This is a genomic window from Caballeronia sp. LZ033 (assembly GCF_031451265.1).
GTDB lineage: Bacteria > Pseudomonadota > Gammaproteobacteria > Burkholderiales > Burkholderiaceae > Caballeronia.
The window spans coordinates 1-57,671 of the sequence record NZ_JARUXQ010000002.1 but is presented as its reverse complement, the minus strand read 5'-3'; the positions used below and the strand labels follow the sequence as shown (position 1 = coordinate 57,671).

General features: G+C 64.6%; 44 protein-coding genes and 1 pseudogene (1 of these 45 running past the window's edge). 15 read left to right on the top strand and 30 right to left on the bottom strand.

Annotated features, from left to right (window positions below; genetic code table 11):
• The 6 genes from xsc to QCE62_RS15835 all read left to right on the top strand — a co-directional run.
• A protein-coding gene (xsc, locus tag QCE62_RS15860) for a sulfoacetaldehyde acetyltransferase (protein ID WP_309920112.1) crosses the window boundary here: on the top strand, positions 1–502 show its end. Its footprint begins 1,340 nt before the window's first position; 502 of the gene's 1,842 nt are visible here — the last part of the coding sequence; its start codon lies off the left edge, out of view; its stop codon occupies positions 500–502.
• Positions 503–569: 67 nt separating this feature from the next.
• Complete coding sequence (gene pta / locus QCE62_RS15855; RefSeq protein WP_309920109.1) at positions 570–1,583, top strand: phosphate acetyltransferase; 1,014 nt, start codon at positions 570–572, stop codon at positions 1,581–1,583.
• A 6-nt stretch (positions 1,584–1,589) separates the two neighbouring features.
• The gene (locus QCE62_RS15850) at positions 1,590–2,420 is read left to right on the top strand and encodes an IclR family transcriptional regulator (RefSeq protein ID WP_309920107.1); all 831 of its coding nucleotides are present in this window, start codon (positions 1,590–1,592) and stop codon (positions 2,418–2,420) included.
• A gap of 219 nt (positions 2,421–2,639) precedes the next feature.
• On the top strand, positions 2,640–4,313 hold the full coding sequence (locus QCE62_RS15845) for a choline dehydrogenase (RefSeq protein ID WP_309920103.1): 1,674 nt from the start codon (positions 2,640–2,642) through the stop codon (positions 4,311–4,313).
• Between the two features lie 39 nt (positions 4,314–4,352).
• Entirely contained in the window at positions 4,353–5,666 is a 1,314-nt protein-coding gene (locus QCE62_RS15840; RefSeq protein WP_309920100.1) for an MFS transporter, read from the top strand.
• A gap of 130 nt (positions 5,667–5,796) precedes the next feature.
• On the top strand, positions 5,797–7,317 hold the full coding sequence (locus tag QCE62_RS15835; protein ID WP_309920097.1) for a PLP-dependent aminotransferase family protein: 1,521 nt from the start codon (positions 5,797–5,799) through the stop codon (positions 7,315–7,317).
• Positions 7,318–7,327: 10 nt separating this feature from the next.
• On the opposite strand, the gene QCE62_RS15830 is transcribed toward QCE62_RS15835, so the two are convergent.
• The 3 genes from QCE62_RS15830 to QCE62_RS15820 all read right to left on the bottom strand — a co-directional run bounded on the left by QCE62_RS15830 (position 7,328) and on the right by QCE62_RS15820 (position 9,818).
• A complete protein-coding gene (locus QCE62_RS15830; protein WP_309920094.1) occupies positions 7,328–7,861 on the bottom strand; it encodes a cytochrome b in 534 nt (177 codons plus the stop codon).
• Positions 7,858–8,919 (bottom strand): catalase family peroxidase, encoded by a 1,062-nt coding sequence (locus QCE62_RS15825; RefSeq protein ID WP_309920091.1) that lies wholly within the window; start codon positions 8,917–8,919, stop codon positions 7,858–7,860. Before QCE62_RS15825 ends, QCE62_RS15830 begins: the two co-directional genes overlap by 4 nt.
• A gap of 599 nt (positions 8,920–9,518) precedes the next feature.
• Positions 9,519–9,818: a hypothetical protein gene (locus QCE62_RS15820; RefSeq protein ID WP_309922919.1), complete on the bottom strand. Its 300-nt coding sequence runs from the start codon at positions 9,816–9,818 to the stop codon at positions 9,519–9,521.
• Between the two features lie 67 nt (positions 9,819–9,885).
• Between QCE62_RS15820 and QCE62_RS15815 the strand changes: the two genes are divergently transcribed.
• Both QCE62_RS15815 and QCE62_RS15810 read left to right on the top strand, forming a co-directional pair.
• Positions 9,886–10,734, top strand: coding sequence for a lipopolysaccharide biosynthesis protein (locus QCE62_RS15815; RefSeq protein ID WP_409017860.1), 849 nt, complete (start codon positions 9,886–9,888; stop codon positions 10,732–10,734).
• A gap of 80 nt (positions 10,735–10,814) precedes the next feature.
• Complete coding sequence (locus QCE62_RS15810) at positions 10,815–12,068, top strand: cation:proton antiporter (protein WP_309920088.1); 1,254 nt, start codon at positions 10,815–10,817, stop codon at positions 12,066–12,068.
• On the opposite strand, the gene QCE62_RS15805 is transcribed toward QCE62_RS15810, so the two are convergent.
• The 8 genes from QCE62_RS15805 to QCE62_RS15770 all read right to left on the bottom strand — a co-directional run bounded on the left by QCE62_RS15805 (position 12,065) and on the right by QCE62_RS15770 (position 21,394).
• On the bottom strand, positions 12,065–12,982 hold the full coding sequence (locus QCE62_RS15805; RefSeq protein WP_309920086.1) for a LysR family transcriptional regulator: 918 nt from the start codon (positions 12,980–12,982) through the stop codon (positions 12,065–12,067). The genes QCE62_RS15810 and QCE62_RS15805 overlap by 4 nt on opposite strands.
• Before the next feature lie 36 nt (positions 12,983–13,018).
• Positions 13,019–14,353 carry an MFS transporter gene (locus QCE62_RS15800; RefSeq protein WP_309920082.1) on the bottom strand — a complete coding sequence of 445 codons (1,335 nt, stop codon included), beginning with the start codon at positions 14,351–14,353 and terminating at the stop codon, positions 13,019–13,021.
• Between the two features lie 85 nt (positions 14,354–14,438).
• Positions 14,439–15,125 carry an isochorismatase family protein gene (locus tag QCE62_RS15795; protein WP_309903726.1) on the bottom strand — a complete coding sequence of 229 codons (687 nt, stop codon included), beginning with the start codon at positions 15,123–15,125 and terminating at the stop codon, positions 14,439–14,441.
• A 138-nt stretch (positions 15,126–15,263) separates the two neighbouring features.
• A complete protein-coding gene (locus tag QCE62_RS15790) occupies positions 15,264–16,544 on the bottom strand; it encodes a four-carbon acid sugar kinase family protein (protein ID WP_309920079.1) in 1,281 nt (426 codons plus the stop codon).
• Entirely contained in the window at positions 16,541–17,815 is a 1,275-nt protein-coding gene (locus QCE62_RS15785) for a ribulose-bisphosphate carboxylase large subunit family protein (RefSeq protein WP_309920077.1), read from the bottom strand. The genes QCE62_RS15790 and QCE62_RS15785 overlap by 4 nt, the downstream gene beginning before the upstream one ends.
• Positions 17,812–18,351: a VOC family protein gene (locus QCE62_RS15780; protein WP_309920074.1), complete on the bottom strand. Its 540-nt coding sequence runs from the start codon at positions 18,349–18,351 to the stop codon at positions 17,812–17,814. Before QCE62_RS15780 ends, QCE62_RS15785 begins: the two co-directional genes overlap by 4 nt.
• A 105-nt stretch (positions 18,352–18,456) precedes the next feature.
• A complete protein-coding gene (locus tag QCE62_RS15775) occupies positions 18,457–20,334 on the bottom strand; it encodes a TRAP transporter large permease subunit (RefSeq protein WP_309920071.1) in 1,878 nt (625 codons plus the stop codon).
• Positions 20,335–20,374: 40 nt separating this feature from the next.
• Entirely contained in the window at positions 20,375–21,394 is a 1,020-nt protein-coding gene (locus QCE62_RS15770) for a TRAP transporter substrate-binding protein (protein ID WP_309920067.1), read from the bottom strand.
• A 242-nt stretch (positions 21,395–21,636) separates the two neighbouring features.
• Here QCE62_RS15770 and QCE62_RS15765 point away from each other — a divergent pair, with 242 nt between their 5' ends.
• Entirely contained in the window at positions 21,637–22,647 is a 1,011-nt protein-coding gene (locus QCE62_RS15765) for a LacI family DNA-binding transcriptional regulator (protein ID WP_309920066.1), read from the top strand.
• Positions 22,648–22,678: 31 nt separating this feature from the next.
• Complete coding sequence (locus tag QCE62_RS15760) at positions 22,679–23,020, top strand: YciI family protein (RefSeq protein ID WP_309920062.1); 342 nt, start codon at positions 22,679–22,681, stop codon at positions 23,018–23,020.
• Positions 23,021–23,091: 71 nt separating this feature from the next.
• On the opposite strand, the gene QCE62_RS15755 is transcribed toward QCE62_RS15760, so the two are convergent.
• The 4 genes from QCE62_RS15755 to QCE62_RS15740 all read right to left on the bottom strand — a co-directional run bounded on the left by QCE62_RS15755 (position 23,092) and on the right by QCE62_RS15740 (position 36,055).
• Complete coding sequence (locus QCE62_RS15755) at positions 23,092–23,367, bottom strand: hypothetical protein (protein ID WP_309920059.1); 276 nt, start codon at positions 23,365–23,367, stop codon at positions 23,092–23,094.
• 333 nt (positions 23,368–23,700) lie between these two features.
• Positions 23,701–24,627 (bottom strand): hypothetical protein, encoded by a 927-nt coding sequence (locus QCE62_RS15750; protein WP_309920056.1) that lies wholly within the window; start codon positions 24,625–24,627, stop codon positions 23,701–23,703.
• Positions 24,628–24,679: 52 nt separating this feature from the next.
• Positions 24,680–34,669 (bottom strand): AIDA repeat-containing protein, encoded by a 9,990-nt coding sequence (locus tag QCE62_RS15745; RefSeq protein WP_309920053.1) that lies wholly within the window; start codon positions 34,667–34,669, stop codon positions 24,680–24,682.
• Between the two features lie 63 nt (positions 34,670–34,732).
• Positions 34,733–36,055, bottom strand: coding sequence for an autotransporter strand-loop-strand O-heptosyltransferase (locus tag QCE62_RS15740; protein WP_309920050.1), 1,323 nt, complete (start codon positions 36,053–36,055; stop codon positions 34,733–34,735).
• 578 nt (positions 36,056–36,633) lie between these two features.
• Between QCE62_RS15740 and QCE62_RS15735 the strand changes: the two genes are divergently transcribed.
• From QCE62_RS15735 to QCE62_RS15725, 3 genes are all read left to right on the top strand, one after another.
• Complete coding sequence (locus tag QCE62_RS15735; protein WP_309920047.1) at positions 36,634–38,574, top strand: PAS domain-containing protein; 1,941 nt, start codon at positions 36,634–36,636, stop codon at positions 38,572–38,574.
• A gap of 147 nt (positions 38,575–38,721) precedes the next feature.
• Positions 38,722–39,138 carry a CopG family transcriptional regulator gene (locus QCE62_RS15730; RefSeq protein WP_309920044.1) on the top strand — a complete coding sequence of 139 codons (417 nt, stop codon included), beginning with the start codon at positions 38,722–38,724 and terminating at the stop codon, positions 39,136–39,138.
• A 31-nt stretch (positions 39,139–39,169) separates the two neighbouring features.
• Complete coding sequence (locus QCE62_RS15725; RefSeq protein WP_309920041.1) at positions 39,170–40,213, top strand: PHB depolymerase family esterase; 1,044 nt, start codon at positions 39,170–39,172, stop codon at positions 40,211–40,213.
• 45 nt (positions 40,214–40,258) lie between these two features.
• On the opposite strand, the gene QCE62_RS15720 is transcribed toward QCE62_RS15725, so the two are convergent.
• The 4 genes and pseudogenes from QCE62_RS15720 to dctP all read right to left on the bottom strand — a co-directional run bounded on the left by QCE62_RS15720 (position 40,259) and on the right by dctP (position 43,770).
• A complete protein-coding gene (locus QCE62_RS15720) occupies positions 40,259–42,220 on the bottom strand; it encodes an ATP-binding protein (RefSeq protein ID WP_309920037.1) in 1,962 nt (653 codons plus the stop codon).
• A gap of 145 nt (positions 42,221–42,365) precedes the next feature.
• A complete protein-coding gene (locus tag QCE62_RS35285; protein WP_409017884.1) occupies positions 42,366–42,701 on the bottom strand; it encodes a TRAP transporter large permease subunit in 336 nt (111 codons plus the stop codon).
• 147 nt (positions 42,702–42,848) lie between these two features.
• A pseudogene (locus tag QCE62_RS15710) lies at positions 42,849–43,228 on the bottom strand (TRAP transporter small permease); the annotation flags it as partial.
• A gap of 116 nt (positions 43,229–43,344) precedes the next feature.
• A complete protein-coding gene (gene dctP, locus QCE62_RS15705) occupies positions 43,345–43,770 on the bottom strand; it encodes a TRAP transporter substrate-binding protein DctP (RefSeq protein WP_309922837.1) in 426 nt (141 codons plus the stop codon).
• Between the two features lie 247 nt (positions 43,771–44,017).
• Here dctP and QCE62_RS15700 point away from each other — a divergent pair, with 247 nt between their 5' ends.
• The gene (locus tag QCE62_RS15700; protein ID WP_309920029.1) at positions 44,018–44,512 is read left to right on the top strand and encodes a hypothetical protein; all 495 of its coding nucleotides are present in this window, start codon (positions 44,018–44,020) and stop codon (positions 44,510–44,512) included.
• Between the two features lie 46 nt (positions 44,513–44,558).
• Here the strand turns inward: QCE62_RS15700 and QCE62_RS15695 are convergent, their stop codons facing one another.
• From QCE62_RS15695 to QCE62_RS15680, 4 genes are all read right to left on the bottom strand, one after another.
• Positions 44,559–44,885 (bottom strand): ribbon-helix-helix domain-containing protein, encoded by a 327-nt coding sequence (locus tag QCE62_RS15695; RefSeq protein ID WP_309920026.1) that lies wholly within the window; start codon positions 44,883–44,885, stop codon positions 44,559–44,561.
• 87 nt (positions 44,886–44,972) lie between these two features.
• Positions 44,973–46,556 carry a GMC family oxidoreductase gene (locus tag QCE62_RS15690; protein WP_309920024.1) on the bottom strand — a complete coding sequence of 528 codons (1,584 nt, stop codon included), beginning with the start codon at positions 46,554–46,556 and terminating at the stop codon, positions 44,973–44,975.
• A gap of 43 nt (positions 46,557–46,599) precedes the next feature.
• The gene (locus QCE62_RS15685) at positions 46,600–47,244 is read right to left on the bottom strand and encodes a twin-arginine translocation signal domain-containing protein (protein ID WP_309811831.1); all 645 of its coding nucleotides are present in this window, start codon (positions 47,242–47,244) and stop codon (positions 46,600–46,602) included.
• Between the two features lie 103 nt (positions 47,245–47,347).
• Positions 47,348–47,746: a VOC family protein gene (locus QCE62_RS15680; protein WP_309920021.1), complete on the bottom strand. Its 399-nt coding sequence runs from the start codon at positions 47,744–47,746 to the stop codon at positions 47,348–47,350.
• Between the two features lie 304 nt (positions 47,747–48,050).
• On the opposite strand from QCE62_RS15680, the gene QCE62_RS15675 reads away from it, so the two are divergent.
• Complete coding sequence (locus QCE62_RS15675; RefSeq protein WP_309920019.1) at positions 48,051–49,841, top strand: FUSC family protein; 1,791 nt, start codon at positions 48,051–48,053, stop codon at positions 49,839–49,841.
• A gap of 9 nt (positions 49,842–49,850) precedes the next feature.
• Here QCE62_RS15675 and QCE62_RS15670 read toward each other — a convergent pair whose 3' ends face one another.
• The 7 genes from QCE62_RS15670 to QCE62_RS15640 form a co-directional block, all read right to left on the bottom strand.
• On the bottom strand, positions 49,851–50,693 hold the full coding sequence (locus QCE62_RS15670; protein WP_309922835.1) for an IclR family transcriptional regulator: 843 nt from the start codon (positions 50,691–50,693) through the stop codon (positions 49,851–49,853).
• A gap of 81 nt (positions 50,694–50,774) precedes the next feature.
• Complete coding sequence (locus tag QCE62_RS15665) at positions 50,775–52,316, bottom strand: AMP-binding protein (protein WP_309920017.1); 1,542 nt, start codon at positions 52,314–52,316, stop codon at positions 50,775–50,777.
• Positions 52,317–52,344: 28 nt separating this feature from the next.
• Entirely contained in the window at positions 52,345–54,126 is a 1,782-nt protein-coding gene (locus QCE62_RS15660) for an ABC transporter permease subunit (protein WP_309920014.1), read from the bottom strand.
• Between the two features lie 9 nt (positions 54,127–54,135).
• Positions 54,136–55,197, bottom strand: a complete 1,062-nt coding sequence (locus QCE62_RS15655) for an ABC transporter ATP-binding protein (RefSeq protein WP_309919999.1) — start codon at positions 55,195–55,197, stop codon at positions 54,136–54,138.
• Between the two features lie 10 nt (positions 55,198–55,207).
• Positions 55,208–56,269, bottom strand: a complete 1,062-nt coding sequence (locus tag QCE62_RS15650; protein ID WP_309919995.1) for an ABC transporter substrate-binding protein — start codon at positions 56,267–56,269, stop codon at positions 55,208–55,210.
• A 40-nt stretch (positions 56,270–56,309) separates the two neighbouring features.
• On the bottom strand, positions 56,310–57,071 hold the full coding sequence (locus QCE62_RS15645) for an enoyl-CoA hydratase/isomerase family protein (protein WP_309919992.1): 762 nt from the start codon (positions 57,069–57,071) through the stop codon (positions 56,310–56,312).
• A gap of 205 nt (positions 57,072–57,276) precedes the next feature.
• Positions 57,277–57,540 carry a hypothetical protein gene (locus QCE62_RS15640; protein ID WP_309919989.1) on the bottom strand — a complete coding sequence of 88 codons (264 nt, stop codon included), beginning with the start codon at positions 57,538–57,540 and terminating at the stop codon, positions 57,277–57,279.
• Between the last annotated feature and the right edge of the window lie 131 nt (positions 57,541–57,671).

Sequence of the window (57,671 nt, the reverse complement as noted above, 5' to 3'; positions counted from 1 at the left end):
CAATCAGCCGCGCAGCTTCTTCGCGGCGATGAGCTGGGGCAACTGCGGTTATGCGTTCCCCACGATCATCGGTGCGAAGGTTGCGGCGCCGCATCGTCCGGCCGTGTCGTATGCAGGCGATGGCGCATGGGGCATGAGCCTGATGGAAACCATGACCTGCGTGCGCCATAACATTCCGGTGACGGCCGTGGTGTTCCATAACCGCCAGTGGGGCGCGGAGAAGAAGAATCAGGTGGACTTCTACAACCGCCGCTTCGTCGCGGGCGAGCTCGACAACCAGAGCTTCGCCGAGATCGCGAAGGCGATGGGCGCGGAAGGCATCGTCGTCGACAAGCTGGAGGATGTGGGCCCGGCGCTCAAGAAGGCTATCGATCTGCAGATGAATCACGGCAAGACGACGATCATCGAGATCATGTGTACGCGTGAACTCGGCGACCCGTTCCGTCGCGACGCGCTCTCCAAGCCGGTGCGCATGCTCGACAAGTACAAGGACTACGTCTAAGTCCCGCGTCACGCCGCTCCGCGCCCACGGGGCGGCGTTTTTCCTTTGCATCTCACCGAGCGCCCCCATGAAAGCCATGCATCGCATCATCGATCAGGCTCGCGACCTGCCGATGCGCATCGTGCTCTCCGAAGCCGAGGACCCGCGCGTGTTGCAGGCCGCGCAGCGCGCGCATCGGGAAGGCATCGCGCGCATCGTGCTGGTCGGTGCGAGATCGCGTGCGCATCAGGTCGCCGATGAAGCGAACCTCGATCTCGACGGCATCGAGTTGATCGATCCGCGCGAATCGCCACTGACGCAGCGCTTTGCTGAAACGTTGTTCGCCTTGCGCGAAAAGAAAGGCATGACGGCCGATGCGGCGCGCGCCGCCGTGCTCGATCCGCTGTGCTTCGCCAACCTGATGGTACGGCTGGGCGAAGCGGACGGCTCCGTGGCGGGCGCGGTCAACACGACCGCCGACGTGGTGCGCAATGCCATCCAGATCATCGGCGTGCGGCCTTCCTTCAAGCTCGTGTCGAGCTTCTTCCTGATGATGCTGTGCGAGCCCTTCCATACGATGAAAGGCGGCCTGATCTTCTCGGACTGCGCGCTCGTCGTGCAGCCGGACGCCGGGCAGCTCGCCGAAATCGCCATGGCCGCCGCCGACAGCGCGCGCAGCCTGCTGATGGAAGACCCGCGCGTCGCGATGTTGTCGTTCTCCACCAGCGGCAGCGCGCATCATGCGGCCGTGGACAAGGTCATCGAGGCGACCCGGCGTGTGCAGGAAGCGCGCCCCGGCCTCGCCATCGACGGCGACGTGCAGCTCGATGCCGCGATCGTCGCCGAGATCGCCATGCGCAAGGTGCACCACTCGCGCGTCGAGGGACATGCGAACACGCTGATCTTCCCGAGCCTCGAAGCGGGCAACATCGGCTACAAGCTGGCTGAACGGATTGGCGGCGCGAGGGCCATCGGTCCGCTGCTGCAAGGGCTTGCGAAACCCGCCAACGACCTCTCGCGCGGCTGCAGCGCCGACGACATCTATTACGTGATCGCGGTCACCTGCGTGCAGGCGCAGGCCGCGCGGCACGCGACGACGTGAGGCCGCATGGATATCCGAGTCGACACCGCCACGCCCGGCCTGACTGAAGCGGCGGAGAGCGCCGCGCTCAACGACACCCACCCCCACGCGCGCGCCGAGACGCCGACGCTGCGCGCCTTCAGCGTGCTCGAACATCTCGTCGCCGCACGCGGCGCGCTGTCGCTTGCGGACCTGGCGAATGCGCTCGACCAACCCAAGGCTTCGCTGCACCGCATGTTGCAATCGCTGGAAGCGGGCGGCTTCGTTGCGCGCGAGCCGGGCCAGAAGAACGCGTATGTGGTCGGGCCGCGGCTCGAACAACTGGGCGTCGATGTGATGATGCACAGCGGCGCGCGCCGCCAGCGTCACGCGATCCTCCAACGTCTCGTCGCCGATCTCGGCGAGACCTGCAACCTGAGCATGCTGCACGACACGGAAGTGCTCTATCTCGACCGCTGCGAGTCCACCTGGGCGCTGCGGCTCGAACTCAAGCCCGGCTCACATGTGCCCGCGCATTGCAGCGCGAGCGGCAAGCTGCTGCTCGCCACGATGCCGCGTGAAGAACGCGCCGCGCTCATTCGCGCGATGCGGCTGGAACGCTTCACGCCCAACACCCTCGACGAACCCAATCTGCTCGAAGCCGAACTGGATCGCATCGCCCATAAAGGCATCGCCGTGGATAACGAGGAGTTCGTGCCGGGCATCGCCTGCGTGGCCGTGCCGGTGCTCGATTCGCGCGGCAAGAGCATCGCCGCGATCGCGGTGCATGGACCCGTGTCGCGCATGAGCCTGGCGCGCGCACTCACTTTCGTGCCGCGTCTGCGGGAAGCAGCAAGCGAGCTGTCCGCTACTTTCTGATGCGCCGCATCAGCGTTTTTTTTCGGAATTCCAGGCATTAAAAAACGGCTCCGGGAGAACCCGAAGAGCCTCATTTTTTTGAATCGGATTTGGCACTTTCCGTTTCACTTTCGCGTTCTCGCGCGCTTTTCTCTTGGCATCGTCCGCAGCTTCTTCCACATTGAACGTACAGGAAACGAAACGCTTCGTTCCAGAAGAAGACTCCAGGAGACAAGTCTCATGCAGCAGGAAGTCGATTACGTCATCGTCGGAGCGGGCTCGGCAGGCTGCGTCCTCGCCAATCGCCTGAGCGCCGATCCGTCCAACACCGTGCTGTTGCTCGAAGCCGGCGGACCCGATGCGAATCCGTGGATTCATATTCCCGTCGGCTACTTCAAGACGATGCACAACCCCGAACTGGACTGGTGCTACCGCACCGAGCCGGACCAGGCGGTTGCCGGGCGCAGCATCGACTGGCCGCGCGGCAAGGTGCTGGGCGGATGCAGTTCGCTGAACGGCCTGCTGTATGTGCGCGGCCAGCGCGAGGACTATGACCGCTGGGCGGAGCTCGGCAACGCAGGCTGGAGCTATCGCGACGTCCTGCCCTATTTCAGGAAATCGGAAGATCAGGAGCACGGCGCGAACGAATATCACGGCGTGGGCGGCCCGCTGAAGGTCTCGGACCTGCGCCTGCGCCGTCCCATCGCCGATCACTTCATCGCGGCGGCGCAGGAGACAGGCATCCCCTTCAACGACGACTACAACGGCGCCACTCAGGAAGGCGTCGGCTACTTCCAGCAGACGGCCTACAAGGGCTTGCGCTGGAGCACGGCGAAAGGCTTTCTCAAGCCCGTGCGCGACCGGCGGAACCTGATCGTCCAGACGCGGGCGCAAACCCGCAAGGTGCTCTTCAAAGGCCGCGAGGCGGTCGGCATCGAATATATGCATGAGGGCGCCGTGAAGACGGTACGCGCGCGCGTCGAGGTGATCCTCGCGGCCGGGGCCATCGGTACGCCGCAGATCCTGCAGAACTCGGGCGTCGGTCCCACCGATGTCCTGGACCGCGCCGGCGTACAGGTACGTCATGCGCTGCCGGGCGTGGGCCGGAACCTGCAGGATCATCTGCAAGTGCGGCTCGTCTTCAAGACCCGCGAGCGCACCCTGAACGACGAAGTCAACAACCCGCTGAAGAAAGCGCTCATCGGTCTGCAATATGCGATCTCGCGCACCGGTCCGCTGACGCTCGCAGCCAGTCAGGTCGTGATCTTCACGCGCACGTCGCCCGATCTCACACGTCCCGACATCCAGTTCCACATGCAGCCGCTTTCCGCCGACAAACCCGGCGAAGGCGCGCATCCGTTCTCGGCGTTCACGTCGTCGGTGTGTCAGTTGCGGCCTTTTAGCCGAGGCAGCGTCGAGATCCGTTCGAACGATCCGCTGCAATATCCGGCCATCCATGCCAACTACCTGTCCGACGAACGCGATCATCCGGTGGTCATCGGCGGCATCAAGGTGGCGCGCCGGATCGCCGCCGCGCCTGCGCTTGCCAAACATATCGTGTCGGAATTCATCCCCGGCGCGGCCTATCAGACCGATGCCGACCTGCTCGAAGTCGCGCGCAAGTTCAGCCAGTCCATCTATCACCCGGCGGGCACCTGCAAGATGGGCAGCGACGCGCAGGCGGTAGTGGACGAACGTCTGAAGGTGCGCGGCATGGGCCGGCTGCGCGTGGTGGATGCGTCGATCATGCCGGAGCTCGTATCGGGCAACACGAATGCGCCCGTCATCATGATCGCCGAGAAGGCAGCCGACATGATTCTCGAAGACCAGCGTTATCAGCGCGTCACGCACGTGGAGGAAGCACCCGGCGGCGTCATCGAGACGCCCATGGCCCATGCAGGACAGAGAGACTGAACACAAGTCTCGAACACACGCAGACATACGGAGACAACCATGAATGCACTGCCCCGAACCGATGGCAAGCAGATGAGGAAAGTCGTCGTCGCCAGTCTCATCGGCGCGACGATCGAGTGGTACGACTTCTTTCTATACGGTGTCGTTGCCGGCATCGTCTTCAACAAGCTGTACTTCCCGAGCGGCGATCCGCTCATCTCGACGATGCTCGCCTATGGCACCTTTGCGGTCGGCTTCCTGAGCCGTCCGCTGGGCGGCGTGATCTTCGGGCACTTCGGCGACCGCATCGGCAGAAAGAGCATGCTGGTGATGACGCTGTCGATCATGGGCGTCGCGACCGTGCTGATCGGCATGGTGCCCACGTATGCGCAGATCGGCATCTGGGCGCCTACACTGCTTCTGCTTCTGCGCGTGCTGCAAGGCATCGGGCTCGGCGGCGAATGGGGCGGCGCGGTGCTGATGGCCTTCGAATATGCGCCCGAAAACAAGCGCGGCTTCTATGCGAGCATTCCGCAGATCGGTCTCGCGCTTGGCCTGTGCATTTCGTCCGGCGTGGTCGCGCTGCTCTCGCTCACGCTCACCGATGCGCAGTTCCTCGCATGGGGCTGGCGTCTTGCGTTCTTCCTGTCGTTCGCGCTCGTTCTGATCGGCATGTATATCCGCCTGAACGTCATGGAGACGCCGGAGTTCGCACGCATCCAGAAGACCGGTGGCGAAGCACGCATGCCGATTCTCGAAGTGCTCACGAAGTATCCGGGCAACACGCTTGCCGGCATGGGCGCACGTTTCATCGACGGTGTGTTCTTCAACGTGTTCGGTGTGTTCTCGATCTCGTATCTCACCGGCACGCTGCATCTTGCGCGGACGGATGCGCTGCTCGGCGTGATGGTCGCCGCCTTCGTGATGATCTTCACAATACCGCTTTTCGGACGGCTTTCGGATCGCGTGGGCCGAGCGCGCATCTACTTCTGGGGCTCGCTTGCCACCGGGTTGTCCGCCTTCCTCGGCTTCTGGCTGATGAAGAACAGCGGCGGCAATACGATGATCGCGTGGCTGGCCGTGGTGATCCCGCTCGGGGTCGTCTATGCCTCGATCTACGGGCCCGAGGCCGCGCTCTTCTCTGAACTGTTCGACGCCAACGTGCGCTACTCGGGCATCTCCTTCGTCTATCAGTTCTCGGGCATCTTCGCGAGCGGCATCAGCCCGATCATCGCGACGTGGCTCCTGCAACGCAACGGCGGCGACCCGTGGATGATCGCCGGCTACTGCCTCGCGGCGGGCATCGTGAGCGCGCTGTCGGCGGCATGGGTCGGTTTGCGGCAACGCCGTTCGCTCGCCTTCTCCGTGAGCTGAGCGCGCTTCTTCGAACGGTTCGCAGCCGCCGCGCCGATCCTCCGGCGCGGCGGCTTTTTTCACCCGCTGGCCAAGCGTGCAAGGCGCACGTAAGATCGCTGCATCACCATGACTTTGCAGGAGACAGGCAATGCCCACCCGCCCGACCGCCACGCTTTGGGCGCAGCTCTTCGAGCGTTCACGGGTCTCGGGAATGAGCCTGCAGAACCAGATCCGCCAGATGATCGTCAATGCGATCCTGAGCGGACACATTGCGCCCGACAGCGCCCTGCCATCGAGCCGCGAGCTTGCGGATCAACTGAACGTGTCGCGCAATACGGTCGTGCTCGCTTATCAGCAGCTGATCGAGGAAGGTTATCTCGTCTCGCGTGAACGCAGCGGCCACTTCGTCAATCCCGCAACCGAAGAACTGCAACGCGGCTTCACCGCCACGGGCATGCGCGCGACGACGCCCGCCGTGGAGACCCAGCACGGTCATCCGGACTGGAGCGCGCGCATCCGGCATGCGCCTTCCAATCAACGCAACATCGTCAAGCCGTCGAACTGGCAGAGCTACGAATATCCCTTCATTTACGGGCAATTCGATACCGAGCTCTTCCCCACCAGCGACTGGCGCGAGAGCTGCATGCACGGCCTCTCGGTGCTGGAGATACGCAACTGGGCGCCGGATCTCATCGAGCGCGACGATGAAACGCTCGTCGAGCAGATCCGCACACGCGTGCTGCCGAGACGTGGCGTGTTCGCGATGCCGGATGAGATCGTCGTGACCAACGGCTGTCAGCAGGCGTTGTATCTGATCGCCGACCTGATGTGCGGACCGCAGACCAAGGTGGGCATGGAGAACCCCGGTTATCCCGATGCGCGCAACATCTTCCAGCATCGCAACGCGCAGATCGTGCCGCTTGCGGTGGATGACGATGGCGCCGTCATCGACGACGAAGAGCTGATGGCGTCATGCGACTACGTGTGTGTCACGCCGAGCCACCAGTGCCCCACCACCGCGACCATGCCGATCGAAAGGCGGCGCGCGTTGCTGGATCTGTCGGTGCGGCATGATTTCATCATCATCGAAGACGATTACGAAAGCGAGAACACCTTCTCGGGCACACCGCATCCGGCACTGAAGAGCCTCGATACGGCGGAGCGCGTGGTGTATATCGGCTCGCTGTCGAAGACTTTTGCGCCGGGGTTGCGTCTGGGTTATATCGTCGCGCCGCGCGCCTTGATCCGCGAATTGCGCGCACTGCGCCGGCTGATGATCCGACATCCCGCTGCGTATATTCAGCGCGCGTTCGCCACGTTCCTCGCGCTGGGTCATCACGACACCCTGCTGCGCAAGCTCGCGCCGGTCTACAAGGAACGCGCCGAGGTGCTGATGCGCGCGCTCGCCACGCATCTTCCCGAATTGCGCGCGTCGAAGATAACGGGCGGCGCGTCGTGCTGGGTCGAAGGTCCGCCCTGGCTCGATGCCACGCGCCTCGCAAAAGACGCGCTGGCGCTGGGCGTGCTGATCGAACCGGGCAACGTCTTCTTCGCCGATCTCGCCGATGGTCAGCGTTGCTTCCGCATGGGCTTCTCGGCGATTCGCGCGGAACTGATCGAGCCCGGCGTGCGTGCGCTGGCCGAAGTGGTCAAGCAGCAGAAGCCGTGATGCGCGCGGCTTACTTCCATGGCGCCATCGCGTGAAAGACGCCGTCGCGCCGCACGAGCGCATGGAACAGCGCGGCCGCCAGATGCACGACGATCAACGCAAAGAAGCACAGGGCCAGAAAGCGATGCGCGTTCCACAGCAGCGTATGCAATGAATTGCTATGCGGCAGCAGCGACGGAATGCGCATGCCCGCCACGACGACCGGATAATCCGCCGCCGACAACATGCCATAACCCAGCAGCGGCAACGCGATCATCAGCGCATAGAACACGTAGTGCGAGAGCTTGGCCGCGAGTTTCATCGGCATGGGCATGTCGGCGGGCAAAGGCGGCGCGCCGCGCGTGATGCGCACCACCAGGCGGATCAGCGCGAGGATCAGTATCGTGACGCCGAGCGGCTTGTGGATGGAAACGAGCGTCAGATACTCGGGCTTCACCGTCGACACCATGCCGACGCCGATGAACAGCATCGCGAGGATGCAGATCGCCATGACCCAGTGCAAGGCGCGTTGCAGCGGCGAGAACCGCTCGTTGATCGCGTTCATTGCCGGGCTCCTTCGGCGGGCGTGTGCGGATAGTCCTTGTCTTCGGCGGTGCGCCGGTTGAACGAGACCGAGTACGCAGCCGAGCGCGCGGCCGGGAAAGGATCGTCGGACACGTGCATGCCCGCGGGCAGCACGGTGGGATCGAAGTTGAGATCGCGGCATGGACCGTCGGGCTCGGGTTCGATCTGCTTCACGACGAGCGTGCCCACTTCCACCGTGTGGCGGTCTTCAGGCCAGGCCTTGCTCGGGTCCGCCGTGGGATCGCCGGGATTCGCGACGGTCACGACCAAGGCCCAGCGTTGCGGCGCGCTCTGCACGCGTTGGGTGATCTCGGCATCGAGGAAGTTGGCGCCCTTCTCCTTGAGCTGTGCCGCGCTGATGTTCTCGACCTTGGCCGCCGGAACGAAGGACCAGCGCACGACCTGATCCTGTCCGTCCGCATTCGAGAACACGAAGCTGTTGAGACTGTTGAAGCGCTCCTCCGCATAGGAGGACGTCCAGGGCGCGCTGCCTGCCCACGCGCCGAACGCCGCGATCTCGGGATGCGCGGCGGAAAACTTCTGCATCGATTGGGGATCGGCCTTGTTCGCGAGTGCGAGTTGCAGCGCGTAGAAGGCTTGCGGCGTGGCGACTGGAAAGACGGGCGCATCGATCATCGCAGAACGCCATTCGCTGCCATCCGGCGTGACGATGCGCAAGCCGAGACCACGCACGCGCGCCATGGCATCCGAGGCCTTCGGGTCGGGCGTCGCGAGATTGAAGCGTCCTGTGACGGCGTAGGTGCCCGGCGCGAACATCTTGGCTTTGGAGAGCGTTGCGCCCGAGCCATTGGATTCGAAGTCGCCGGTGAAGCAGATGCCTTTCGCGTGATTGCGCCTGAAGCCAGGCACCGCGCCGCCGGGAGGCGCAAGGCTGCCGACTATCTTCGCGGGCGTCAGGCGCTTCGGCGACAGCCAGCCTGCCGTGTACGCGAAGGCCGCGACCAGCACGGCCACGACGGCCGCGATAAGAATCAGCGAAGGCACTGCGGAGCGTGGGGATGCGTTCTTGTCGGTCATCGAAGTCTCACGAGATCTACGATTCGGCAGCAGGGGTAATCTAGCAGCGTCAGGCAAATCGTGCCAGAGACGTCTGAAAATCGCAGTTATCCATCCTCTACGTGGACGGTATGCCGTTCGCTCGCGCTTTCTCGCTGATGTTCTCGACAGGCAGCCTCGCGCTTGGCCCCAATGCTTTGCTCATATAAATAGCCGGATCGAGTAATAACGCCTTAAAAATGTTTCAGCGGTTACTACTTTCCTACCGAAACCGCGTTTACATTCTTACGATGAGAAAGTAATCTTGGCTCCGTCGCAGGCAATCCGGAAAGTATTGAATTCTCCGCCGAGCAATTCGGCAATTAAAACCTTATAGATCATCAGTTCCGAGCCAGCGTTGCTGGCTTCGTTTCGCCGTTCCTTCAAGTCGTGAACATGTGCGGGCAGTGTGCCCCGGGCTTCGCCATGCTCGCGTCCTTTCGTTCCATCGTGAAAAGACTGCACCGCGGAGTGCATTGGAAACGCTCGCCTGTACGCCGCATCCGCGCAACAGCGCACTCGTCGCGATGAACCGGATAACGTCAGTACGTCGCCATCAATATGAATAATAAAAGTTCGAATCACCTTGCCGTCGCAATGAAAGCAGCGTCACTCGCGAGCACGCTGACCATGAGCTTGCTGCTCGCGGCCTGCGGCGGCGGTGGCGGCGGTGGCAGCACTGCCGGCGATACCGCATCCAGCATCGCCGCCACTTCCAGCGCTACGCCCGCTTCATCGGCCAGCATGACCAGCGCGGTCAGCACAAGCGCCGCGGCTTCTGCGGACATCGCGGGCAGCACATCGAGCAACACACCGAGCAACACCGCGGCCGCAACTTCGAACCCCGTCACGCCATCCACGGCCGCTGCATCGACCGCCAAGCCCATCTTCTACGGCGTCAACGGCCATAACAACGAAGGCGGCGCCTACGACATCTCCAGCCCCGCCTTGCAGCTCTCACAACTGCAGAGTCTCGGCGCGAGGCTCTATCGCAACGAGGTCTATAACCAGGCGAGCGCAAACAAGCTGGCCGGCATTGCGAAGACCATGGCCGCCGGCGGAGTCACCGTCTTCCCGATTCTTCTGTCCGGCATCGACTACAACAGCGAAAGCGACGCCTACAACGCCGGCTATACGCTCGGCAAACTGACGGCAAGCGCCTACCGTTACGCGTACTACGAGGTTGGCAACGAGCTGGGCGCGGATGCGCTCACGGGTAATGTGGACGGCGTCTATCCGCAGCACTTCGACAACACGAAGTTCCAGAAGGCGCGCGGCGTGATTCGCGGGATGATCGACGGGATTCGCTCGGTGGACTCAAGCGGCAAGATCGTCATGGGCGGCGGCGCGTGGATGCATTACGGCTTCGACCAGATGCTTGCCAGCGGCACGCAGCCCGACGGCTCCGGCGGCCATCCCGTGCTGAGCTGGGACATCACGGCATGGCACTGGTATTCGGACCAGGGCGACATCACGCATGCCTGCGGCGGCACGGGCTGCCATGATGTGCTCGCCGCACTTCAGCAACTCGGCAAGCCCATCTGGCTGACGGAATTCGGCGTACGCCCGGAATACGGCAACGATGACCAGATCGCCGCGTATCTGGTCGGCGGCACGATGATGGCGCAGTTCGCCGCGGTGGCGTCGAAGTACAACCTGCAAGCCATTCAGGCTTATCAGCTCTATGACGATCCGGACGGCGGCGAAGGCGCATACGGTCTTCTGAAGAACGACGGCAAGACGCAGAAGGCCAGCTACTCGGCATACCAGCGCTTTGTGGCAAACAACCCGCGCTGACCGGCGATCCCGCGAAACATTGACAGACGGTCCGCCCCCCCTTCAGACTGCGGTCGTTCATTCACGCACCCCTGAAGTCAATGCCGATTTCCCAGCTATCCGTGTACTTCTTCGCGCAGGCCGCCGTGATCGTCGCCGCAAGCCAGCTGGTGGGACGACTCGCGGGGCGCGTGGGACAGCCGCAGGTCGTCGGCGAGATGATCGCGGGCGTGCTGCTCGGGCCTTCGCTGTTCGGGCTGCTGTTGCCGCACTGGCAGCAGGCGCTGTTTCCGAAGGCCACCATGGGCATGCTGTACGTGGCGGCACAGTTGGGCGTCGGTCTCTATATGTTTCTCATCGGCACCGGGTTTCGCGCGGAACATTTCCGCGCACGCGTCAGGAGTGCGCTGAGTGTATCGCTCGCCGGCATCGTGGTTCCCTTCGCGCTGGCATTCGCGCTCGCGCCCTGGCTGCTCACCATCCCCGGACTGTTCGCCATCAAGGCGCGGCTGTTCGAAGCTTCGTTGTTCCTCGGCGCCGCTATCGCCATCACTGCTTTTCCGATGCTCGCGCGCATCATTCATGAACGCGGCCTCGCCGGCACGTCGCTCGGCACGCTGGCGCTGACCGCCGGCGCATGCGACGACGCCGCCGCCTGGTGCATTCTCGCCATTGTGCTCGCGAGCTTCGGCGGCTCGTGGATGGGCGCGTATACCGCCATTGGCGGCGGCGTCTGCTTCGCGCTGTTCATGATCTTCGCCGGCAACAAGCTGCTGCGCCGCCTGGCGGAAGGCCTCAATCCGGACGCGCCCTTGCCTTCCAGCGTGCTCGCCATCGTGCTCGTTCTGTTCTCGCTGTGTGCGTTCGCCATGGACGCCATCGGCATTCACGCGGTGTTCGGCGGCTTCCTGCTCGGTGTCGCGCTGCCGCGCGGCCCGTTGACGGAGAAACTGCGCGACATGCTCGAACCTTTCGTCGTCGTGTTCCTGCTGCCGATGTTCTTCACTTATTCAGGCCTCAACACGCGGCTCGACATGCTGATGGACCCCGCCATCATGCTTGCCGCGGTAGCTATCCTGCTGGCCTCGTTCGGCGGCAAGGGCATAGCGTGCTGGGCGGCGGCGCGTCTGAACGGCGAGCCTTCCGGCGATGCCATGGCGATCGGCGCATTGATGAACGCACGCGGCCTGATGGAACTCATCATCATCAACATCGGGCTGGCAGCCGGCGTGATCCTGCCGGGCCTGTTCTCCATTCTCGTGTTGATGGCCGTGCTCAGCACGCTGATGGCCACGCCGCTGTTCAACTGGATCGTGCGGCGGCAAGAAGGCATGCGTTCGGCGGTGGCGCGCTAGCGGCGTACCCGGTTGCGCGCCGCGCGCTGCGGCGTGGCGGCCGGCAGTTCGCCGACGAAGGTCTCCACCGACGGGTTGCGCGTGTCGGCCCGCCAGCACACGACCATGTCGATCTCCGTGTCCTTGTCCGCGAGCGGCCGCACAAGCAGGCCGCTGCGCTGAACATTGCGGATGCATTCGGGATAGACGCTCACGCCGGTATTCGCCGCGACCAGGCCGATGATGCCGTCGCTCGTCGAGGCCTCCTGCGCGATGGCGGGCGCGAATCCCGCGCGATGGCAAATGGAAAAGAAGTGGTGACGAAAGGCTTCCCACGAATGCGGCGTGCCGAGCACGAACCGCTCGTGCGCGAGATCGGCGAGACGCAGTGTCTTCTTGCTGTTCAGCGGATGCGCCGCCGGCAGCAGCGCGACCATCGGCTCCCGGCCGAACACGCGAGTCTCCACGCCGGGCGCCGCGAACGGCCCGATCATGAAGCCCACGTCGATGGTCGAATCGAGCATCGCTTCCTTCTGCAAGGTGCTCGGCATGTGGACGAGATCGATGCTGATCGATGGAAACTTCTTGCCGAACGCCTCGATGATCGCGGGCAAGGTGCCGTTGATCGCGAAGTCCATGTACGCGATCCGCAGATGCCCGAGGTTGCCCGCCTCCGCGCGGCGCGCGAGCGTCACGGCCTGATCGATATGCGTGAGCGCGAGCTGGCAGTGCTCGGCGAAGACGCGGCCCGCGTTGGTGAGCTCGACGCGCCGCGTGGTGCGCGCGAGCAGCGCCGCGCCCACCGATTCCTCCAGCGCCTTGATGATGCGGCTCAGCGCCGGCTGGGTCATGTGCAGCCGCTGAGCGGCGACGCTGAACTGGAGCGCGTCCGCGACCGCGAGAAAGGCCCGGATGTGATGGACATCGATACGCATGCTGCGGCGGGCCTCCCTGCGCGCTGAACGAGCGCACTATCTTACCGGCCGGTCCACCGAACGCAGCGTGACCAGCGTGCCGATCACCAGCAAGGCCGATACGACGAACAAGCCGTTGTTGAGACTCCCCGTCATGCTCTTGACGAAGCCGAGCATGCTCGGGCTCGCAAAGCCGCCGAGCAGCCCAAGGCTGTTGATGAACGCGATGGTGCCCGCCGCCGCGCGCGTGCCTGCGAGGAAGTCGGTGGTAATGGCCCAGAAAAGCGGCTGCAGCGTGAAGATGCAGGCGGTCGCCACGCTGATGCAGGCGAGCGCCAGCGTCAGGTCCGTGCCCGTGCCGCTGATGGCCGACAACGCCGCCGCGCCGATCAACGCACAGCCGGCCGTGTGCCAGCGGCGCTCGCGGGTGCGGTCCGAGTGACGGCTCACCAGCACCATCGTGACGGCCGCGACGCCGTAGGGAATCGCCGAGAACAGGCCGATCGACCATGCATCGGTGACGCCCGCGCCGCGAATCAGCGCAGGCAGCCAGAAGCTGATCGCATAGACGCCGCAGATGAACGTGAACCACACGAAGGCCAGCGCATAGATGCGCGCGTTCTTCAGCGCGCCGCCGAAGCCGTGCCGCTCGAACATGGATGCGGTGTCGCGTTCACCATCGAGTTGATGCTGCACGAGCGCCTTTTCGGTGTCACTGAGCCAGCGTGCATCGCGCGGCTTGTCATCGAGATAGAAGAACGCGGCGATGCCGAGCAGGCACGACGGCAATCCTTCCACCAGGAACAGCCACTGCCAGCCTTGCAGACCGTGCAGGCCGTCGAGATTGTTCAATGCCCAGCCCGATACCGGACCGCCGAGCACGCCTGCCATCGCCACGGCGGTCAGGAACAGCGCCATCACGCGTCCGCGACGCTCCGCCGGATACCAGAACGTCAGGTAATAGATCATGCCCGGGAAGAAGCCCGCTTCGAAAACGCCGAGCATGAAGCGCATCACATAGAACGCCGTGGGCGACTTCACGAACATCATGCCGGCCGATGTCAGGCCCCACAGCAGCATGATCCGGATCAGCGTCTTGCGCGCGCCGATGCGTTCAAGAATGAGATTGCTGGGCACTTCAAAGAGAAAGTACCCGGCGAAGAAGATGCCCGCGCCGAGCCCGTACACCGCGTCGCTGAAGCCGAGGTCGGTGCGCATCTGGATCTGCGCAAAGCCGATGTTGATGCGGTCCAGATAAGCCGCCACGTAGCAGATGAACAGAAACGGAATCAGCCGCCATGTGATGCGACGATACGTGGCGTTGACCATCGCGGAGGAATGCGGCGCGCTATCGTCCGTGAGGATTGCGCCCGGTAAAGCACTTTCGTTCATTGCCCGTTCTCCAGTAATGAGTCGCGTCAAACCGAGCACTTGCGCGCGGACACGGCCGGCGAACCGGTCCGCGTCCGCGCCATGCTTAGCCCTTCACCGAATGCAGATAGTCCACGCAGCGGTCCACCGATTCGACATCCGCAAACTTCGCGTCGATGTCGAACAGATTCCATTCGACCGCGCCCGGCACGCGATCCCCGATGCACTCGCGCACCGCAATCGTGCGGAAACCTTCGGCGAGGCCATCGCACAGCGTCGTGCGCACGCACGCCGATGCGGTGACGCCGGTGACGAGGATCGTGTCGACGCCCGCGGCGCGCAGGAAGCCGGCGAGATAGGTGCCGTGGAACGAGCTCGCGCGCTTCTTCACGAGCACTTGTTCGCCCTCGATCGGCGCGATGCGCGAGTCGATGGCCCACAGGTTTTCATCGGCCTGGGAGACGACGTCGACGGGGATCTTGTTGTGCCACAGCCCCATGTCGGTATGCGGGTTGTTGCGGTCGGTGACCTGATAGCACGTGGTGACGTGGATCACCGGATGACCGTTCGCACGGCATGCAGCGAGCAGGCGCTGCACGCCCGGAATGATCTGCTCATCGATGTTTTCGCACGTGAATGGATTGCCCGGGCGGGTCCATGCGTTCGCGAGATCGACGTTGACCAGCGCGGGCTTCTTGCCGAACCCCACGCGCCGCTGAAAGCCGCGCTGTTGATAGAGTTCGGTGGCTTCCGCAAAGGCTTGCGCCAGCATCTCGTTCAATCCTGCATTCATGTCTTCAATCTCCGAAAGTTTCTCTGTGACGCATGTGCCATGTGTGTCGGCAGAAAAACTATAGGAGCGACATTATTACTAGTCTATTTACTGTTTTGCTGGGTTTATTACCTCTTCTGGTATGAATTGCGCGGTGCCTCAGCGCACGATGCCTGCGACGAAATCCTCGAAGAGTTCCGCACCGCCCATCTGCCCGCCCTTCAGCATCAAGTCGATGCGGTGCGTCGCCGGGTCATCGGAGTGCACGCGGCACACCGTGACGCCAGAGGCCAGTGTCGCCAGACACGACAAACCCCACGCTTTCAACGCATGCACGCCGAGGCTCGACGTATCGCCTCCCGCGATGCCGATGCGCCGGGGCGCGGCGCGTTCGATCACTGCGCGCAGCAGTGCCGCGCAGGATTCGGCGAGCGGTTCGCCCTCGGAGTGTTCGTGATGCGGCGTGCGGCACGTGAAGGCCAGTACGTGCATGCCCTTATGCAGCGCTTCGACAATGCGCCCACAACGTTCACTTCGATACGACGGCGAAGCCATCTCGCGCGGGTCGAGTTCGATGCGATGAAACGAACGCGCGGCATCGATCTGCGCTGCGGTCATCGGCGAGAGACTGCCTGCGAGAACGAACACAGGCGATTGAGCCGGACCGAACGCAGCCACCGCTTCCCCGTCGTGATCTGAAGCCGAAGCAAGCGTCCAAGCCTGTGCGACACTGCTCGCGCCCACTGCCAACACGGGTTCACTCGCCGCCCGTTCATGCATCTCCAACCCGATGCGGCGCAGATGCGTGTCGTCGAGCACGTCGAAGAGCAGCGGCGTGCCCGAGTGCATGTCAATCACCTCTTTCAACGCCGCATCCGGCAACGCGTATGCACGCCAGTCGATCGCGCCGATACGCATGCCCAGCCGCTCGAAATGCAGACGAAGATCCGCTTCGTGCATCGGCGTGACCGGATGACGGCTCATGGCCGGGTGACGATCGATGCGATGCACCTCCGCGCCGCCTGCCGTCGCGAACAGCGTCCCGAACGCGCAATAGCGCCCAAGGTTCGGCTGCCCGCCGATGATCGGCACGAAAGGATTCGTGAAGCGTTCGCGCAGACACGTCATCGCGACTGCGATGTTGCCGGTTTCAGGCGCGCTGTCGAAGGTCGAACAGACCTTGTAGTGCATCACGCGTACGCGCAGCGCCGAGAAAATTTCAGCGGCTTGCCGTATCTGCGCGCGCAGGGGCGACGGCGCAAGCGTTCGAGCCGCGCCCGCGAGACCGATGGCATCGAGCGGTCCAAGCTTCGCGAGACGTTCGGACGTAGGCGGCTCGACGAACAGCATCGCGCGCAGCCCGGCGCGATGCAGCGTGGCAAGCGTATCCGTGGCGCCGGTGAAATCGTCGCCATAGAAGCCGTAGGGCGCGACGCTCATGCGCGGCTGCCGAAGAAAGCGAGCGCCGCCGAGAGTTCAGGCGCATGCCGCGCGTAGTCGTCCAGCGATATGCCCTGCCGCACCGCGTCCCATGCCTGCCGCACGCTCGCCACGCCGGCCGCGACACCGCCCGGATGCCCGAGCATGCCGCCGCCCGACATGAAGAGCAGATCGTCACTACGCATGGCATCGAACGTAACGGGCGCGGTGCCGGCCCATTGACCGGATGAGAATGCGGGCAGCACGGCATCGTCGAGACCTTCGGCCAAAGCTTGCGCGCACGCGCGCGCCGAGGCGATGACTTCCTCATCGGCTTGTGCGAACTTGCCCGCGAGTCCATGCACATGCATATGATCGACGCCCGCGAGACGCCACAGCGTCTGATACGCGGCGAAGGACATGCCGAGCGCAGGATCGCGCGACATCATCCCGTAGCCGTTGCGGTGCGCGTGCAGCACGAGGGGCGTTGAGCGCCGCAAGGTCTCGATTGCCGAGAAGCCGCACCAGTTGATGCTCGCCATCACGCACGACCCGCCTTCGCGTTCGACGAGATCCGCATGACGGCGCATTGCATCGACTTCGTCGGTGATGTTGAACGCGATCATCACGTTCCTGCCAGTCTTTTCGCGGTAGGCACGCACTTCCGCCATGACCGCGCGCACGCGTGCTTCGATCGGCGCATGCAACGGATTGGCGCTGATCTCGTCGTCCTTGATGAAGTCGACGCCCGCTTCGCACAGACTGCGTACGAGCTGCGCCGTCTCGTCCGCCGTGAGACCGACGTTCGGCTTGATGATGGTGCCGATCATCGGTCCGCTTGCGACGCCGGTCAGCTTGCGCGTGCCCGCGACGCCATGCGGCGGCTGGGGGAATTGCGTGCGGTATCCAGCCGGCACGCGCACGTCGAGCAAGCGCAGCCCCGTGGTCTCGCCGAGATCGTAGAGATTGCCGGCGACGGTCGCCGCCAGCGTCGGCAGATTGACGCCGATGTTCGCGACCGGAAACCGCAACGTGATGCGCGCCCTTCGATACGGCCCGCCGATGTGCTGACGCTCCAGCCACGCGCTGCGCAGCGAAGGCTGCGCGAGTGGCTCCTCTTCACGGATGCTGAGCACCACGGCGCGACTGCGCGCCCGCAGTGCATCGCTCTCACCCGCCACGCGCACGAAGGTGCCGCTCGACTGCTCGCCCGCCATGATGTCCGCGACCTTCGCGGGATCGAGCGGCGTCTCGACGAGGTAATCGGCCTCGATGAATTCGTCCGCGTTCATAGGCTGCTCAGTGCAGGAAACGGACGCACGGCCTGCTTGCCGTCCCAGTCGAGCGAGGCCTGGCGGATCAGGTCGAACAGCTTGCCCTTCGGCCCTGCAATCTCCGACAACTCGATCACCGTGCCCGGATGGGTTTCGGTATCGAAGTAGACGAAGCGGCCGTTCTCGCCTACCTTGCCGCTCATCGCCACTTCGAAACCTTGCTGCGTGAGGCGTTCGAGATCGGCGTCGAAATCGGTGGTCCAGTAGGCATTGTGTTGCAGGCCGGTGTGACCCGCCGCGAGGAAGTCGCGATACATCGAAGGCGCGTCGTTGCGCGTCTGGATCAACTCGACTTGCAGGCTGCCCGAGTTCGCGAGTGCAACCGAGTTGTGCACCTCGTACGATTGCCCGCGATAACGATAATCCTCGATAGGCACGCGTTCGTTATAGAACCACGGCCCGACGCCGAGCACGCGGCTCCAGTAGTCCATGGCGGCCTCGATGTCGCGCACGACGTATCCGGCCTGGCGAATCTCGCCAAAGAATCGGCTCATTGTGTTGTTTCCTTTTTGATGATGCGGCGGCGAGGGCGCGCGAACGCCCCCGCCGGCGCGCAGTACGCGCCAGCGCCGCCGATAGTTGTCATTGCAACTGGTGCTTCAGAGAAAACCGGTGGAGATCCAGGGCACTGCAGCGATCACGATCAGACCGATGACCAGCGCGGCCATATAGCCTGCGATCGGGCGAATGCCCTTGTCGGGATCGACTTTCGCGACCGCGCACGCCGAGTAATAGCCGACGCCGAACGGCGGCGAGAACAGGCCGACGCCCATCGAGAGAATCACGACGATCGCATAGTGAATCTCGTTGACGCCCGCCATGCGCGCGATGGGGAACAGCAGCGGGCCGAACAGCACGATGGCCGGAATGCCTTCCAGCACGCTGCCGAGCAGGATGAACACGATGATCGAGATGCCGAGGAACGCATACGCGCCGCCAGGCAGCGCGGTCATCAGCTGCGCGAGGTCCTGCGAGAAGCCGGATTGCGTGAGCGCCCAGGCCATGGCCGTGGCGCAACCGATGATGAAGATGATCGCGCCGGAGAGCGTCGCTGCTTCCACCAGCATGCGGCCGAGTCGCGACCACTCGAACCGCCGGTACACGAGCAGGCCGACGATCATCGAGTAGACGATGCCAATGGTCGAGACTTCCGTCGCGGTCGCGATGCCTTCCACGACCGCCGCGCGAATCACGAATGGCAGTGCAAGCGCGGGCAGCGCGATCACGAAGAGCCGGCCGATCTGCTTGCGGCCAAGACGCGGAGCATGGCCCACGTTCTCCTTGCGATAGCGCAGCCACACAACGAAGCACAGCATCGCGGCGAGCACGGCGGCGGGCAGCAGGCCTGCCGTGAACAGCGCGGAGATGGAAAGCCCGGTCACCGAGCCGATGGTAATCAGCACGATGCTCGGCGGCACGGTCTCGGTTTGCGCGCCGGCTGTGGAGAGCAGCGCCACGAGATCGCCTTCCTGTGCGCCGCGCACTTTCATTTCGGGGAACAGCACGGGCGCGATGGCGGCCATGTCGGCGACCTTTGAACCCGAGATGCCCGAGACCAGATACATCGTGCCGATCAGCACATACGACAACCCGCCGCGCACGTGCCCGACGAGGCTCGCGAGGAAGTGGATCATCGCGCGGGCCATGCCGGTCATCTCGATCATGAGGCCGAGGAACACGAACAAGGGCACGGCGAGCAGCACGAGATGCGACATGCCTTCGTCCATGCGTCCGACGATGACTTCCAGCGGCGTGAAGGTCGTGAGTCCGAGATAGCCGAAGGTGGCCAGCGCAAAGGAGAAACAGATGGGCACGCCGGAGAAGATGCCGACCGCCACCACGCCCACGAAGAACACGATCAGATTGGCCTTGCCGATGCTCTCGAACCAGGGCGCGAGCCACACGAAGGTACCGGCGACGACAGCCGTCATCAGGATCGCGACGAGCACATGGCGCAAGCGAGCCACGCTGGCGAGCCGGATGAAGCCGACCAGCAACATCAGCGCCGCGCCGACCGGCAAGGCAAGCGCGCGCCACGCGCCGCTGATTTCGAGCGCGGGCGTGACGATCGCCATTTCGCCGGATGCGTAGCCGTATGCGGGCACGAGCACCAGACCGAGACAGCCGAGCGAAAGCACGATGGCGAGCGTATCGACGAACGCACGGCGCGCCGGCGAGAGCCGGCTGACGAGCGCCGTCATGCGCATGTGCTCGCCGCGCCGCAACGCGAGCACGGCGCCGAGCATGGACAGCCACAGGAACATCATGCCGGCGAGTTCATCGGACCAGACGAGGGGCGCGTGCATTACGTAGCGGCTGATCACGCCCGCCAGCAGCACGACGATTTCCGCCGTCAGCAACAGCGCGCATGCGCCTTCGACGAGTGCGATCAACGCGCGGTCGCAAGCACGCAGCAGACGGCGCGCGCCGACGGGTTCGAGATGTCCTTGCGTGGAACTCAAGGCCGGGTTCGCCATGAAGATGTCTCCGAAACGGACGGCATGATCGGGGGCAGTGTCAGGCCAGCTTGCCTGTATAGCCTTCGAGCAGGCTCCACGCCTCGTTGCCGAACTTGCCCTTCCACTGGCCGTAGAAGTTCGCCTGGCGCAAGGCGGCGCGGAACGTGTCCGGGGCGGGGCGGTTGATCGCGAGGCCTTTCGACTGAAGATCGGCCACGGCGGCGTCGTTGAGCTTGCGAACGTCTTCGCGTTGGCGGATGGCGGCCTGGTTGAACGCATCCGCGACGATGCCTTGCAGATCCTTCGGCAAACGCGCCCATGCGCGCTGGTTCAGCACGAACCAGTAACCGTCCCACATGTGATTGGTGAGCGAGCAGTACTTCTGCACTTCATAGAGTTTCGCGACCTGAACGATGGGCAGCGGGTTTTCCTGTGCATCGACGATGCGCGTCTGCAATGACGAATACACCTCGCTGAATTGCAGGCTCGTGGGCGCGGCGCCGAGCCCCTTGAACATGTCGACGGACAGCGGACTCACCGGCACGCGGATCTTGAGACCGCGCATGTCGGCGGCGCTGGCGATCGGGCGCGCGCTGGAAGTCGTCTCACGAAAGCCGTTGTCCCACATCTTCTCGAACGATTCGAGCCCGGCCTTTTGCATCGACGCACGCACGAATGCGCCGAGCTTGCCGTCCATCGCGCCCCAGACCTGGTTGTAGTCGGCGAAGGCGAAGCCCGTGGCGTTGATGGCGGCCACGGGCACGAGCGTCGAGACCACCAGCGCCGATGGCGTGAACATCTCGATGCCGCCGCTGCGCACTTGCGCGAGCATGTCGGTATCGCCGCCGAGCTGATTGTTCGGAAAGATGCGGATTTCCATGCGGCCCTTCGACGCTTCCTTCACCTGGTCCGCCGCTTCTTTTGCGCGGATGTTCAGCGGATGGGTCATCGGCAGGTTGTTGCCGTACTTGAAGACGTATTCGGCGGCAGCGGCGCGGGTGATGGCGGGAAAAGCCAATGTGCTTGCTGCACCTGCGGCTGCTGCGCGCAGCAGCGTGCGTCGGCGTGAATCGATCATGCTCGTCTCCTTGCTTTTATTTGATGCGATTTCCAGGTCCATCAGAAACCGTCATAACGCGGGTTTGTACTGATCGCCGGGGTTTGCTGTCTGGCGTTAGCTTCGCTACGTTGGTGAACAAAGACTACGGGTGAGGGGTGGTGGCGTCAAACTCATAACTTGATGGTTTCTGATGGCTTTGCGGTTTTCTTGAGGAGTTTGGAGTGAGTGCGGTAACGCCGTTGTTTCCACCACGCGCCCGCGTGGCCGACATTGCGCAGGCTGCGGGCGTATCCAGTGCAACCGTCGATCGCGTGTTGAACGGGCGGCCCGGCGTGCGGGCGAATACGGCCGCCAGAGTGATGCAGGCCGCTGCGCGGTTGGGGTATTCGATCGAGGCGCCGGAGAAGATCGCGACGGGCAAGCCGATGCGGATCGCGTTCCTGTTGCCTTCCGGGACAAACCGGTATTTGCGCATGCTCGGAGATTACATCGAGTTCGCGCAGAATCAGTGGACCGCGCAAGGCATGAAGTGCCGCGTCCACTACGTCGAGAGCTTCAATCCGGATGAACTGGCGGCGCGGTTGCTGCAGTACGGGCGCAAGGCGGATGGCATCGTGTTCATGGCGCTGGAGCATCCGGTGGTGCGCGATGCGGTCAATGCACTCGCTGACGAAGGCGTGCCGGCTATCACGTTGATTTCAGATCTGTCGAATTCGCGAAGGCTCGCTTATGTCGGGATCGATAACCGGTCAGCGGGACGCACTGCGGGCTTGCTGCTCGGGCGCTTCATGGGTCCGCGGCCGGCGGGGAAGATTGCGATGCTGGCAGGGAGTCTCAACTATCGCGGGCATGAAGAGAGGGAGATCGGTTTCCTGCATTTGATCGAATCGACGTTTCCTCTGCTGCGTGTGATCGGCTTGCGCGAAGGTCATGACGACAGCGAACGCAATTACTTGCAGACACGGAACCTGCTGCAGCAGCATCCGGATCTGGCAGGGGTTTATAACAGCGGCGGCGGGTCAGATGGGGTCGCGCGGGCGATCGTCGAGGCGAAGACGGAGCAGAAGATTCTGTTCGTCGGGCATGGGCTGACACCGGATACCCGGGCGCTTCTGATCGACGGGACCATGGACGCGCTGATTACGCAGACGCCGCAAGCCATGGTGGGGAATTGCCTCAGGATCTTCGACAACGTTCGGCAAGCGCAGGATGCGATGGATGGGGTCAAGCCGGTGATGTTCAGTATCGTGCTGCGGGAGAATTTGCCTTGAGGGGTGGTGCTCACGTTCGGAGGATTTGAAGATGACGAAGTATCTGATCTCCTTTCCCGCATCGGCGATGGTCGTTGCCGATGAAGACATGGCGGCGGTCGGCGAAGCGGCGCGCTCGGTCATCAGGGAAGCGAAGAGCGCCGGCGTGTATGTGTTCGGCGGCGGGATCAATGCGGACGTCGCTCCGCTGATGGTGGCTGCTGACGGTGCGGTCACGAACGAGACCTACCCGCAGACCAGAAAGTTCGACGGCGGCTTCTGTGTGCTGGAACTGCCGTCGCGCGAAGCCGCCGTGCAATGGGCCGCGAAGATCGCCAAGGCTTGCCGATGTTCGCAAGAGCTTCGCGAGTTCGGGTATGACAGGGAGAGTTGAGGCGTTGACGCCCAAGCCGTCGAGCCGTTGGAGTGCAGAGCGAGCGGAATCAGAATTCCGCCCTCCCGAACTCAATAACGCGGCCGTACGTGACCTGTCTGCCCGGTATAGGGATTCAGATTACCTTGTGACGAGTAGTTGTTGTACATCGTATTGTCAGGCGCGGTTCGGTGATAGGGCTCCACGTAGGTCCCGTTGCTACGTGTATAACCGCTGACTTGTTGATCGCTACCATACAAGCCACCGTTGTTGCCATAAGCGGAATGCGACGGTTGATTGCCGTAGTATTGCGCGAACGAAGGTACGCTGATGCACAGCGACGCTGCGAGCAAGGCGAGTTTTTTCATTTTGGTCTCCAGGTTGGGGGTCAATGCGCTTCCACCGCGCCAGTATGGTATCGGCACGCTGCTGCCAAGGGCTGAGCACATTCCGCTTGATCTGCAAAGCTCCCGCAAGGTTGTCGTGAAGATTGACTTCAGTACGGCGCAGCAACCGCGGCTCATAGTGCTTGCCTCAAGCGTTTTCGAGCCGTTTGAATAACGCCTCATGCTCGAAATGGATTTTGGCGATACGCGTCCGATAATGCTCTTCCGTAGGTCCCTGCGTTTCCGCGGGCGCTCTGCGAGCCGCACGCCGCAGCGCTTGCCGCTTTGCTGCGAGCTTGATCCGTGTGCGCTGTCTCATGAGCTGGACGAGACGGCGGCCAAGCTTCCCGTACCTTCCACCCCGCCGAAAACCGTCGGGTTGTGATGCGTCGTTTGAGATATAACCTCGAGCAACTGCTTGCGGGCTGCTTTCGCGGCCCGCGATCTTGCTGACGGATGTTGAATCCGGTAGCACAAGAACCTTCCGTGAAGTTCGAATTCCCATAGTTGAGTCCGCGGAATGCCCGCTTCTTCCCAGTGTCGGCGGCCCACGCAAACCTTCCCATCACCCGCGATCGGGAAGAACTCACGCCTGATGCCAACCGTATCCATCCCGTTCGCGAAGATGACGACATCGGGTCTGAAATGATCGAGTTGTACGTCCAGCAACTGTTTGGAGAGGCGCTTGACGAGTGAGAAGTGCTCCGAGTTGCGAGGAGACTTTCCGCCCGAGTCGAAGCAGAGCAGGTTCGAGTAAATGAGCCCTCCCTCACTGCCGACACTTCGCGCCAAGGCGCGCATGAAGTTGAAGAAGGTGTCGCCCCTATCCTGACCTTTCTTCGCCATGGCTCTGCCGAAGAAATCCCGATGCTTCGAGAGTGCCTTCGTTACATATACGCTGGCCCCTCCACCGTCGTGCATGACATTCCAGCCGTTGCCACCATACTCTCTGCCGATGACCATGATGCGCCGCGCGTCGGGATCGCTCGGGCCGTTCACGAGAAAGGGCGTCGAGAGCCTGCGCTCTTTTGCCTCAACGTGATTCAGGAACGCCGGGTCCAGCGTCTCCAGAATCTCGGAATAGCGCTTTTCAAGTATTGCGTCCATCGTTTCGCTATCGGCTCCAATGTGTGCTCTTTGATTTTCGATGATTCTTGCGCTCACGTTCAACGACGGAAATTGTACTGACCCGTTAATGGATGATGCGCCATCCATCTCCTTGCCAGAAAAAAAGCCCGCCAAAAATGGCAGGCTCCTTCCTACCCAGCGCACACTCCCGCGCGCGCCTTCCCCCTTACCACTTCCAGTTCACCCCCGCGACGCCGCTGTAGTCCTGCTCATGCTTGCCAAAATCCACGGCAGCACGCGCAAACACCGAAGCATGCTTCCCGATCTCCCACGACCCACCCGTCGCCACATGCCCGACGGTGCGCGCCAGCGGCGTACCCGACACCTGGTACACCGACCCCGGCGCCGTCGCGAACGCGGCATTGAGCTGCTGGTCGAGACTGCCGAAACGCTGCTGCACGTTGACATCCACTTCCCACGTGTTGCTCGCGCCGCTCGCCCGCTTCTGCTTCAGCAAGTAACGCACGCCCGCGATGCCCGTCGTCGCGGCCTGGCTGCTGCCCTGATAGACGAGATCGAAGTCGTTGCCCTTGCCTTCGCCAAAACCATCCTGGCTGTAACGGCCCACACGCATGCCGAGATACGGCTGCACCATCATGTCGTCACGCAGATGCAGGTTGAGACCGCCTTCCGCATAAGCCGTCGTCGAACGCGTCTCGACGCTGCCTTGCGGCGTGCCCGACATGCCATCGATCGCCACCACGCGGTTCACCGAATTGCTCCAGCGTCCGATGCCCGCCATGCCGCGCGCAAAGAAGGGCTGCGCCGCCGGTTGCCATGCGCCATAAACCAGCGCCTGCCAGCCGTTAGCATGACCGCTCGAACCCGGCGTGTTGAAGCCCAGGTCGCTGTAGTCCGCATCGACGGCCACGCCCGCGCGCACATCACGCAGTACTTCGCGGTCGAAGCCGATCGCAAGCGAGCTCGTACGCGCATCCAGCGCATGGCTGCCGAGCGCTGCATCGCCCGAGGCGTGCGACTGGCCGTAACGCACCGTCGCCCACACATCGTTCGACGGACGCTCCAGCCCCGCCTGCGTCAGACGCTCGCCCACCGTGTTGCCGAACGCCTCCGTGCTCTGCCGCGTGATGCGCAACAGGCCGGTAGCTTCGTCGCCGGTCATCTGCGACAGCGCCGACTGCGCACCCGCCTTCGTCGCGTAGAGCAGCTTGTCGGTCACGGCATTGCCGCCGGCCGCGAGAATGCGGTTCAACGCGCTCGCCACCTGCAACTGGTTGCGATTCTGGCCAACCATGCCGAAGCCCGCGAACTCGCCCGTCTGATAGAAGATCGACGCGATCTTCAAGGTCAGATCCACTTCCTGCGGCGCGTAGCTGAGCGTCGGCACGAGGTACGCGTAGTCCATCGAGACGCCCGCAAACGAGCCGGTAAGCGCGCCCGTGTAGCTCAGGATCGTGTACTTCGTGTTGACCTTCCACGCATCCGGCACGGCGTTCACGACGACCGTCGCGCCGCCGTTCGCCCCGCTCTGCGCGATGCTGACATCGCCCGTCACCGCGACGCTGCCCGTCTGGCCCGCCGCATTCGCGCCGACCGCGAACACCGAGCCGTCGTTGAACGCGAGGTTGCCGTTCACATGCAGCGTCTGGCCCGGCGTCGTCGCGGCGAGCGTGCCGCCCGCGTTGATCGACGCATTGCCGGTCAGCGTGCCGCTCCCCTTCAGCAAGCCGCCGCTGTTCACCGCGACGTTCGCCGCCGTGACCGTATCGACCTGCACCGTACCGCCGTCATCGACGATGCCGAGGCTCGCGCTCGCGAGGTTCTGCACCAGACCGCCGGCCGTCACGTGCACGCCGGCCACGTCGCCGTCGCCGGTCAGCGTGGCGCCGCTGTTCACCAGCGTATTGCTGACGAGCGCGCCCGCGTTCACACGCTGCACGCCGCCCGCATTCAGCGTCGTGTCCTGCGCCGTGCCGCCCGAGCTGACCACCTGCGTGCCGCCGTTCACCGTCGTGCCGCTCGCGATGCCGTCCGCCTGCACTTCCTGCAACGCACCGCTGTTGATCGTCGCGCCGCCCGCGTAGCCGCCGAACGCCACTTGCTGAACACCGCCGCTGTTGACCACGGTGTTGTACGCATAGCCTTCGATCGCGCCATCGACGTATTGCAGGCCGCCCGCGTTGACGGTCGTGTCGTTCGCCACGCCGCCCGCGAGGATGTTCTGCGTGCCGCCCTCGACGGTCGTCCAGCGCGCGGAGCCGCCCGCGCTCAAGGTCTGCGTGCCGCCGGAAGTCAGCGTCGTGACCATCGCGACGCCGCCCGAACTCACGTTCTGCGCGCCGCCGTTCGACACCGTCGTGCCCTGCGCCACACCGCCCGAGGTCAGCGTCTGCGTGCCGCCCGAGATCGTCGTGTTGCTGGCGACGCCCGCGACCGTCTGGCTGCCGCCCGCGGCAATCGTCGTGTCGAGCGCGTTGGCGCCCGATGCAACCTGCTGCACGCCGGCCGCACCGATGCTCGCACCGGTCGCCGAGCCGCCCGCCGACACGCGCTGCACGCCGCCGACGATGACCGAGCGCATCGACGCGCCACCCGACGACACACGCTCCGTGCCGCCCGAGCCGACTTGCGTGCCGCTCGCGACACCGCCCGCCAGCACGTCGAACACGCCGCCGTTCTCGACCAGCACGTTCGATCCGACATTGCCCGCGACCTGGAACGCGCCGTTTGCATTGCTGCCGCTCACGGTCGCCGAGGTATTGGTGACGATGGCCGCGCCGGATGCCTGGCTGAGCGTCGCGCTGCCCGCGCTGCCGACGGTGGCCTTGCCGCCGCCCTCGACCACGATGCTGCCCGCCGCGCCGCCGCTCGATACCGTCAACGCGCCGCCGCTGTGCACCACGGTGCCGCTGGCCGTGCCGCCCGAGGCGACCGTCTGCTGGCCGCCGTTCGACACCACGGCTTGCGTCGAACTGCCGCCCGACGAAACGGCTTGCGTACCGCCGCTCGAAATGTTCGTGCCGCTGACGTTGCCGCCCGCGAGCACGGTCTGCGTGCCGCCGTCCGTCACCGAGACGCCGTTGGCCGCGCCGCCCGAGCTCACGTACTGATTGCCGCCGCTGCCGAGCGTCACCGAGCCGGCATTGCCGCCCGACGACACGCGCTGCACGCCGCCCGCGCTGACGACCGTGCCGGTGGCCGTGCCGCCCGACGCCACGTCCTGCACGCCGCCGCTAGCCACCGTCGTGGTCAACGCGGTCGCGCCGGTCTGCACGGTTTGCAGGCCGCCGCCTTGCACCAGCGTCGATACCGCGCTGCCTCCGGCCGCAAGGTTCTGCACGCCGCCCGAAAGAATCGACGTCGCCGAGGCCACGCCGCCCGATTGCACCAGCTGCACGCCGCCGCCCGATACCGCCGTGCCGCTCGCCTTGCCGCCCGATGCGACGCTTTGCGTGCCGCCGCTCGTGACGCTCGCTTGCGTCGACAGTCCGCCCGACGCCACGGTTTCGACACCGCCCGCGCCAATCGTCGTGCCGCTTGCCTGGCCGCCCTTGCTCACGACCTGCGATCCGCCCGCGCTGATCACGCTGCCGCTGGCCACGCCCGCCGATGCCACCGTCACCGCGCCGCCCGAGCCGATCTGCGTATCGAGCGCCTGTCCGCCGGAGCCGACCGACACCTTGCCCGCCGAGCTGACTTGCGTGGCGTTCGCGGTGCCGTTCACGACCTGCTTGCCGCCGGCGACCACGGCGTCGTCAGAAACGCCGCCTGCCGCAACGGTCTGCGTGCCGCTTGCGAGGACCGTCGTGCCGCTGGCCGTGCCGCGCACGGTCTGCGTGCCGCCGGACACCATCGTGCCCGACGCGACGCCGCCCGATGCCACGGTTTCAAGACCCGCGCTGCCGACATGCGTATCGAGCGACTGACCGCCCGACAGCACCGTAAAGCTGCCGCCGTTCTCGACGAGCAGGCCCGAGGCAACGCCGCTCATCACGCCAAAGGTGCCGAGCGTGTTGGAGCCGTTGAGGATGGTCGCGGACGTGTCCGCGACGAGCGCGCCGCCTGCCTGCTGCATCACTGCGCTGGCATAGGCGCCGCCGGATACCGTCAGCTTGCCGCCGCCATCGATGAGGGAAATCAAAGCGCTGCCGCCCGACTGAACGGTCTGCGCGCCGCCCTCGCCGATGAAGGTAAAGCCCGCGGCGCCCGACGACGCGACAGTCTGCGTGCCGCCGCTGCTGATCGTCGTGAAGCCCGCGATGCCGCCGGACTGCACGTTCTGCGCACCGCCGCTTTCGATGGTCGCGCTCGTCGCCGAGCCGCCCGCCGCGATTTCCTGCGTGCCGCCCGAGATCACCGACCCGAGCGCCCAGCCCGACACGCTCTGCGTGCCCGAAGTCCCCACCGTGACGCCTCGGGCAAGACCGCCCGACTCGACGGTCTGGACCGCACCGCTCGCCACGCTGCCGGCCGATGCCAGGCCGCCGCTCGAGATCATCTGCGTGGCATTTGCGCCGGTAAGCGTCGTGTCTTCCGCCGTGCCGCCCGAAGCGACCGTCTGCGCACCGGACACCACGGTGCCGCTCACGTTGCCGCTGACGATCTGCGTACCGCCCGCGTCGATCGTGCCGCCCGATGCGTAGCCGCCCGCATCGACCGTCTGCTGGCCGCCGCTCGCGACGTGCGTGCCCGAGACCGTGCCGTCAGTGGAGACTTCCTGCACGCCGCCCGCCTGTACTTCGGTATCGTTCGACGTGCCGCCGAAGGCCACGATCTGCTGTCCGCCTTCGCCGATCTGCGTCCCGCTCGCCACGCCCGCCACCTGAACGACCTGCAGGCCGCCCGAGAGCACCGTGCCCAGCGCAGTGCCGATTTGCACGTCCTGCACGCCGCTGGTCGTGACCGTCGTGCCGCTCGCGACGCCGCCCAGCACGTGCTGCACGCCACCCGAGCCGACGTTCGTGGCGGTCGCGGTCGCGCCATTCAGAACGTTTTGTTCGCCGCCCGCCGTAACCACCGTGCCCGTCGCGCTGCCCGCGACCGATTGCGCGCCGCCCGAGAGCACCGCGCCGCTCGCAAGGCCGCCTGCGCTGATTGTCTGCGAGCCGCCCGCGAACACCGTCGTGCCGCTGGCGCTGCCGCCCGAAGCCACGTTCTGCGCGCCGCCGCTGGACACCGACGTAGCGCTTGCCACGCCGCCTTCCGTCACCTGCTCGACACCGCCCGAGCCGACCTGCGTGCCGCTCGCCGTACCGTTCGACGCCACCGTGAGCTGGCCGCCGTTCTCGACGAGCACGTTGGACGCGAGGTTATCGATGATCGAGAAATCGCCGTTGGCGTTGTGACCGCTGACGGTCGCGCCGGTGTCCGCGATGAACGCGGCGCCCGACTTCTGGTCGAGGCCCATCGCGGTTGCGCCCGCGGACACGGCGATCGTGCCGCCGCTCGATACCGTGGTCATGCTCGCCACGCCGCCCGACAGCACGGATTGCAGCCCGCCCGACAGCACCGAAGCCGCATTCGACACACCGCCCGCGTCGAGCACCACCGCACCGCCGGAGGAAATCATCGCGTCATTGAGCGTGCCGCCCATCGATGCGCTGACCAGACCGCCCGCGCTCACTTGCGTGCCGTCGGCCTGGCCGCCGTCGCTGACGCTCTGCACGCCGCCCGCATACACCGCGGTCCCGGTCGCCACGCCGCCCGATACGTTCTGCACGCCGTTCGCCGTGACCTGCGTGCCGCTGGTGTTGCCGCCCGATCCGACGTTCTGCGCGCCGCCGCTGACGACCGTATTGGTCGCCGAGCCGGAGACGTTCTGCGCGCCGGATAAGATCGTCGTGCCGTCCGCATTGCCGCCTGCCAGCACCGTCTGCGTGCCGCCCGAAATCACGGCGCTCGTGGCCGTCGCGCCATCGGCGACCGTCATCGAACCCAGCGCCTTGATGATCGTGCCCGACGCCGTGCCGCCGAGATTCACCGTCTGCACACCGCCCGCCGCGACGACCGTGCCGCTCGCGACGCCATCGACGTCCTGCTCGCCGGCGACCGTCGCGTTGATCGACGCTGCGCCAACCGCGACCGTCTGAACACCGGATGTCTTGACCTGCGCGCCGGTCGTCACGCCGCCGGTCTGCACCGCTTCCTGCCCGCCGCTGCCGACAATCGTGCCCGTCGACGAACCGCCCGCCAGCACGGTGAGACTGCCGCCGTTCATGACCGTCACGCCCGACGCCATATTGCCGCTGATGCGGAACGACGAGCCGTTCGGACCCGTGCCCGAAAGCAGGCCGGCGGTATCGGCGGTGAGGATCGCGCCGTCCTGCTGATTGACGTTGAGCGCCGAACCGCCCGCGCTCAGCGTGAGCGCGCCGCCCGAATTCATCGTCAGGCCGCCGACGACGCCGCCCGCATCCACGGCGACCGTGCCGCCGCTGCGGACCGTGCCGGCGCTCGCGCTTCCGCCCGACATCACTTCCTGCTGACCGCCCGCGACGGTCGTGAAGTTCGCCACGCCGCCCACGCCGACTTGCTGCGTGCCGGCTGTGATCGTCGTGCTGGTGGCGGTGCCGCCGCTCGACAGCACCTGCGTGCCGCCCGCGACCGACGTGCCTTGCGCCACGCCGCCGCTCACGTTCTGCGTACCGCCCGACGACACGATGGTGCCGCTGGCGAGCGCAGCCGTCGCGACGGTCTGCGTGCCGCCCGCGAGCACGGTCGCGCCGTTCGCCGTGCCACCGCCCGAGATCGTCTGGGTGCCGCCGGAAATCGTGTCCTGCGAGGTCACGCCGCCGTTCGCGACGGTTTCCGTGCCATCCGCGCCGATCGTGCTGTAGCTCGCCGAGCCGCCGCCCAGGACGGCGAGCGTGCCGCCCGCCGAGACTTCGGTGCGCGTCGCCGAGGTGCCCGCCGACACCTTCAGCGTGCCGCCGTCCACCTGCGTGCCGTTCGCCGTTGCGCTGTTGGTCAGCGTGATCGTGCCGCCCGTCAGCACCGTCGCCGAGGTCGTGCGGGCGCCGCTGCCATGAACCGCCTGGCTGCCGCCCGCCGACACCGTCGCGGCCACGCTCGAGCCGCTCACGTCTTCGACGCCGCCCTGGATCTGCGTGCCCGAGGCATAACCCGAGACGGCAATCGTCTGGGTCGCGCCCGCCGAGATGACCGTGCCGTTCGCATGGCCGCTCGTGACCACCTGGCTCGCGCCCGCCTGCAGTTGCGTGCCGGCCGTCGTGCCGCCCACCACGTTGACGACCGTGCCGTTCGCCGCCACCGTGCCGCTGGCCGTGCCGCCCGACACCGTCAGCGTGCCGTTGTTGAACTGCGTCGCGAAGGTCGTGCCGCCGTAGATCGTCTGCGCGCCGCCCTGCACCACGGTGCCGCTCGTCTGGCCGGTCCAGACTTCCTGCGTCGCGCCCGCGCCGACGGTCGTACCCACCGACAGCCCGCCGTTCACGCTCTCGTAACCGCCGCTTTGCAACTGCGTGTTGCTGGTGACGCCGCCGCGCACGTAGACGTCGCCGCCCGCGGTGACGATCGTGTCGTTGGTCACGCCGCCCGAGGTCGTGAGCACGCCCGAGTTGGTGACGGTCGCATTGTTGAGCACACCGCCGCTCACGACAGCGTTACCGCCGCTGTTGATCGTCGCGCCCTGCGCCACGCCGTCCGCGACGATCAGGCTGCCGCGGCTGTTGACGGTCGTCGCGCTGGCGAAGCCGCCGGAGAGCACGGTGAACTGGCCGCCGTTCTCGGCGATCACGTTCGATGCGTAGTTCCCGCTGACGATGAAGTCGCCGATCGAGTTGTGCGCGTCGGTGATCGTCGCCGAGGTGTTGGTGATGAGCGCACCGCCCGCGTCCATCGTCACGGTTTGCGCGTTGCCGCCCGCATCCACCGCGAAGGTGCCGCTGTTGGCGACCGTCGTGGAGGTGGCGATGCCGCCGCTGTTGACCGTCACGCGGCCGCCCGAGCCGACCGTCGTCGAAACGGCGGAACCGTCGCCGAGCACCGTGAGATTGCCGGTGTATTCGATCACCAGGTTGGTTGCGACGTTGTTCGCCACGCTGAAGTCGCCGTGCGTGTTCGAACCGTTCGAGATCGTCGCCGACGTGTTGGTGATGAGGCCCGCGCCCGCGCTCTGGTTCACGAGGTTCGCCGAACCGCCCGCGTCCACCTGCAACGTGCCGGCCGAGAGCAGCGTGTCGTTCGCGAAGCCGCCTTCGTTGACCGTCAGCTTGGCCGCGCGGCCGTCGAGCATCACGCCCGAGGCAACGTTGCTCTGCACCCAGAACATGCGGCCGTCCGCCGTCTGCGCGTCGGTGATGTTTGCCGAGGTATTCGTGACGATCTGGCCGCCTGCGCCCTGCACGATCGTATCGGCCGTGCCGTTCGCATCGACCTGGAAGATGCCGCCCGCCGAGTACACGGTGTCGTGCGCCGAGCCGCCCGCCAGCACGGTGAGATGACCCGTGTCGGTGAGCTGCATATGCGTGGCGAGGTTGTCGGCGATCGTGAAGTCCGTGCCGTCCGTACGCGTGTTGGTGCCTGCGAGCACGGTCGAGGAGGTCGTCGCGACCAGGCCGCCGCCCGAGTTCTGCACGATGCCCATCGCCGTGCCGCCCGATTCCACTTCGAACGTGCCGCCCGAGTTGATGGTGCCCGACGTCGCGCTGGCGCCCGCGGCCACGTCGATCCGGCCGCCAGCCGCGACCGTCGCGTTGTTGGTCGCGCCGCCCGAATTGACGGTCTGCGTGGCATACGTGCCGCTGACCAGCGTGTTATCGGCGATGCCGCCCGACAACACCGTGTCCTGCGCCGCGTAGCCGACCGTCGTGCCGCTCTCGACGCCGGCCACCGTCTGTCTTGCAAAGTAGGCGGCGGTGCCGCTCAGCACCGAGTCGTTGGCCGTGCCGCCCGCGAGCACGCTTGCGTTTGCGTTGTTATTGATGTGCGCGTTCGACAGCGTGCCGCCCGCCGACACGGTCACGCCGCCGCCGGAGTTGACGATGGTGCCGTCCGCCGCGCCGCCCGCGACGATCTGGTTGCCGCCAGAGTTGATGGTTGCCGCAGTCGCGCTGCCGCCGGCCGAGACGACCTGACTGCCGCCCGAGGTGACGGTCGCGATGTCCGAGTAACCGCCATTGGAGATGGTTTGCGTGCCGCCGCTCGTGATCGTCGTGTTGGTGGCGAGGCCGCCATCGACGTTCTGCGTACCGCCGCTCGTGATGAGCGACGAAGTCGCCCGGCCGCCGTTCACATTCTGGGTACCACCGAGGACTTGCGTGGCCGTGCTCTGGCCGCTGGTCAACACGTTTTCCACGCCGCCCGCGCTGACCACGGTGCCCGACGAGCGCTGTCCGGAGAGCACGTCGAGCTGGCTGCCGGCGCTCAGTACGAAGCCGGTGGCGGTGCCGCCTGCCACGTTGAAGGTGCGGTTGCCGGCATCGGTGCCGGTGAGCGAACCGGAAGTCGTCGCCGAGATCACCGAACCCGAGGACAGCACGATGCCGCTCGCCGTCGCGCCTGCTTCGAACAGGGCGGTGCCGCCCGCGGAGACCGTCACGCTCCTGGCCGTGCCGCCCGCCTTGACGTCCTGCAGGCCGCCGTTCAGCACCGAGGTGCTCGACGCAACACCGCCGCTCAGCACGTTCTGCGTGCCGCCGCTCTGGATCGTCGATCCGCTGGCGACGCCCCCGCTCACGTTCTGCGTGCCATACACGGTCGCTGCGTTCGCCGCGCCGCCCGTCACGTTCTGCGTGCCGTCCGTGTTGATGCGGGTCGACGCCGCCGTGCCGCCCGTCTGGACGGTCTGGATGCCGCCGGAGTTGATGGTCGTCGACGTGGCCGTGCCCGCGACGCTCTGCAAGCCGGCTGCGTTGACCGTCGTCAGCATCGACGTGCCGCCCGAGGCGAGATGCTGCTCACCGCCATCGCTGACCGTCACGCCCGACGTGCGGCCGCCCGCGGCGACCGTCTGCACACCGGATGTCACCGACTCGTTGGAGACCGTCGAGCCGCTGGACACGGTTGCGGTGTAATCGGTGGGTTGCGGCGTGGCGGGCACGGCGAGGGCCGGCGCGGCGATGAGCGCCTGCAAGCCCAGCATCGAGAACAGACCGGCGAGCAGGCGCGAGGCGCGCTGTCTGCGGCTGCCGAAAATGTGCAGGCAGAATTTACGGCGATAAGTAAGCGGCTTCATTTTTTTGTATTCGTATGTGCGTGACGCGCGCCCACAAGAGACGGCGCGCGACCAGAAATTCGATCAGGCTTGCAGCGCGACAGGCTCGAGGCCCACGCCGAAGCCCGGGATGCGGCGCAGCGTGCGTCGGACCTGTTCGGGTGTGATGAGGCGCGTGCATTCGAACTGACGCGGCGTGTCCTTGTGGCGCGGACACCAGAAGAAATCCTGGTGGTCGAAGCGGTGGCGCACGTCGTTCCAGCAGCCGTTGCAGGCGTGGTAATTGATCACGCGGAAAGGCGTGGCGAATTCGTTGTTTTCGTGGGTGAAGCCGCTGATCATCGCGACTGGAATGCCGCACGCCCACGCGAGCCAGGCCAGTCCGCTCGACAAGCCGACGAAGAAGTCCGCATGCTTCAGCCAGCGCGCGCGCTCTTCCAGCGAACGGTCGCCGGTCTGGTCTTCCGCGCCGTGCGGGATGTGGTTCCAGACGAGTCCCGAGCCGTGCGTCGCCTTCTGGTCGATGCAGATCACGCGGTAACCCGCTTCCTTCAGGAACGTGACGATCTCGCGCCAGCCGGTCGGGTGGTTCCAGTACTTGCACTGGGTCGAGCTCTGCACCGCGATGCAGACATAGCGCTCTTCGATCGGGCGCGATTCGTCGGCGAGGACCATCCCGGGGCGCATCTCTTCCGGATCGACACCGAGGATGTGACCCGCCGTGCGATGCAAGCCGACATGCCGGAAGTCGACCGGCTGATGGGTGTGCGCTTCGTCGTCGAAGAACAGGCCGATGTTGTAGGTCGCGTAGTAGCGCGCCGGATCCACTTCCTCCGGCGTGATGAATTCGATTTCAGGGTAGGCGCGGCGAAACAGCGGCGCGATCAGCGCGGACATCGAGCACGTCAGGCGGCAGCCATGCTTGCGCTGGAACTTGACGGCGTAGGGAAACCAGCCCATCAGGTCGCCGAGCGTGCCGACCGGAAACTGGATCAGCACTTCACGGTCCTTCGCGTCGTAGCGATGCAGGATGGCCGCGTCCGCATCCTTGCCGCGCTTCTGCACTTCGAGTTCGAAGGGCACGAAATATTTCTTGCCGCTCGTCACCGCGCCCGCGCCGATGTCCGTCTCGAACAGCACGTTGCCGGTTTCCGTGTCGCGCAGGACCACATGCCATTCGCCTTCGGGCAGCGTCACGCGACAGCCGTCGTTGAAATCGAAGCGCACGCCCTGACCCGCGTCCTGGGTCGGTGTGGGAGCAGGCAGCGGAAATGGCGGCTTGAGCGTGCCGTTGGTGGAGACGAGGCGCACGGGCACGGCCGCGACGGGCGGCGTGTCGCCGGCAGCGGGGACGGCGAGGATGTCGTGGGGGATCGAGGCGGTCATCGAAGGCAAGGAGTCGGACATGAACCGCAGGCCTTCTTAAAGACCTTCGGGACGATGGCTCCTGACCGGTACAACACGTTGAATCACTACGCGGCGGTACAGCACGAGATGCGAGATGTCTGGGCCTGGCTTGCAACGGCGTCGCAAAGGAAGAACTCGGGAATTCGTGACCGCCTCGCGACGCCGTGCACCGGCTTGGAACGCTAGGCCAGTTTCTTAACGGCAGGTAATTTGGGTCCTGAAGAATGTTTTCTGGTTTTATTTAAAATTACTTTCAGTGACGGTAAATCTTGCTCAGGTAGGAGGGCGGGGGTTCGGGGCGCGAAGCCGTCTTTGTTGTTACCAGAGCGATTACCCGACGCTGCGATCAGCGGCGCACGAACACGAGGCGATGCCGGCGACCTTCTACGCTGACGTGGTAAATTGTTCTCCCATTGCCTCGCCCGTCACTGCTTGTATCAACGCGGACGCGTCTGCTGAGGCTGCCTGGCAAACGACGTTGCTTGCACAGGACAAGCCATGTCTTTCCACACAGTCGTACAGAGCGGAGCCGGTAGTCCATCATCGGGCGCCTGCCGCGCCGGTTGCCATGAATTCACATGATTAATGATTCAAAGAAGCGCCATGCCGCTTCGGGACTCGCCAATGAGGACCGCCTCGGCCGGGAAGTCGCGTGGGATGTCAGCCATGACTTGCACGTCATCGTCGATTTGCGGGGTTGGGTAAAAGACGTCAATCCCGCGTGGCAAGACAAGCTCGGAATCGCTGCAGCCTCCGCCATCGGAAAACACTTGCCGATGCTCGCTCACCCTGAGGATGCCGGCGCCGTTGAAACCGCAATCACAGGGCTCGATACGGATGGCTCCACGGCCGAGTTCGAATGCCGGATCGCGGCATCCGACAACAGCTACCGCCTGATCAGCTGGTCTGCCACGCGTGTGCGCAATCACATTGCGTGCGCCGGACGCGACATCACGGCCGAGCGGCAGCGCCAGATCGCGCTCGATGATTCCCGCGACTTTGCGCGGCTGGCGCTGTCGGCGGTCAGTGGCGTCGGCGTGTGGACTTACGAGGTGTCGAGCGACTGCTTCTTCTGCGATGCAGCTGTCTCCGAGCTCTACGGGATCAATGCGGAGCAGGCGGCCAAGGGCATCCGGCGCGAGTATTTCCTGGCCAATGTCCATCCCGACGACCGGGCCGCCCTGCGCAATACGATGTCGGGCGGGCTGCTGCATAGCGGCGACCTGGAACTCGAATATCGAATCTGTCACCCCGATGGATCCGTGCGGCACGTCCTGTCGCGGGGTCACACCTATTTCAACGAGCAAGGGCTGCCGGTGCGGCGTACGGGTGTCGGCGTCGACATGACCTCGCAACGTGAACTCGAACAGCAGCTCAGGCAAAGTCAAAAGATGGAGGCGGTGGGTCACCTGACCGGCGGCCTCGCGCATGACTTCAACAACATGCTGCAGGGCGTGATCGGGCCTCTGGAACTGGTTCGGCATCTCGTCGCGCGTGGCAAGACCGAACAGCTCGACCGGTTTCTCGGCATGGCGATCTCGTCGGCTCATCGGGCCGCTTCGCTGACGCATCGACTGCTCGCGTTCTCGCGCAAACAGCCGCTTGCACCGAGGTCCGCCGACGTGAGGGAACTGATACCGTCCATCGAAGACCTCATCCGGCAGACCGCGAACAAGGACATCGAGATCGCGTTCGACATGGCCGCGCAGCCGTGCCATATCCGCTGCGACACCAACCAGCTCGAAAGCGCATTGCTCAATCTTTCGATCAACGCCTGCGATGCCATGCCTCGTGGCGGGGTGCTCAGGATTGCGGCTTCGGTCATCGAGGTCAGCGAAGTGGAAGCGGCCGCGAACGAAGGCGCAAGTCCTGGCGCTTACGTGCGCATCGCGGTATCGGACACGGGATCGGGCATGCCGCAGGAGGTGCTGAGACAAGCCCTCGAACCCTTCTTCACCACGAAGCCGCTGGGACGCGGCACCGGGCTCGGCCTGTCGATGGTCTATGGCTTCGTGAGACAGTCCGGCGGCTTCGTGACCATCGAGAGCGCGCTCGGCCAGGGAACGACCGTCGCGCTGTTCATGCCCGAGGCCGTGGTGGCGGATGAGGCGCCACGACAACCGAAAGCACTGGCTGCCGGGCCGGCTGGCGGTGCGGGCGAGACCGTGCTCATCGTCGACGATGACGAGACCATTCGCCAATTGCTTGTCGAGTTGTTCGGACTCTCGGGCTATACGTCGATCCAGGCTCATGACGGACCGTCGGGGCTTGCGGTGCTCAAGTCGGAGGTGAAGATCGATTTGCTGGTGTCGGACGTGCGCCTGCCAGGCCTGAACGGGAAGCAGATGGCCGACGCCGCGAGAGTCGGCCGGCCCATGCTGCCCGTGTTGTTCATTACAGGCTATGCCGAGGAAGCGGTGTCCGACGGCTTCCTCGACGACAACATGGCCATGTTGACGAAACCCTTTTCCATCGAAGCGGTGCTCGCGCAGGCGAGTGAGCTTTTGCGCAGGGGGTGAAGCTCATCGTGCGGTAACAATTGCCTGCCGCACACTGCGGCGAGTGTCGGGCATTACCGAACGTTCCTTCTCAACAAATCTTCGTGCCTCCCTCTTGAAACCAGCCTGATACCATCCACATGGATGGTAATCGGAGAACTTTTCAAGATGAACAAAGAGACACTGGAACGCTCGCGCGGCAGCGAGACCGAGAAAATCACGATCAATCTCGGCCCTGTCGACCTGGGACAGATCGACCTGCTGGTCGAAGAAGGCTTTTATTCGAACCGTACCGATCTGATTCGCACGGCCATCCGCAACCAGCTCGCAGTCCACGCTCCGGCCGTGAAGGAAACGGTGACTCGCCGTGAACTGGTCCTGGGCCTCCAGCATTTCTCGAAGCTGGACCTCGAAGCAGCGTGCGCTGCCAATCAACGGCTGAGGATCCAGGTTCTGGGCCTCGCGAGCATCGCATCGGATGTTTCGCCTGAACTCGCGCTCGCCGCGATCGACTCCATCCTGGTCCGCGGCGCGCTTCATGCGTCCCCTGCGGTCAAGGCCGCATTGGCGGATCGCATCCGCTGATGCTCTCCAATTTCCTGCTAACGGAAGAACAATGAAACTCAACGACGGATTTCTGGATTCGATGAAAGAGGCCTTCGCACTCTTTCGCAGCAATGATCCCGCGGCGGCCGCCGAGGTCGTCAAGCGCGCCATGCATGGTGAAAAGACGGACGTGGCAGACGCGCGTGACAAGACCGGCACGACAGCTTTCGCCGACCTCTTGCAACCCCGGTGCCGCGCCGGCAACGAGCAAGCCGGACAGCAAGGGCAGTTCAGCACGCGGCGCTTTGTCGGCGCCGCCGGTCAGCGTGATTACAAACTCTACGTCCCCGCATTACCTCGCGGCGAACCCTTACCCCTGGTAATCATGCTGCACGGCTGCACCCAGGACGCCGACGATTTCGCGGCCGGCACCCGGATGAACGCGCTTGCGGACACGCACGGCTTCATCGTCGCTTATCCGGTTCAGCCGCAGAGCGCGAACGCATCGAAATGCTGGAACTGGTTCAAGCCCTCGGATCAGCAGCGCGATCAGGGTGAACCGTCGCTGATTGCGGGCATCACGCGCGAGGTCATGGCGAACCACAGCGTCGATCCGAAACGGGTCTACGTGGCGGGCCTGTCCGCCGGTGGCGCGATGGCAGCGGTCCTGGCGCACGCCTATCCTGACCTGTACGCGGCAGCGGGCGTTCACTCGGGCCTGCCGGTGGGTTGCGCGCACGACTTGCCGTCGGCGTTGGCGGCGATGCGCGGTGGCAAGCCGCGCGCCAATGCCCGAAGAACCGGCCCTTCATGCCCGCTGATCGTCTTTCACGGCGATGCCGACGCAACCGTGCATCTCGCCAACGCCAGCGAACTGGTACGCGAGTTCTCGGCAAGCGAAGTGATGATCGATGGCGCATCGAGCGCAAGAAAGAACACGGTCCGGATCATGACTTCACCCACGGGCGTCGATGCCGAACTATGGGTGATTCACGGGGCGCCGCATGCGTGGGCCGGGGGCTCGTCGAGCGGCAGCTACACCGATCCGTCCGGCCCCGACGCCAGCGCCGAGATGATTCGCTTCTTCCTCAATCATCCGCGAAAGCCTGAGTAATGCTCGTGCTCTTCGCATCATGAGCAACGCGACAGGCAGCACGCGCTAGGTCACCGCTTCATCCGCGAGCACCCGTTCGATGTCGGGAATCGCGGCTGGCTTGACGAGATGATGTTTGAAGCCCGCCTCGGCCGACAGCTTCTTATCCTCCTGCTGGCCATAACCGGTATGCGCGATGAACACGGCGTTCCGCGTGCCGGGAAGGGTGCGCAGTTCGCGAGCGAGATGATAGCCGTCCATATCGGGCAGTCCGATGTCGAGCACGCAGCGGTCAAACGACTCCCGTCTGGCCCGCTCGATCGCACTGCGTGCGTTGTGCTCGATGGCGACATCGTGTCCAAGAATCTCCAGCACCATGCCCACCGAGTCCGCGACGTCGACATTGTCCTCAACCAGGAGAATGCGATGTCGATGAGCCTCGTGCATCGGCTCAGGCGTCGCGGGCGGTGTTATCGGGTCCGCCCGGCTAGCGACGAGCGGAAACCGCACGGTGATTTCGCTGCCCTTGCCTTGTCCTTCGCTTGCCGCCGTCACGGTCCCATGCTGGCGCTCGACGAGCCCTTTCACAAGCGCGAGTCCCAGTCCCAGACCGCCTTCAGTTCGCGCGGCGCTTCGCGTGCCCTGCTCGAAGAGCTCGAATGCCCGTGTCAGCAGTTCCGGCTCCATGCCGTTGCCATTGTCCTTCACCTTGAGGACGGCCTCACCGTTCTCTCGCGATACCAGCACCGAGATGCTTCCGCCGTCCGGCGTGTACTTCGCCGCGTTCGTGAGCAGATTGCTGAAGACCTGGACGAGGCGATTGTGGTCGCCGCACACGCAGACGGGCTCGACCGGCAGATGGATGGCCAAGCGGTGCTTGTGCGCTTCGACGAGCGGACGCACCTGCTCGGATGACTCATGCACGACACGCTTCAGATCGACGGTATAAGTCTCGAGCGAGACGCGATTCTGGTTGACGCGCGAGGCTTCCAGCAAGTCGTCGATGAGTGTCGAAACGTGCGCCACCTGGCGGCGGATCATGTCGCCGACGTGGGACATGCGCTCGTCGTCCTTGCCGAGTCTTGCCATCATCTCCGCGCCCGCCCTGATCGGCACGAGCGGATTGCGCAGTTCGTGTGCGAGCATCGCGAGGAATTCATCCTTGCGCCGGTTCGACACGTGGGCTTCCACCTCGGCCAGCATGCGCGCGTCGATGTCGGTGTTGCTGCCGACCCATTCGATGATGTCGGCGCCTTCCCGAACCGGCATCGCGCGCACGAGCGTCCATTGGTAGTCGCCAGTGTGGTAGCGCACGCGGAAGGTCGACTCGTGCGGCGTTCCTCTTTGTATGCTTGCCTGCCATTCCTGCTTGGCGCGCTTCACATCGTCGGGATGAACGAAGTTGATCCAGAGCCCGTCTTTCGCCGCTTCCGGTTCAGCGCCCATGAACTCGCGGAATCGCGCGTTGTAGAAGTCCACGTATCCGTCCGGACGTGCCGTCCACACGCAGTGCGGAAGCGAGTCGACGATGCGTTTGTAGTCCGGCTCGCGAGCCGCGTCGAGAGAGATGTGCTGCGCACTGGACAGCTTCTGGAGCCAATGCACGATACACAGAAGCTCACCTTCATCGGTCAGGACCGGTCTTTGTACGGCCCGCCATGTCGAGGCGCCTTCGTCCTTGTGCGCGGAGATCCTGAAGCGTTGATCGGCGCGATCGCTGGCCGACTTCCAGGTCGCTATCGAAGTCAGCGCCGCATGGAGATCCGCCGTCTCCGTCGAGTTGAAGGGAAACGCGCTGTGAGGGTAGACATCGAGAATCGATTGCCCGACGACTTCGGCGCGCCTGCTACGCGTCTCGCTGAGATAGCCCTCGCTCGCCGCGGCTACCGTGAAGTCCTTATCCGGGAGCAGGATCAACAGCGGCACCGGCAGCGACTCGAAAATACCTTTGGCACTATCGTTGTCGCGCAGCCTGATCTCTTCAGGATCCGCATCCGGCTCTGCGTCCCTATCGAAGCCGTCGACCATGTCAGCCAGTCCTCAACGTATTGGGTGTACGCACCGGGGCCGACGGCGTGGTTCGAAACAGCCACGCCTACAGGCGCCTTGATTCTTTTTCCGTCAATCCAGCTTAGCAGTTCACTCATGCCAGAACTGGACTTTGCGGCCGTCATCAAGCGGTGCTTTCCGGACGTTCGACAAGAGCTAGACGTGCGAGATCGAACGGCTCCACCGCGCTGTAGTCGTTCCTCACGGCCGTCACATAGTTGACGATCATGAACGACGCGACCACGAGCAGCATCGGGATGATGCCCGCGATGAACATCGTGCCCACCGAGACGTTCGCGGTACAGGCGTAGACGAGCATGCTCATCGACACGGGCGACAACAGCCCGAGCGATCCCGCCGCCGATTGCAACGCCACCGCGATGGTCGCCGCGATGCCGATGCAGATGGCCACCGGCACGCCCAGCCCGAGCAGCCCTGCTCCAAAAGCGATTGCCCACATGATGTTTATCCTGGAAATCTGGAGATGATCGGACACGCCTTCGACCAGCGTCGCATCGGACTGCGCCTGCGGCGCCAGATGCGACACCACGATGCGCACCAGCGAATGAAACGCGAGCAACGCACCGCATAGCGGTATCGAGAGATACGGATAGACCATCGAAATCGGCACGGACGTAGCTGTTTCAGTGCCCATCAGTTCGAGCATGTCGGTGCCGTACAGCACGAACACCGCGCCGAGCGCGAGGATCGCGCAGTCCGTGAAGTCCTTGAGCAAGGGCGCGACCACGGCGGAACGCGGTCGGCCAGCACGCGCACTTCCGGATGCGCGCGCAGCTTCACACCGGCCGCCGCGTCCAGACACGTGAGCCACACGAACAGGTAGGCCGATACTTCGTCGGACCATGACAAGGAATCGTGCAGCACGAAGCGGAAGATCACGCCGAGACCGGCCACGATCACCGCCTCGAGCAGCAGACAGCTACAGACGAACAGATTGAGCTTCAGCACGATGTCGTCGATCCACATCAGGCCGCGCGCGAGCTTCTCCATGGGTGTCGCCTCCGATGCCGGGTTGGAGTCACTGCCGCCGTTCGCATCCGTCATTTCGATGCAACCGCCGAAGCCTGCTTGGCCGCGTTGATTTACTGATAGAGCGCGGGACCGTCGGGAATCTTCGCGACCAGTTCGTCGCGCGCGGCCTTGGTGGCCTGCTGCCACGGCGCCGTATCGACCACCGTCACCTGGATGCCCTTCGCCTTCATCGTGGCAATGGCGGCGTCGTATTCACGCTTGTATTCCTTCAGGTCGAAGTCGGCGGCCACTTTCGCCGACTCCTGGAACGCCTTCTGATCGGCGGGCGAAAGCTTGTCCCACGATGCCTTGCTCATCGTCAGCACCACCGGCAGATAGTTCACGTGCGTCACGTAAAAGTGCTTGGCGACATCGGAGAACTTGTCCTGCACGAACTGCTCCGGCGAGGTATCCGCGCCATCCACCAGCCCTTGCGACAGCGCGAGGAACAGCTGGTTATAGGCGAGCGGCGTCGGATTGACGCAAGTATTCGTGATCGCTGCAAGGGTGCGTCAGGACCAGTCTTCGGATTTCCTGGACTTTTTAACGGCCCCCCCGGGCGTTCGCGCGGCGTGCTGCAAAAAAGTCCAAAAGATCGCGTGAACCGTCCTACCCGTCGAATGAGGCGCCTCTTTAAAGTGACTTCCACGCTGACGGCGCCGTAGCGCAACGCATGACGCCGCGTTCAGCCAACCATTCAAGAAGACCCATCGACATGGCCAAACGCCCCCATATGGCGCGCGCGTGCGCGGCTATACCTTCCAGGGCGCGTTCGATGAATCCGCATGGAGCCGCGGCCAGGCATGGGCGATCTATGATTACGTGAACTCGGCGCGCGAGACCGGCAAGTGCGCGTATCTCGATCTCGCGGAACGGCTCGCGGAATACTATCTGCGCCGCCTCGAAGGACGTCAGGTGCCGCGCTGGGACTTCGACGCCACCGGTCGCGACGCCGAGATCAAGGACACGGCGGCGGCCGCGATCGTGGCGTCGGCGCTGCTGGAACTGGCGCGTCTGCATCCCGATGCGCAGGCCGCCGCGAAGTGGCAGCGTCATGGCATCGCGATGCTGGAAGCGCTGTGCCGCGACGAGTTCACGAAGGGGAGCACGGGCTGTTGCATAACTCGTGCTATTCGAAGCCGCATGACATCGGCGTCGATGGCGCGACCATGTTCGGTGATTTCTTCTTTGTGGAGGCGCTGTGCCGCGTCGTGCATCCGGGCAAGCTGCGGCCGCTGAATGAGCCGCGTATCACGCTGGAGTGAAGCCCGTGAAGGCCGGTTCCTCAGCCGGTCTTCAACACCCTCAGCGCCGCCCCTGCCGCCTCGCTTTCCACGGGCTGCTTCGCCTCGCGCATCGACAGATAGCGCAGACAGCACACCCGCAAAAACGATGCAAAGTTGGTCGGCACCTCGCCGCGCAGCGCGATCAGTTCATCGTAGAGCTTGACCGCGAACTGGCTGGTCGTCAGGTTCTCGCGCCCGGCGATTTCCTGAAGCACGTCCCAGAACAGGTTTTCGAGCCTCACCGTGGTAATCACGCCATGAATGCGCAGCGAACGCGTGCGCGATTCATAGAGGATCGGATCGGCGTTGATATACACCCTACACATGGCGTCATCCCCCAGGAAAGGGCCGCCGCGCGTTCGCACGACGGCCATGGCTCAAGCTACCCCTCCACGCTCACGCCGGCAATGGCGTCAAACCCTGCGCTGCTTCATCTGGCCCGCAATGTAGTCGGCCTGACGGATCGCCAGCGTGACGATGGTGAGCGTCGGGTTTTCCGCCGCGCCCGTCGTGAACTGGCTGCCATCGGAGATGAACAGGTTCGACACTTCATGCGCCTGACCGTAGCCGTTGCAGACGCCGTCGTCGGCCTTCGCACTCATGCGCGCGGTGCCGAGGTTATGCGTCGAAGGATACGGCGGCACGATGTACGTCGCCTTCGCACCCGCCGCCTCGTACACGGCGCTGCCCTGCTTGTACGCATGCTCGCGCATGGCTTCGTCGTTCGGGTGATCGTCGAAGTGGACGTTCGGCACCGGCATGCCGTACTGGTCCTTCACGTCGTTGTTGAGCGTGATGCGGTTCGACTCGCGCGGCATGTCCTCGCCGACGATCCACATGCCCGCCGTGTACGGATAGCGGTCCATGGCCTCGGTGAAGTTCGGGCCCCATGCGCCCGGATCGAGAAACGCAGCATAGAACGGCAGGCCGAGCGAGATCGTCTCCATGTGATAGCCGCCCGCGAAGCCGCGCTTCGGGTCGAACTTCGCCTCGTCCTCGATGATGCCCGCCATCGTCGTGCCCTTGAACATCTCGACCTTGTCGTCGAACACGCCGTACACCGAGCCCGTGGTATGCCGCATGTAGTTCCGGCCCACCTGACCGGAGCCGTTCGCGAGGCCATCCGGGAACTTGCTCGACTGCGAGTTCAGCAACAGGCGCGGCGTTTCGATTGCGTTGCCCGCTACCGCGACGGCACGCGCCTTCTGCCGCTGGATCTTGCCGTCCTTGTCGTAATAGACGACGCCCGACACTTTGCCGCGTGCATCGTGCTCGATCTTCACCACGTGCGCCTGCGGCCGCAACTCCATGTGCCCGGTCAACTGTGCATGCGGGATCTCGGTATAGAGCGTCGACCACTTCGCGCCCATGCGGCAGCCCTGGAAACAGAAGCCGCGCTGGAAGCAGTGCGTGCGGTCGTCGCGCACAGTGCTGTTGATCGCCATGTGACCCGTGTTGCATTCCTTGTAGCCGACCTTCATGGCCCCGGCCGACATCACCTTGAAGTTGTTGTTGCCGGGCAGGCCGGGCAAGCCATTGGTGCGCGTCACGCCCATCTTCTTTTCGGCGCGGCTGTAGTACGGATCGAGGTCCGCGCGCGTCACCGGCCAGTCGAGCAGGTTGGCGTCCTTCATGTCGCCATACGTGGTCTTCGCCTTGAACTCGTACGGCTGGATACGCAGGCTCGCGCCCGCCCAGTGAACGGTTGTGCCGCCGACCGTCTTGCAGATCCACGCGGGCAGGTTCGGGAAGTCCTTTGCGACGCGCCACGAGCCGGAGGTCGTGCGGTTGTCGAGCCATGAGAGCTGCTTGAAGGCGTTCCATTCTTCAGTGGAGAAGTCGCCCTGCGTATGCATGGCGCCTGCCTCCAGCACCACTACGTCGATACCCTTCTGCGCGAGCTCGTTCGCCAGCGTCCCGCCGCCCGCGCCCGAGCCGATGACCACCACGACGTGGTCGTCGCTATGCTTGAACTGCACCTTGTTCTCTGTGTACATGTCTGTCTCCGTTGTCCCATCGACCGAAATCAAACCGACTGGATCAGCCGTCTTTCGGAATCGGGCCGCTGTCGGCCGCGGGTGGATCGGGCAGCCATGAAAGGTTGTTGAAGCCCTGATAGAGATAACCGCCGTCGCCCTGTGCCGCGCCATAGCCGAAATGCTGGTAGGCCAGCGCGTTGCTGTACAGGGACACCACAGCCGTGCTGCGTACCGTGTTGAAGAACGGCGTGCCGGCCAGCGCGGCGATGTCGTGCGCCTTGTCGGCGGGGCCGCGCCGGGTCCAGTCGGAGCCGGCTTGCGCGTCGAGCTTCGCCACGCCGTCGGCGAGTTGCTGGCGCACGGCGGGATCGGCTTTCGCCTTCGCATCGAGGTCCTTCACGACGAGCGCGTACACGGCGTCATCGAGCGTGGCATGCGGATAGATCTCGCGAGTGACCTGCAGCAGCACTTCGCCCTGATGCGTACTGAGCCCCTGCATTTCGAGCGCCCAGACACGGCTCGGCGCAAGGCTTGCGAAGATGGACGAGGCGGCGATCGTGCCCACCAGCACGCCGGTGCCGCGCAGAAACTCGCGCCGCGTCAGCGCGATCCGGGGTGGAGCGGCGTCAAGCCCGGCGTGTCCGTGTGGATGTCCGTCGTCGTGCGCGCGCCGTGGCGCGACGATCGGGATGATCGTGTCTCGCATGTCTGTCTCCTTGTGGGGTGCTGCAACAACTTATGGTCGTGCGGGTCCTGCTTTCGGATTGCCGGTGCGTCATCTGCGTGACGATCGGGTGCTGCGAGACGCGCTAGCGGTAATGTCCATGCTTCTCCAGCACTTCGATCCTGTACCCATCCGGGTCTTCGATGAAGAAGAAGCGCGCAATCAGTTCGCCCTTGCCGTCCTTGAATTCCTTCACGTCCTTGGGCGTCAGGCCGAGGCCGACAAGGCGTTCACGCTCGGCATGAACGTCATCGACGACGACGGCGAAGTGTCCATAGCCGTCTCCATGGGTATAGGGAATATCGCGTCCCTTGTTCCAGGTCAATTCGATCTCGGCTTCGGTTTCGTCGTTGCGCAGATAGACGAGCGAGAAGTCATCGAAATCGAGCCGGTGACTCGGTGTCAGGCCGAGCGCGGACGCATAGAAGCCGAGCGACCGGTCCAGGTCCTTCACGCGAATCATGGTATGAATCAGTTTGGCCATCGATCCTCCTGTGCTGAACATCGCTGCGAACCTGCATGCCGCAGCGTTCGTAGTGAATTTAGCGACCGGTGCGCAGGCCGAGGTAATAGCTCGTTAAATCCGGGCGTTAACCCTGTCCGGGCATCGAAGGCCAATTGAAGGGCCCGCATGGACTTCATCGCCATGGGTTTTTTGACACGCTAAGATCCGGGAAAACCCGTACCTTCCATCCGCCGGCGATCCCGCGTGAATGGCATGGCACGGCAACTTTCCTCGATGGACTCCGGCCACAAGCCGCGTCCGTCATCGCCCGGATGTCGCCCTGATGATTGCAATGCTCTTCACGCGAGCGGCCGATCGCCTGCTCGTCGCGGACCCTGGACTCGCGCGCTTCGTCACGGCCCTGCGCGCGACGCTCGCCACGTTTCTCACCGCGGCAATCTGCCTGCCACTGGCCGCGCGGCTCGATGCGCCGCCGACCGTCGCCGGGCCCGGCATCCTGTTCGTGATGGTCGCGCCTCTGTTCCTGCGCGACGGCACGCTGCGAGGCTGGCTCGCATCCCTGCTATCGCTCTATGTCGTTGCGCTGACTTCCTTCGCGTTGGCGAGCGCACTGGCACCGTGGCCCGCGCTCGCCGATGCCACGTTTGTCGCGCTGCTGTGCGGCGGCATGCTGATCCAGGCGTGCGGTCCGCGAGCGCTCGGCGGTGCGTTGCTGGCGCTCGTGGCCTTCTATCTCGGCTTGTATCTTCATCCCACCATGCCGATGACGCAGCTCGCGATGGCAATGTCCTTGATTGCGCCATGCGTGACCGTGTGCATCGCGCGCTGGATCATTCCGCCTCGTCACGACGCCGCGCTCCGGCTCGCAGTCCGGACCGTGACTGCCCGCGCGAGAAGGCTGCCCGCCACTGCGCCCCGCGCGGCCTCCTTGCACACGGCGCTCACCGCGCTGAACGAAGCCGCGATCTCGCTCGAAGACCGGCTCGCGCTGCTCGAACCCGGCGATACGGACGAGGTCCGCGACGCGCTCATCGCGCTGGAAGTAGCCGCGAATCAATATGTGTTCGATGCATCCGCACGCGCGGATCGCGAAGCGCGCTTACGCAGCGCCATTGCGGCGCTGGAACGGATGGTCGAGTCGAGGCAATGGGAAACAAAGCGTGTTGACGCCGCGCGCGCTTCGGGGCAAAGCGCACTCGCCAGCCTGTCATGGTGGCCGGCCGCGCGCATGGCGGCAGCGGCGTCGATGGCGCTGTTCGCCGGACATTGGCTCTCCTCCGAGCGATGGTTCTGGGCCGTCATCACCACCTTCGTCGTGTTGCTCGGCACACGTTCGCGCGGCGATGCCGTGCATCGCGCGATGCAACGGATTGCCGGGACACTGGCGGGCGCGCTGGTCGGCGCGCTGCTCGTGACCTCGCTGCACAGCGAGCCGGTCGCGATTGCCTGCGCGATGCTGCTGTGCGTCTTCGGCTGGGCGTATTTCATCCTGAGCGCGTACGGGCCGGGCGTGTTCTGCATCACCGTGCTGGTGAGCCTCGTGTACGGCATGCTCGGTCATGCGGTGCAACCGCTCGTCGAACTGCGGATCGGCGAAGTGGCGATCGGTTGTCTCGCGTCGCTGGTGGCCGCGTTCACGATCAAGCCGCTCGAAACAAGCCGGCATATCGAGGCGCGCTTCGTGGAAGTCATCGACGCGATGATCGCCGGCGTGCGCAGCGCGGATAGCGTACAAGCCGGAGCGGCGGTGCGCTCGTTGGACAGCCATTGGCAAGCATTCCGGCTGGCACTGCGGCCGCGGCGCGTGTTCGTGTGGGCAACCCACGATGATCTCGTTGCCGGCGCTTTGTCGTGCTGCGTTCACAACGTGCGCACCTTGTTGCGGCAACCTCACGCCATGCAGGATCAAGGCGGCATCGAAGGCATTCTGGAACGTCTGGAAGCGATTCGCGCGGGCTGCGCTCGCGCAAGCATGAAGGGCACGAAGCGCATGAAGGGCATGCCGGCGGCCACAGGGATGGCCGCCTCGCTCGACGGCGCGGTCGCGTTGCTCGCGCAGCGCATTGGCGGATTCAGCGATGCAGCCCCTTCGTTGCGCGAACGTGCTGCTTGACCCGACCCGCTATTCGATGCGCCGCCGCGTCGAGATGGCCGACGCAGTGGAGATCACGAGATCGGCGAAGCGCTTTTCGTCGCGGTCCGCGTGCCAGCGCGAACGCGCCACCGCGATGTTCACCGCGCCGATGCCGCGTCCATGCGCATTCGTAATGGCCGCCGCCGTGGAGATGTCGCTGACGAAGTACTCGTCTTCCGTATGCGCATAGCCCTGCTTGCGGATCTGCGCAATGCGCTCCTTGATCTTGCGCGGCTGATACACGGTCGATCCCGTATAGGGCACGAGGTTCGTGCGCGCGAGGATGTCGTCGAGCTCGCCGTCGTCCAGCGTGGCGAGAATCGCGAGTCCGGGCGCCGTACAGTAGGCCGGCAGACGCGAGCCGACGATCACATGCGCGTTGAACACATTGCGGCTCACGATACGCAGGACGAAGACGATGTCGGTATCGTCGAGCACGGTGAGATTGGTCGCCTCCTCGGTCTCCGAGCCGAGTTGCTGGAGATAGGGCGTGGCGCGGCTGACCAGGTCGTTCGACGTCAGATAGTGATACGTGAAGTCCAGCAGCCGCGGCGACAGTTCGTACTTGCGGCTGTCGGGGTCCTTGAAAAGATAGCCGAGCGCCGCGAGCGTATAGGCAAAGCGCTGCGTCGCGCTCATGTCGAAGCCGGTCAGCGCGGCGATTTCGGACAGCGAGAGCTGGCGCTTGCTGCCGTCGAAGGCGGTGAGCACTTTCATCGCCTTCTCGACCGACTGCACATACAGCGAAGACGCGCTCGGGTCCGCCGCCTCGCCGCGCGCCTTCGCTGCGGGGCTCTTGCGCTTGCGCGGCTCTTTGGGCTCTTCGATCATCACGTGGTTCATCGTTTTCGATTGTCGACGAATTATCGCATAGCCCTAACACGCTATCTTTAGGCGATATTCATGGCGTCATCATGCCTGCGCCTTCTCGAGCCGATCCCATGCATCGTCGGTGCTGCGCGGCAGAAGATGCTTCTTGATGCGCTCGCTCGCGGTCAGCTCGAAGCCTTCCACCGCGCGGTAATAGCGCGGCAACTGGAAGCTCGCCAGGCGCTCGCGCGCCCACGCGTGCATGCTTTCCCACTCCACCGGCGCGTCCTTGAACTGCACGTTGAGCAGGATGTCCTGCTCGCCGATCGGCGATGCCACGCCAATCGCCGCACTCAGGCGCACGGCCGGATGCGCGGCGAAGATCCGTTCGATCTCCCATGCCGACACATTCTCGCCACGCACCCGCATGCTGTCCGTCTGCCGCCCGATGAAGTAGAGATCGCCATCGGCGTCGCGGCGCGCGCGGTCGCCGGTATGCAGCTTGCCGTTGCGCAGCGCGGAAGCCGTCGCTTCGGGATTCTTGAGATAGCTCGGCAGAAAGGTGCCCTCCACCTTGCTCGACAACACGATCTCCCCCGCTTCGCCCTCTTTCACCGGCTGCGCTTGTTCATCCAGCAGTTCGATCTCGATCCACGGCAACGCGCGGCCAATCGAACCCGGCTTGCCCGTGGCATTGGCGGTGGCGAAGCTCGAACACTCCGTCATGCCGTAGCACTCGCGCAGCCGCACCTTGAGGCGGTCCTGAATCGGTTCCCATGCAGCGGCGCTCACGCCCGCGCCCCAGGCGACGCGCAATGTGTGCGCGCTGGGCTGGGCATCGAGCGGCAGTTGCATCAGGATGTCGAGCACGCCGCCGAGATAATGCAGTTGCGTCGCGCCCGCGCGTTCCACCTGCGACCAGAACTGCGAAGCCGAGAAGCGCGGCACCGCGTGCAGCGTGATCGTTTCGAGGAACGGCAGCAGCAGCATCTGCGCGCCGCCGATATGGCACAGCGGCTCCCACAGGAACAGCCGGTCGCCCTCGCGCACGTCCGCGACGCGCAACGCCGCCTCGCTGGCAATGCGCATCATCCGCTGCGTGAAGACGACGCCCTTCGGCGCGCCCGTCGTGCCCGATGTGTAGATGACGCACAGCGGATCGTGAATGCCGATGACTGGCGTCGTGAAAGCGGTGGTGTCATCGCGCGGATCGAAGGCGGGCAGACGCACACGCTGCGACTCGCCGCAATCGAGGTTGGCCGTCACCGCATCGAATTCGTCTTCGATGATGAAGCGCTTCGGCTCGGCGTGGCGCAACAGGTATTCGAGGCCCGCCGCGCGCAGCTTCGTGTTCACCGGCACCCATACCAGGCCGCTCAGCACCAACGCATAGATGAGGTGAACGTGTTCCGCGCTGTTGCCCAGCATGACGGCGACGCGGTCGCCGGGCACGAGGCCTTCCTGTGCGAACCAGCGCTGCAATTGCACGACGCGCCGCATGACGTCGCCGCAGGTGATGGCGTGACCGTCGAAGTCCGCGACGATGCGCGCGGGATCGCGGCGCAGTCCTGCCGCGAGCAGGGGAACGCAGTCGAGTTCGTCGTCCGCGTGGCGATGGGCAAAATATTCCGGGTAGCGATGCATGGGTTCAACCGATTTGAGAGCCCGGGGTTCAGCGCGCACGGCGCTTGAGCCAGGAGGAAACCGCGACGACGAGCGCGATCAGGATGATGAGCGTGGTGGATACGGCAGCGAGCGTTGGCGTGATCGCCAGCTGGATGTCGTCCCACATTTGTTTCGGCAAGGTCGAGTTGATGCCGCCGCTCACGAAGATGGCGATGGTCAGATCGTCGAAGGAGACGAGGAAGGCGAAGAGGAACGCTGCCGTCACGCTGGCCATCAGCAGGGGCAGGACAACCGACGTGATGCGCCGCAGCGGCGAAGCGCCCATGACGCGCGCGGCATCGTCGAGACGCCAGTCGAAACGCTGGAAGCCCGCAGCGAGCGTGACGACCACATAGGGAATCGCCAGCACCGTGTGCCCGATGACGAGGCCCAGGTTCGTGCCCGTCAGTCCGAAGCGCCCGAACAGATACAGCAGCCCGACCGCCACCACGATGCGCGGCACGATCAGCGGTGCGACGAGCAGCGCGAACAAGGGCTTGCTGGCGCGGCGCGGCATGCGCGTCATCGCAAGCGTGGCGCCGAAGCCGAGCAGCAGCGAGAGCACCGCCGTGCCGAAGCCCACTTCGAAGGACCGGATCACCGCGCTGCGCCACACCGGCGAGTCCATGAAGGTGCCGAACCACTTCATGCTGAAGAGCTTCGGCGGAAAGCCGATGTAGTCGCTCTTCGTGAACGCGTACGGAATGACCGAGAGCACCGGCAGGACCAGCAGCGCCATGATGATGCACGTGTACAGCCCGAGCGGACTGGCGGCGCGCGCCACCGGCTCGGCATGCGCGCGGCGCCGCATCATGAACGGCGCGCACACGCGGCCCGCCGTCATCAGAAACGCCAGCCTGAGTCCCGCCGCACGCGAACCGCGCGTCTTCTCGCTGGTCTCGCCGGTCAGCGAGGTCAGGCCCACCATGCGGTCATAGACGAAGAAGATGAAGATCGAGCAGATGAGCAGCACCGTGGACAGCGCGCCCGCGAAGTGCATGTCGAACAGTTCGAGCACCGACGAGATCACGAGTTGCGCGATCATCGTTTCCTTCGGCGAGCCGAGCAGCGCGGGCACGATGAAGAAGCCGAGACTGGAGATGAACACCAGCAGGCCCGCTGCCGCCACGCCCGGCGACGACAGCGGCAGGAACACCGTAAAGAAGCTGGTGCTGCGTTCCGCGCCGAGCGTTTCCGCCGCTTGCGCAAGACGGTCGTCGATGCCGCGCATCACGGGCAGCATGGTCATCACGGCGAGCGGGAGCATCGAATGCACCATGCCGATCAGCACGCCCGTCAGCGAAGGAATCGTGCCCGTGGTTTCACGCACGAGGCCGAGCGAAAGTGCGATGGTCGACAGCACGCCGGTCTTCGAGAGCAGCAGCATCCATGCATAGGTCTTGACGAGATAGCTCGTCCAGAACGGCAGCATGATCCACAGCAGCCAGCGTTCGCGCACGCGCTCGGACAGGCGGCTCAGCATGTATGCAACGGGATAGCCGAGCAGGATGGAAAGCGCGGCAGTCAGGAACGAGATGGCGAAGGTGATCCACAACACCTTCGCATAGACCGGCGTGCGCGCGATGCGCTCGAACTGCGCGAAGCCGAACTGGCCGTCGGCGCTGACGAGACCGCCTTGCAGGATCTCGCCCACCGGCACGATGAAGAACACCAGCAGGAACAGCAGCGTAGGCACGACCGGCAGGAAGCGGACGCAGCGCGCCAGCGCGACGGACCAGCCGCGGCGCGCGCCTTCATGCTCGCGCTGGGCGTGTAGTGCAAGAGTCATGACGATTCCTCAGGCGTGCAGCAAGGTGGTGCGATACGGGTCCCACGTCAGCCCCACCTTGTCGCCGATACGCGGCGACAGGCTGCGCTCGCAACGCACGGTGAGTTCGCTGCCGTCGTTCATCGCGAGCTGCACGCGCGTGTCGCTGCCGAAGAACACGACATCGGAAATCGTGCCGTCGACATAGCCGCCCTGCGGTTCGACGAGACGCGGCGCCTCGGGCCGCACCAGCAACGTGTGACGCGCGGCAGGCGCGATGGATGCGCCCAGCGGCAGCGGAATACGGCCGCCCGCCGCCAGCAGGATGGGTTCGCCGCGGGTGCCACGGGTGGCTTCGAGTTCGCCTTCGAGCAGGTTTGAATGGCCGATGAAGCCGGCCGCGAAACGCGTCGCGGGCCGGTCATAGAGATCCGCGGGCGTGCCTACCTGTTCGATGCGCGCCTGGTTCATCAGGCAGATGCGGTCGGACAGGGTCAATGCTTCGTCCTGGTCGTGCGTGACATACACAAAGGTCGCGCCGAGTTCCTTGTGCAGGCGACGAATCTCGGACTGCATGTGCTCGCGCAGTTTCTTGTCGAGCGCGCCGAGCGGCTCGTCGAGCAGAATCACCGAAGGCCGATATGCGAAGCAGCGCGCCAGCGCGATGCGCTGTTGCTGGCCGCCCGAGAGTTCCTTCGGAAAGCGCTTCGCGTATTCGCTCATGCGCACCATGGCGAGGGCATCGTCCACGGCCGCGCGCACTTCATCGCGCGACTTGCGGCGCATGCGCAGGCCATAGGCCACGTTGTCCCATACGCTCATGTGCGGAAACAGCGCATAACTCTGGAACACCATGCCGATGCCGCGCTTGCCCGGCTCCACATGCGTGACGTCGCGGCCATCGATCTCGATGCGCCCCGCGCTCGGCGCAACGAGCCCGGAGATCATCTGCAGCAACGTGGTCTTGCCCGAACCCGAGGGACCGAGCAGCGTCAGGAATTCGCCCGCCTGCACGGCGAGATCCGTCGGTTCCAGCGCAACCGCATCGCCATAGCGCTTGGCGATGCCGATCGCCTCGAGTTTCGAGCTCATGATGTCGTCCTCAGGAGAGGATCCACGAATTGAAGCGCTCAGTGACCTTCTGGCGATTCTCTTCCCACCATTGCGGGCTCGGCAGCTTCATGTCCTTGATGTTGTCCGGGGCCGTCGGCAGCAGCGTCGCGCGCTCCTTCGTGATGCTCTCGAACGACTTCTTGTTGGTCGGACCGTAGGCCAGCGTGCGCGTGAGCAGCGCCTGACGTTTCGCGTCGGCGCAGAACTTGACGAACTGCTTCGCGGCATCCGCACGCGGCGTGCCCTTCGGAATGCCCCAGCCTTCGATCGAATACAAACCCTGATTCCACACGATCTGCACCGGCGCGCCACCGTCCTTCGCTGCCTGCGCGCGGCCGTTCCAGGTCGAGATCATGTCGACGTCGCCGCTCTGGATGGCCTGCATCGCCTGTGCGCCCGAGGTCCACCAGATGTTGATGTGCGGCTTGATCTTGTCGAGGCTCTTGAACGCGCGGTCCACGTCGAGCGGATAGAGCTTGTCGAGCGGCACGCCGTCGGCGAGCAGCGCCTGTTCGAGCGTGTCGAGCGGACTGCGGCGCAGGCAGCGGCGGCCCGGAAACTTCTTCACGTCCCAGAAGTCGGCCCACGACTTCGGCCCGTTGTCCTTGAACTTGTCCGTGCGATAGGCGAGCACCGTCGAGTACACGTCCACGCCGAGCCAGTTCGGCGTGATCGCCTCCGGCATGATGTCGGGATAGTCGCTCGCCTTCAGGCCGATGGGTTCGAGCAAGCCTTTCGATTCGAGGTAGGGAATGTCGGCGGACAGCGTCAGCGTGGTCACGTCCCACACGTAGTTCTTCGTCTGCACCATCGCCGCGAACTGCGCGACCGGCTGCGATTCGCGCGCGACGCTCACCACCTTGATGCCCGTCGCTTTCTCGAAGGGATCGTAGAAGGCCTCGCGATACGCCGTCGTGTAAGGACCGCCCGGGTCCGAGACGACGATCTGCTTGCTCTGCGCACGCGCCGCCAACGGCATGGCGCCGGCGACGGCCAGCGCGCCCGCGCCGTGAAGCATCCGGCGTCGCGCCGGGTTGAATTCTTGGGTCATGATTCAGGTCTCCCGCACTGGGTAGGTGGATGAAGAGGGCTTACTTCGCGCGCTTTTTGAAAAACTCTTCCATCATGCGTGCGGGTTCACCGGAGTCGTACGCTTCGCGCTGAATGCGCATGCCCGCCTCGATGCAATCCACGAAACCCGGCTCGGTCATCTCGCGGAAACGCTGCTTGTCCAGACGCATGGCGACAGAAGGCTTCGCGGCGAGCTCGGTCGCGATCTCCAGCGCCTTTTCGAAGACCTTGCTTTCATCGACGAGGTGATGAATCAGCCCGATGCGATGGCACTCGTCCGCGTCCATCAAACGTCCGGTGAGCGTCAGCTCGATGGTGCGCGACATGCCAAGCATCGAGTTCATGATCCACGGGCCGGTCGTGCTGGCGATGCCCGCGTTGATTTCCGGCTGCCCCATGCGCACGCCCGGATGACTCACGCGGATGTCGCCGAGCAGCGCGACCTGGAACGCGGAGCCGGCCGCCGTGCCGTTGAGTGCCATCACGAGCGGCTTGGAGAGGTTGCGCAGCGCCGCGTAATAGATCTGCCATTCCTTGACCCATGCGACCGCGCGCTCGCCGTCGAAGTCATGCGCTTCCGACAGATCCTGTCCCGCCGAGAACGCGCGATTGCCCGCCCCCGTCATGATGATCGCCGCGACTTCGTCGTCGGCATTGAAGCGGTCCAGCGCCTCGATGATCTTGTTGCGCATCGGCGTGGTCCACGCATTGAGGCGTTCAGGACGATTCAGCGTAATGACCGCCACGCGGCCGTGGTTCGAGAACAGGACGTCTTCGCTCATGTCTTATCGCATAGAGATAGTTAATGGTGAAATTTAATATAAGACTGTCAAAAATGTGTTGCAAGCGGGTTTACGCGAATTCGTTGCGAGTCGGCAGGAAAACTGCGGCGAAATGAAAAAAGACCTCGTGCCGAAAGAGGCAACGAGGTCTTGAGAATGCAGGTTTTACTCGACCCGACGCGTTCGCTTTAGTTGAACGTCGGGTTCAGCGAAGACGCCGCTTCAGGGCGCCTCGCTGTTCGACGCGTTCTTTGGCGCGTCGGATGGCTTCGTCGAAGGACGGTTCGGTCGCCACGTGGCGGTTGTCGACGCTGACGAACCATCGGTCATCGGCCTGGCACCAGCGCACGCGCCGGTCCTGCATGAGCAGCGAGAACCAGCGCCAGACCTCCGCGTCCTCGGCGTTCGCGTCGGCGGCAGCCGTGGCGCGGTCTCTTGCGTTCAGATGCATGGCCGTGAGTCTATGCAAGGCTCCTGCGCCGCAGACGGTCCGCCAGCGAGATCAGAATGGAGATGAACACGAACAGCAGCGTCGAGACAGCGGCGATCACCGGCGAGATCTGCATCGTGGTCTCGTCCCAGAACTGCTTGGGCAGCGTC

Bases quoted from the DNA above. Each gene is read 5' to 3' on its own strand.
- pta (WP_309920109.1), top strand. From the start codon at position 570: ATGAAAGCCATGCATCGCATCATCGATCAGGCTCGCGACCTGCCGATG.
- QCE62_RS15850 (WP_309920107.1), top strand. From the start codon at position 1,590: ATGGATATCCGAGTCGACACCGCCACGCCCGGCCTGACTGAAGCGGCG.
- QCE62_RS15845 (WP_309920103.1), top strand. From the start codon at position 2,640: ATGCAGCAGGAAGTCGATTACGTCATCGTCGGAGCGGGCTCGGCAGGC.
- QCE62_RS15840 (WP_309920100.1), top strand. From the start codon at position 4,353: ATGAATGCACTGCCCCGAACCGATGGCAAGCAGATGAGGAAAGTCGTC.
- QCE62_RS15835 (WP_309920097.1), top strand. From the start codon at position 5,797: ATGCCCACCCGCCCGACCGCCACGCTTTGGGCGCAGCTCTTCGAGCGT.
- QCE62_RS15830 (WP_309920094.1), bottom strand. From the start codon at position 7,861: ATGAACGCGATCAACGAGCGGTTCTCGCCGCTGCAACGCGCCTTGCAC.
- QCE62_RS15825 (WP_309920091.1), bottom strand. From the start codon at position 8,919: ATGACCGACAAGAACGCATCCCCACGCTCCGCAGTGCCTTCGCTGATT.
- QCE62_RS15810 (WP_309920088.1), top strand. From the start codon at position 10,815: ATGCCGATTTCCCAGCTATCCGTGTACTTCTTCGCGCAGGCCGCCGTG.
- QCE62_RS15805 (WP_309920086.1), bottom strand. From the start codon at position 12,982: ATGCGTATCGATGTCCATCACATCCGGGCCTTTCTCGCGGTCGCGGAC.
- QCE62_RS15800 (WP_309920082.1), bottom strand. From the start codon at position 14,353: ATGAACGAAAGTGCTTTACCGGGCGCAATCCTCACGGACGATAGCGCG.
- QCE62_RS15795 (WP_309903726.1), bottom strand. From the start codon at position 15,125: ATGAATGCAGGATTGAACGAGATGCTGGCGCAAGCCTTTGCGGAAGCC.
- QCE62_RS15790 (WP_309920079.1), bottom strand. From the start codon at position 16,544: ATGAGCGTCGCGCCCTACGGCTTCTATGGCGACGATTTCACCGGCGCC.
- QCE62_RS15785 (WP_309920077.1), bottom strand. From the start codon at position 17,815: ATGAACGCGGACGAATTCATCGAGGCCGATTACCTCGTCGAGACGCCG.
- QCE62_RS15780 (WP_309920074.1), bottom strand. From the start codon at position 18,351: ATGAGCCGATTCTTTGGCGAGATTCGCCAGGCCGGATACGTCGTGCGC.
- QCE62_RS15775 (WP_309920071.1), bottom strand. From the start codon at position 20,334: ATGGCGAACCCGGCCTTGAGTTCCACGCAAGGACATCTCGAACCCGTC.
- QCE62_RS15770 (WP_309920067.1), bottom strand. From the start codon at position 21,394: ATGATCGATTCACGCCGACGCACGCTGCTGCGCGCAGCAGCCGCAGGT.
- QCE62_RS15760 (WP_309920062.1), top strand. From the start codon at position 22,679: ATGACGAAGTATCTGATCTCCTTTCCCGCATCGGCGATGGTCGTTGCC.
- QCE62_RS15755 (WP_309920059.1), bottom strand. From the start codon at position 23,367: ATGAAAAAACTCGCCTTGCTCGCAGCGTCGCTGTGCATCAGCGTACCT.
- QCE62_RS15745 (WP_309920053.1), bottom strand. From the start codon at position 34,669: ATGAAGCCGCTTACTTATCGCCGTAAATTCTGCCTGCACATTTTCGGC.
- QCE62_RS15740 (WP_309920050.1), bottom strand. From the start codon at position 36,055: ATGTCCGACTCCTTGCCTTCGATGACCGCCTCGATCCCCCACGACATC.
- QCE62_RS15735 (WP_309920047.1), top strand. From the start codon at position 36,634: ATGATTAATGATTCAAAGAAGCGCCATGCCGCTTCGGGACTCGCCAAT.
- QCE62_RS15730 (WP_309920044.1), top strand. From the start codon at position 38,722: ATGAACAAAGAGACACTGGAACGCTCGCGCGGCAGCGAGACCGAGAAA.
- QCE62_RS15725 (WP_309920041.1), top strand. From the start codon at position 39,170: ATGAAACTCAACGACGGATTTCTGGATTCGATGAAAGAGGCCTTCGCA.
- QCE62_RS15720 (WP_309920037.1), bottom strand. From the start codon at position 42,220: ATGGTCGACGGCTTCGATAGGGACGCAGAGCCGGATGCGGATCCTGAA.
- QCE62_RS35285 (WP_409017884.1), bottom strand. From the start codon at position 42,701: ATGTGGGCAATCGCTTTTGGAGCAGGGCTGCTCGGGCTGGGCGTGCCG.
- QCE62_RS15695 (WP_309920026.1), bottom strand. From the start codon at position 44,885: ATGTGTAGGGTGTATATCAACGCCGATCCGATCCTCTATGAATCGCGC.
- QCE62_RS15690 (WP_309920024.1), bottom strand. From the start codon at position 46,556: ATGTACACAGAGAACAAGGTGCAGTTCAAGCATAGCGACGACCACGTC.
- QCE62_RS15685 (WP_309811831.1), bottom strand. From the start codon at position 47,244: ATGCGAGACACGATCATCCCGATCGTCGCGCCACGGCGCGCGCACGAC.
- QCE62_RS15680 (WP_309920021.1), bottom strand. From the start codon at position 47,746: ATGGCCAAACTGATTCATACCATGATTCGCGTGAAGGACCTGGACCGG.
- QCE62_RS15675 (WP_309920019.1), top strand. From the start codon at position 48,051: ATGATTGCAATGCTCTTCACGCGAGCGGCCGATCGCCTGCTCGTCGCG.
- QCE62_RS15670 (WP_309922835.1), bottom strand. From the start codon at position 50,693: ATGATCGAAGAGCCCAAAGAGCCGCGCAAGCGCAAGAGCCCCGCAGCG.
- QCE62_RS15665 (WP_309920017.1), bottom strand. From the start codon at position 52,316: ATGCATCGCTACCCGGAATATTTTGCCCATCGCCACGCGGACGACGAA.
- QCE62_RS15660 (WP_309920014.1), bottom strand. From the start codon at position 54,126: ATGACTCTTGCACTACACGCCCAGCGCGAGCATGAAGGCGCGCGCCGC.
- QCE62_RS15655 (WP_309919999.1), bottom strand. From the start codon at position 55,197: ATGAGCTCGAAACTCGAGGCGATCGGCATCGCCAAGCGCTATGGCGAT.
- QCE62_RS15650 (WP_309919995.1), bottom strand. From the start codon at position 56,269: ATGACCCAAGAATTCAACCCGGCGCGACGCCGGATGCTTCACGGCGCG.
- QCE62_RS15645 (WP_309919992.1), bottom strand. From the start codon at position 57,071: ATGAGCGAAGACGTCCTGTTCTCGAACCACGGCCGCGTGGCGGTCATT.